Here is a 55,910-nt window from a genome sequence, read left to right as displayed (position 1 = left end):
TGTCCCAGTTCGGATCATCCATTTCCGCCACACACTCCATAAATGTTTCCAGTGACGGGCAATGGCCAAGGTCTCGGATCGGATCCATGGCCCGTTCTCTCCGGGCGGCCTCTTGTTCGGCCTTCCAAAAAATCCCCTTAAGGAAGGCCATCCGCTCTCGCAAGAGTTGCTCAAACAAATCGTCATCGATATTCCAGGAGGTCCAGCGAGGGTGCTTAGGGGGGAGCTTGGCCCAGACGCGGTCAGCACCAATCACTGGGTAAGCCCACTCGGCCAGGGCTTGAAGGGCTGACCTTGGAACGGTGACAAAATCACTATTGTTAGTGGGAGCGGTAGGAACTTTTGATTCGGGACTCCGGGCCATGTTGGCTCCATGAGAGTGCAGGGCACGGCCCTGCGGGTTGAGTTATCCGACCTCAGCACGGATCGGGATGACGTTTTCAGATTGCGGCTCGCTTGGCTTGGCACAGTAGGCTGCCCACGAATTCATGAGCAACTTCCGCTTCGCCAGCTGTGTGCCACGCGAGTACGCGGCCTCGGCTTTGTCCTTCAACTGGTGGGCAAGGGCATTTTCGATGACCTCCCTTGGGAAGTTGGAGCACTCGCCAGCCCAATCACGGAAAGTTGACCTGAACCCATGGGGCACAGCCTTCTGTCCCTTTGAGTCCTGCCAGGCATCTTTCCCTTCGGCGGCCCTCTTCTGATTCATGCGCCAGATGACTCGCAGCATCACCGCGTCCGAGAGCGCCTCACCATCAGAATTGCAGAAGATTCGGTTGTGCCTTTCGCTGATAAGGCCCCTCACGATCTCCACCGCCCGGGGGCAGAGGGGAACCGTGTGCTCCTTCTCCGCCTTCATGCGCTCCGCCGGGATTGTCCAGATAGCGCGGTCGAGGTTGAACTCCTTCGGATCGGCTCCAAGGGTTTCGTTGGTCCTTGAGGCCGTAAGGATGAGGAACTCCAAAGCCTTAGCGCCCGCCCCGTGCTGAGTCCTCAATTCAGCCGTGAATGCGCCAATCTGCTGGTAGGGAAGCGCAGGATGATTCTTCTTCTTCTTCACCTTTGAAGTTGGGGGAAGGATCTGATCCAGATTGTTCTTCCACTGGGCCGGGTTGGGGCCTTTCCGGCGGCCATGAACGGTGGCCCAGGCCAACACGGCCTCGATTCGCTGGCGGACTCTAGACGCGGTTTCCGGCTTTGTGGTCCAGATCGGATCCAGCACCTTCTTCACCAGCGCGAGGTCGATGATGGCCACGTCCAGCGGTCCGATGACGGGGCTCGCATAGGTCTCAAGGGTGTTCTCCCACTGGGCTAGGTGTTTCTCGTTCTTCCATCCACCCTTCCGGTCCTGGATACACCCCTTTGTCGCCTGGTCGAATGTCATGACCTTCGCGGCCTCGGCCTTCAGCCCCGCCCGCTTTTTCTCGATCTCCGTCTTTGGATCAATACCCTCGGCGAGCATTCCACGCAGCTCGGCGGCCTTCACCCTGGCCCTAGCCATGGGCACATCAGCAAGGGGCCCTAGACCAAGCTCAACGGGCTTTTTTGTGACTCGGCTCCGATACCGGAAGCACCAACTCTTAGAGACCTGATTGGCGGGTGTTCTCGCCTTCTTGTCTGCGCTCCCCTGAGCCCTGCGAGTGATCATCAGGTACAGACCGCCGCCATCAACCAGATACCGCCTCTTCTGCGAAGGCTTCAGCTTTGAATTGGCCACCTCGACGGCACTGAGGAGATCTCTTCCACGCCCCATGTCGGCTCTCCAAATCAGGGTGCATACCCATGCCTATACCCATACAATAGGTCCGGCTGGGACGGAACGCAATGGGACTTTGTAGAATTATTTTTGATGAAACTACATTTTTTGCTTCAATTGCCTAATCCTAGGTTGAACCCAGTGGAATCCCGTGGAGTATTGGTTCGGCGGACTCTCTCTCCGCCGCCTGATCGTGCTCCGCCGAACGGCGAGATGAATCAAGCTCCGGGATTCCCTCCGGGGCCACGGCTGCGCCGTGTCCCCTCCGGCCGCACGAATCGCTGGCACGCCGCTTTACGGCCTCGACAGCCCCCCGGGCTGTCGAGGCCTACGGCTACCTGCCAGCGATTCAGTGACTTCGAATCGCTCTCTCCCCGCCACGGAGAAGCCGCCTTTCGGCGGCTTCAGTGGCGGAGAGAGAGGGATTCGAACCCGCAGAACCGCTGCCGAAGCTCCTCTGATCTCAGAACGCGCCGCTAGCCTTCAGTTCCAGGTAGCGGTTGACGAGGGCGGTGGGGAGCTTGGCGGGGGTTACGTCCAGGACGCGGGTGCCGCCGTGGAGGACGTGCTGGAAGAGCGTTCCGCGCCGGGCCATGTAGTCGTGGGCCACCGCATGGTCGAGGGCGGCCTCGAAGCCGGTCACGGGCTGGGAGAGGAACTCGTCGACCACGCCTTCCCGGAGGTTCGCGAGCAGCACCAGGTGGCGGCTGCGGAGGAGGTCCAGGGCGGGCAGCAGGGTGGCGTCCTCCTCGTCCCGGAGGTTGGTCAGCAGGATGACGAGGCTCCGCTTCCGGAACTGGCGCAGGAAGGTCTCGGCCGCCGCGAGGTAGTCCGGGGCATGGGTGGTGGGCTGCACATCGAAGAGTTCCTGGAAGAGCCGCTCGAGGGTGGCGAGGCTCTTGTGGGGCGCCACGGTGCGCGGACGGTCCTCCGCGAAGGTGGCCACGCCCACCGCGTCCCCCTGCTTGAGGGCCACGTAGCCCAGCAGGAACAGTGCGTTGAGGGCCTGGTCGAAGTGCCCCAGCTCCCGGCCATCCAGGCGGTCCAGCGGGCTCATGCGGCGCCCGCAGTCCAGCAGGAAGACCACCTGCTGGTCCCGCTCGTCCTGGTACTCGCGGCAGATGAGCTTCCGGCTGCGGGCGCTGGCCTTCCAGTCCACCTGCCGGATGGTGTCGCCCTGGCGGTACTCCCGCAGCTGGTGGAAATCCAGCCCTTCGCCGCGCCGGGGGCGCTTCAGGATGCCGAGCATGGACAGCCGCTGGTCCGTGGCCAGGAGCGCGTATCGGGCCACGGCGGCAAAGTTCGGGAACACCTTCACGGGGAAGGCGGCCGGCAGCTTCAGCGTCCGCGCCCAGAGGCCCAGGCCGGTGGTGACGCGCACCTGGATGGGACCGAAATTCCGGCGGCCGCGGGCGGCGGGACGGACCTGGTAGGCCTGGTCGAGGAACCCGCGCGCCGGAAGCGCATGGTGCGAGGGCAATCCCCGGCTTTCGAAATCTGACGGGTGATGATCGAACCATTCGACCTGGAGCCTGAAGGGAGAAGGATTCCGCAGCCGCAGCCGCACCTCCCGCCACTCGCCCAGGGCGAGGCTCCCGGGCACCTCCCGCTCGCCGGTCAGTCCCTTGGGCCAGAGGGAGAGGATGAGGTCGATGGACAGGGCGGCGAGCAGGATCCAGCCGGCGGCCCGCCACGCGGGCATCACCCGCGCCCACACCGAGGCGGCCAGCCCCAGCAGGGTCCAGGCGCCCAGCAGGCGCAGCAGGCGGAGGGTGGGGATCATGCGCGGGGGGCCGGGACCTTGGCCAGGAGGGCCAGGAGGAGATCGTCGGAGCCGAGCCCCTCGATCTCCGTCTCGGGGCTGCGCTGGATGCGGTGGCGGAGCGCCGGGAGCGCCATGGCCTTCACGTCGTCCGGCGTGGCGAAGTCGCGGCCTTCGAGCAGGGCCTGGGCGCGGGCCGTGCGCACCAGGGCGATGGCGCCGCGGGGACCGGCGCCGAGGGCGATGCCCGGCCATTGCCGGGTGGCCCTGACGATGCGGACCGCGTAGTCCAGGACCGCGTCATCCACGCGGACCGTGGCCGCCAGGCGCTGCAGCTCCAGCACCTCGGCCGCCGCCATGAGCGGGCGCACGCCATCCACGCGGAGGGCGTCGCCGACCGCACCGGTGGTGACCTGGCGGACCAGGGCGACCTCTTCCCCGGCTTCCGGATAGTCCATCCTGACCTTGAGCAGGAAGCGGTCCAGCTGGGCCTCGGGCAGCGGGTAGGTCCCCTCCTGCTCGATGGGATTCTGTGTCGCCAGCACCATGAAGGGGGCCTCCACGGGCAGGGTGCGGCCCTCCAGGCTCACTTGCTGCTCCTGCATGACCTCCAGCAGGGCTGCCTGGGTCTTGGCCGGGGCGCGGTTCACCTCGTCCGCCAGGAGGAGGTTCGTGAAGACTGGTCCCCGCCGCAGGTGGAACTGCTCGCTCTTCATGTCCCACATGGCGTGGCCGGTCACATCGCTCGGCATGAGGTCCGGCGTGAACTGGATGCGCGCGAAGGCTCCCTGGAAGGTCGTGGCCAGGGCTCTCACCAGGAGCGTCTTGCCCAGGCCGGGAACACCTTCCAACAGGACGTGCCCGCCGGCGAGGAAGGCAGCCAGCACCTGATCCACCACGGGTCCCTGGCCGACCAGGGCACGGTGGATCTCGGTCCGGAGGGCTTCGGTCTGTTCGGCGGCCCAGGAAATGCGGGCGGGATCGGGGGAGGCGGAGGGCGTCGTCATGGGGAATCCTGGGATGGAAGGGGAAGGCGGTTCAGAGGCGCTGGCGGAGCCGTTCGAGCGTGACCAGATCCTGGGCGAGCTGATGGGTGGAGGCGCCGGGCCGGTCATCGAGGGCGGCGCCGATGGCGTCGGGATTGGCGCCCGTGGCCTGGGCCAGCCACTCGGCCTTCGCCCCGAGGTCCAGGGAGCCGAAGGCGGGATTCCGCCGCTGCGCCTGCTTCACGAGGGCCTCCCGGGTCCGGGCCACCAGGACCTCACCCGCCCCGCCCCGCCACACCAGCCGCGCGCTGGCGGCCAGATGCTCCAGCAGAGAGCGGCGCCGGGGCAGGGGCTCCGGCAGCAGCGGCCCGAAGCGCGGCCAGCCCCGCCAGGCCCAGGCTGCGACCAGGAGGAGCAGGGCCAGCATGGGCTCCTTGGCGTGGGACCACAGCCAGGTAAAGAGGGAGAGCTCGACGGGACGGGACCAGACCACCACCGTCCCCTGGCCCGGCTGGAGCGCGAGGAGCCGCTCCAGGTAGGCGGCGTGGTCGAGGTCTGCCAGAGAGCGCCGGTAGACGAAGTTCAGGTCCGGGGTGAGGGAGAGGCGTCCCTGGCCCTCCTCCCGCGTGAGCAGCACGTACTGGCCCTCATGGCCCAGGGTGTAGTCCCAGGCCTCCGGGTGATCAGGCACCAGGCGCCAGCGGGCGGTCCGCCGCAGCCGGTAGGGCACTTCGCCCTTGTGGAACGTGTCGGTGCCGATCTGCTGGCCCGGCGCCAGGATATCGAGGCCGTCGGGGCTCGCGTCCCGGAGGGTGACCCCGATGGCCTTGTGGAAGGCCGCCAGGCCGCGGGCGTCGTTGAAGGGCCCGGCCGTGCCATCGGTCAGCAGGTGCCCGCCGCGCTGGACCCAGGCCAGCACGGCCTCGATTTCCGCGGGGGTCATGGGCTGGCTGAGCTGCAGGAGGATGAGCACGCCACGTTCCGGCAGCTCGGACGCCAGGAGCTCCCCGCCCTTGCGGACCACCGGCCTGCCCCCGGCCTCCAGCCACGTCTGGAGCAGCAGGGTGGGATTCTCCAGGGCCTCTCCACGGAGCCCCACCTCGATCTCCTTCGGGACGCGCCGGAAGGAATGGCGGCTCATCCAGGCGATGACGAGCCCGCCGGCCACCAGGAGCGCGAGGAGCCCGAGCAGGACGCGGCCGGCCGCCTTCATGGCCTTCCCCCGAAGGCCGCGGGCCAGCCATCGCAGAGGGCCTCGAACGCATCGCGGGTCGGGGCTTCGTTCTTGTAGGCCAGCCGCTGCCAGGTGGCGGTCAGCAGGTGGAACGCGCTTGCCGGGCCCTCCTCGAGGTGGCCCTCGGCCGCCCTCAGGCAGTCCCCTTCCGTGGCGCTGGCGGGGATCTCCATGGCCCGGCGATGCACGAGCTCGGCCAGGGCGCCCCGGTAGAGAAGGGCCAGGGCCGCCCGGGCTTCACCCCGGAGAAACAGGTTTCGGGCCGCTTCGGGCACATCGGGCGGAAGGCTCTCGGGGCGGATGTCCAGGCCGGCGACGGCCTCGGGCGCCTCCCAGGCCTTCGCCTCGACGAGGGGCAGGCCCAGCCTGTGGCGAAACCGGTACACCAGCCAGAGGACGAAGGCGAGCAGGCCCCCCACCAGCACCACCTTGCCCGCGAGCGCCAGCAGGTCCCACATGCGCTTCAGGAAATCGAGGTTCTGGGGCTTCGCGGGCTGGGCCGGCTCTTCTTTCACGAAGAAGTAGTCGAGGAGGCTCCGGAGCCACCGGGGTTCGCGGCCGGTGGGCTCGTAGCTCAGGGTGCGGACCTCCTTCGTGTGCTTGAAGGCGGGATCCTGCTCGAGGATCCGCTGGGCCCGCCGGTGCGCCTCATCGTCGGGTCGGAGCGGGCCTTCGGCCGGCCGGGGCGCTGGTTGCGGCCCGGATGGCGGGTCGGATTGCGGAGTGGCCTGCGGCGCGGCTTCGGACGCCTCGGGAGCCGGCGCCTGGGCGACCGGTTCCGGGATGGGCGCCTGGGCAGCCAGGGGCAAGGCCCAGGCCAGAAGCAGCGCCAGGGCCAGGGGAGTGGCCAGGCGGGCGGCCAGACGCCGGAAGGCCAGCTCCAGGTCCCATCCCTCCAGGTGGGTCCGGCGGTTGAGGTAGAGGCCGAAGCCCCCCGCCACGAAGAGGGGCTCCGTCAGGGTGAGCGCCAGCAGTCCGACGCCCAGCAGGAACCACTGGAAGCCCAGCCCCGGGTTGTTGAACCCATCCCACACCTGCACCCGGCTTCCCGCGGGCATCATGGCCTGGAGCAGGGCGATGAACCCCACCGCGGTGAGGAGGGTGAAGGCCCAGCCCGAGCAGGTGAGGAGGAAGCCCGTGCCGCCGCCCTTCCGGGTGAGCACCCGGGCCCGGTGGCGGTACCCGGCGCCCCGGAGCCCCTCCAGCTGGGAGACGGGCAGGACGTAGCTGCGCATGGGCGAGAGGCGCCGCCAGAGCAGGCCCGCCACCAGCCCCCGCCGGTGGACGCTCCGCCACTCCCCCAGGAAGTCCCACACGGAGGCGGGCTGGCCGAACACCGCCCGGCTGAGGACGAACAGGACGCCCCGGTCCAGCCAGGGTTTCAGCCACCAGAGCACCACGAAGATCCAGAGGGGCGTCTGGTACAGGAAGGGCAGGAGCAGCGCCAGGAGGAAGCCCAGCTGCAGTCCCCACACCCTCGCCACTGGCCGCCAGTGGGCCTGGAGGAGGCTCAGGCCGAGATCCGCCGCCTCCATGGCGGCGCGTGTTCGGGGAATGAAGCCCATGGCGCCCGGCTTCATTCGTGCCTCCGCCCGGCCAGCACGAACCACGAGGCGAGGAGGATCCAGAACAGGATCCCCACGCCCACCTTGACCTTCCAGGGCACGAGGGTGTTCGCGGACCAGAACCCCTCGAAGCAGGCGGCCAGGAAGGTGAGCGCGATGGCGCCGAAGAGGAGGCGGGAGCCCTGCCGGGCGCCCTCCCGCAAGGCCGCGAGGCGGGACCGCCGCCCCGGATGCATCAGGGCGAAGCCCATCCGCAGGCCCCCCGCCCCGCTGAGCACGGCCCCCATCAGCTCGAAGGAGCTGTGGCCGCTGATGAAGCCGTAGAAGGTGGCGGTCAGGCCCTGGTTGGTGAGGTGGGCCATCACCGTGCCCCCGTGGAGGCCGTTGAAGGGCAGGAAGAAGAGGGGGCCGATTCCGGCCAGCAGCCCCGAGGCGAAGGTCTGGAAGTCGATGCCGATGTTGTTGAGGATGTAGAAGCCGAACATCATGACGTCGCGGGTGGCGCCCATGGCGCCGGCGACGGGGGTTTTCGGATCGTACATCTGCACGTACTTGGCCGCCTCACCGGGGCTCAGCATCAGGTGCACGAGGTTGGGCTGGGCCCGCACGACCAGGAAGGCCGCGATCCAGGGGCCGAAGAACAGCAGGCTCGACACGGCCACCAGCCGCCACTCCGCCCGCACCTGCCGGGGCAGTTCGCCCCAGAGGAAGCGGAGCGCCGCCGGAACCCCCTCGCCGCGCTCGCCGTAGATCCGCTGGTGGAGGCGGAGGGCGAGCTGCTGCAGCCGCTCGACGAGGGCCGGGCTGTACTGGCGCTCCCGCGCCACGGACAGGTGGTGGCAGAGCCGGCGATAGGCCGAGGGAACCTCCTCCGCGCCCAGGGTGGCCCGCTCGTCGAGCCAGCCTCGCAGATCCTCCCAGAGAGGCCGGTTCTCCTGCTCGAAGCGCTGCTGCCTCATCGGCCGCCCCACAGGTAGCGGGCCATGCCGAGCACGGCCCTGACGCCACCCGCCCCCCGGCTGCCCGTGAGGGGGCCCAGCACGTCCGCGAGCTCCTCGCTCCGGGACGCCGTCAGGCCCGCGCTCCGCTCGGCGAACGCGAGGATCGCCGACTGCTCCTCGAGGGTGAGCGCCAGGGCGGGCGCCAGGGGCTCGGCCGCCGGAAGGACCGGGGCCTGGGCGCCGGCCTCCTCGTGCACCACGAGGGTGCCGGCCACGATGTCGCCGATGCGCTGGAAGTCCCGTGTGAGGAGGATGCTCACCAGGCCGACCGTGTAGGCCCCAGGCAGGCCGTCCACGACCCGCAGCAGGTTCCGGATGAGGCTGGGCCCCCAGCCGATGGGACGCCCATCCGTCCGCAGGACCCGCAGGTTCAGCCAGCGCTTGCCGAGGGTGCGGCCGCCCCCCAGGACCTCGAAGAAGACCGGGTAGAGCCACTGGGCCAGGAAGACCAGGATGAACCAGAGCCCCAGCCCCAGCGGCCCCAGGAAGGCGAGGGCGATCCCGGCGAACATCAGGCCCATCCACACCACGGCCTGGTCCACGAAAAAGGCCCAGAAGCGGGCCACAGGGCCCGCCGGACGGAGGTGCAGCTCGATGCCCTCGGGTGTCTCGATGGTCCGGACGGTGTCGACGGGCGGCAAGGCTAGTCGGCCACCTTGACCACGATCGTGTCGGCGATGAGGTCGTGGATGCAGCGCCGGTCATCCCGGAAGATGAAGCAGGCGTTGACCAGCGAGAACAAGGGTCCCAGCAAGGGAATCGACTCGAGCACCCACATGAGGATGATCCGCAGCCCCAGCAGCCGTCCCATGCCCACAGGCTCGCCATCGCTCCGGACGATCCGGATGCGGAGGATGCGCTTGGCGATGGTCTGCCCGTAGCGGCTGAGCCAGATGAGGTTCCAGATCATCAGGGCCAGGAGCAGGCCTCCCCCCAGCACGGCGAACACGATGAAGAACGCGGTGGGGGGCGCACCGCCGGTTCGCCGGGACAGGAAGGCGGGAATGAAGATGGCGGCCAGGATCCCGATGACGGCGAATCCGCCGCCCATGATGAGGCCGTCCAGGAGCTTGGCGCCGAGACGCGTGCCGCGGTCGGCGAGCTCCTGGGTTTCCGGATCGACAAGATCCGCGACGACCGCGGACGGAGCCTCGTACGGATTGAATTCGGTCATGGCGCGCTCGCTTGGAGGGATTCCTTAGGCTATCCAATATCCCCGGCAAACGCCTGCCAAAACAGCCTGTGTTGCGCGGAATCCGGCCTGGCCTTTCCGATCCGGAGCCGGCCCAGGGAGGCGCCCGTGAAGTGACCGCCGTCACGGGGGACCGGTGGAGGCCACCTGTACTCTGGGTGGGCACCCCTTGGAGGCTCTGTGGACGCGTTGCTCGAATCCCTCGAACCGAAGACGATCTGGTCCTACTTCCTGGGGCTGTCGGAGATCCCCCGCGGATCCAAGAACGAAGCCGCGGCCGCGGCCTGGGTGGCCGACCAGGCCAAGGCCCTGGGCTGCGAGGTGGAGCGCGACGAGGTCGGCAACGTCATCATCCGCAAGAAGGCCACCCCCGGGAAGGAAGGCCGGCCCGCCACCTGCCTCCAGGCCCATGTGGACATGGTCTGCGAGCAGAACGAGGGCACGGGCCACGACTTCCTCAAGGATCCCATCAAGGTCCGCCGTGACGGCGACCTCCTCCGCGCCACCGGCACCACCCTCGGCGCCGACAACGGCATCGGCGTGAGCGCCGCCCTGGCCGTCCTCGCCAGCAAGGACATCGCCCACGGCCCCCTGGAAGTCCTCATCACCATCGACGAAGAGACGGGCCTGACCGGCGCCAACGGCCTCCAGCCCGGCCGTCTCAAGGCCAAGTACCTCCTCAACCTCGACAGCGAGGAGGAGGGCTACCTCACCATCGGCTGCGCCGGCGGCGAGGACACCATCGCCACCCGCAAGCTCACCCGCACGGCGCCGCCCGCGGGCGCCCGCGCCTACCGCCTGAAGGTCTTCGGCCTCAAGGGCGGCCACTCGGGCATCGACATCCACGCCGGGCGCGGCAATGCCATCCGCATCCTCGCCCAGATCCTGGGCGCCCTGAAGGCGGACTTCAGCTTCGCCCTGGCCGGCATCAAGGGCGGCAACAAGCGCAACGCCATTCCCCGCGAAGCCTCGGCCCAGATCTTCCTGGATCCTGCCCAGGAGCAGGCCTTCAGGACCGCTCTGGCGGCCCACGAGGCCCACTGGCGGGCGGCTCTCGGCGCCTTCGACCCGGGCCTGCACCTGGCCCTCGAAGCCGGGGAAGGCACCCAGGCCATGTCCAGCGCCGACACCGAGGCCCTGATCCGCCTACTGCTGGCCCTGCCCCACGGCGTCGAGGCCATGAGCCCGGACATCCCCGGCCTCGTCCAGACCTCCACCAACATGGGCGTGATCGAGACCCGCGAGAACGAGGTGGAAGTGAACCTCCTCACCCGCAGCTCCATCAACGCGTCGAAAACCGCCCTCTCCGAGCGCATCGCGGCCACCTGCGCCCTGGGCGGCTTCGAGTCCCACGTCACCGGCGGCTACCCGGGCTGGAAGCCCGAACCCAAGGCCTCGCTGGTGAAGATCGTCAACGAGACCAACCAGAAGGTCTTCGGCAAGCCCCTGGAGATCATGGCCATCCACGCCGGCCTGGAGTGCGGCCTCATCGGCGAGAAGTACACCGAGATGGAGATGGTGTCCTTCGGCCCCAGCATGTGGGACGTCCATACCCCCGACGAGCACGTGAGCGTGCCTTCCGTGGGCAACTTCTGGAAGCTGCTCGTCGCCGTCCTCGAGACCGTGTAACCCGGCCATTCATGGCCCTTGGCTCAAGCCGGGGGCCATGATAACCTTGCTGCTTCCGCCCATCAGCGGAGCCACGGGAGAGTTGTCCGAGTGGCTGAAGGAGCACGATTGGAAATCGTGTAACGGTCAAAAGCCGTTCGGGGGTTCGAATCCCCCACTCTCCGCCAGAAGCGCCCCGCGAAGCGGGGCGCACGTTTTTTGGCGGAGAGTGGGGGATTCGAAGTCACAGAATCGCTGGCAGGTAGGCCCCGCCGGAGGCTGTCCAGTGGACAGCCGGAGGCGATCAGGGCCGTGCCAGCGATTCGTGCGGCCGGAGGGGACGCCGCACAGCGGTGGCCCCGGAGGGAATCCCCCAGGATCGTCCCACCTCGCCCTACGGCGGGGCGCACGTTTTTTGGCGGAGCGTGGGGGATTCGAAGTCACAGAATCGCTGGCAGGTAGGCCCCGCCGGAGGCTGTCCAGTGGACAGCCGGAGGCGGTCAGGGCCGTGCCAGCGATTCGTGCGGCCGGAGGGGACGCCGCACAGTGGTGGCCCCGGAGCGGATCCCCCAGAATCGTTCCGCCTCCACCTCCGGTGGGGCGCGCATATGCGGCGGAGCGTGGGGGATCCGAATTCACAGAATCCCCCACCTCGAACGCGCCATCATGGAACCGGAGGGCCTCGCCATGAAGGTCATGGGCATCGTCGGCTGGAGCGGCAGCGGGAAGACCAGCCTGGTGGTCGAGGTGCTGCCGCTTCTCAGGAAGTCCGGGCTGAAGGTCTCGACCATGAAGCACGCGCACCACCGCTTCGACGTGGACAAGCCGGGAAAGGACTCGTTCCGGCACCGGGAGGCCGGCGCCTCGGAGGTGCTGGTGGTGACCTCCTCGCGCTGGGTGCTGATGCACGAATCCAGGGACGAGCCCGAGCCCAGCATCGAGTCCCTGATCGAGCGCATGACGCCCGTGGACCTGCTCCTCATCGAGGGCTTCAAGACCCACTTGCACCCCAAGCTGGAGATCCACCGGGAGTCCGAAGGCAAGCCCCTGCTCTGCCCCGAGGATCCAGGAATCGTGGCCGTGGCCAGCGACCGCCCGTTGCCCGGGCTGAGGATCCCGGTGCTGGACCTGAACGATCCGTCCGCGGTCGCCGAGTTCATCCTCGCCCACACGGGCCTGCGGACGCCTCCTCAGGCCATGTAGTGCTTGTAGAAGTACCAGGCCGAGAGGATGAAGCCGATGGACACGACGCCGACGCGCACGGTCTTTCGGCCGACACGATGGGCCATGTGGGAGCCGAAGAGACCACCCAGGCCCGCGGCGACGGCCATGATGCCGACCAGGGTCCACTGGACGTTGCCCGGGTGCCGCAGGAACTCCATCGCCAGGAAGGCGAAGATGGCGATGCCGTTGATGCACAGGGCCAGCAGGTTCTTCAGCCCGTTCATCTGGTGGATGTCCGTGAGGCCCAGGAGGCTCAGCGCCGCCAGCATGAGGATGCCGATACCCGCGCCGAAGTAGCCGCCGTAGATGCCCACGATGAACTGGAAGATCATGGCGAACACCCACCAGCCTGGCGTGCGGTCGTGGCTTCCCATCTTCTTCAGGAGCTTGTTGACGGGATCATTGGCCGCCAGCAGGATCGTGGCCACCAGGATCAGCCAGGGCACGAGGTTGTCGAAGACCTTCTGGGGCGTGACCAGCATGAGCCAGGCGCCCAGCGCGCCGCCCAGCAGGGAGGGCGGCATCAGCCGGAGGGTGAATTCCCGGATGCCGACCAGATCCTCGCGGTGGCCCCAGAACCCGCCGATGGATCCCGGCCAGAGGGCCAGCGTGCTCGTCACATTGGCCTGCTGGCCCGTGAGTCCGATGCCCAGCAGCGAGGGGAAGGACACCAGCGTCCCGCCTCCCGCGATGGAATTGATGGCGCCGGCGGCGAAGGCGGCGGCCATGACGGTGAGCGCGTGTCCGATGTGCATACATCCCAAGATGACAGGCGCCACAGGGCCTGTCACACACTCCCTGGGACCGGTGGAAAGAGGTGTGCGACAGGCTCTGGGGACGCCTCAAGCGGCGGTCACTTCCACTTGAATGGATAGATTGGTTTCTTCGTGGCGTACTGGGGGGGCCACACCGTTTCGTGCTTGCCGTTCTGGATCTGCTCCACCAGCATCTGGTGCTTGTTCTGGTTCGTGTAGCCGCTGTAGTCGATGAACCGGACGTCGCCCATGATGCCGTCCCAGTGGCCGCCGCGCAGCTCGGCGCGCAGCTTCTCGCGGTCGCCGCCCACCTTGGCGGCGGTCTCCGCCATGACCATCATCGAGGCATAGGCATTGGCGGCATGGTAGGGCACCTCGGCCTTGCCGAACTTGGCCTTGTACCGCGCCCCGAAGTCCTTGGCGCCAGGCCAGTTCACGTCGGTCGTCCACTGGGTGCTGGAGAACACCCCGTGGGAGATGGCCTGCTCCCGCGCGAACTCGGAGGACGCGAAGCCCGCGCCCGCGCCCAGGAAGGCCTGGGGCTGGAGGCCCACCTCGCGCGCCTGGCGCATGAGCAGGATGCCGTCGGCCACGTAGGACACCATGAAGACGAGATCGGGCTTGGCCGCCTTGACCTTGGCGAGGGTGGAGCGGTAGTCGGGGGAGCCTGCGGCATAGGCCTCCTCCATCACCACCTGGATGCCCACCTGGGCGGCGTAGGCCTTGGCGGACTTCGCGCCGGAGGTGCCGAAGTCGGTGTTCTCGTTCAGGATGGCCATGGTCTTGGGCTTGCCCAGTTTCTGGGCCATGGAGATGAGGATGGAGGCGTAGTCCTCGGTGGTGGCGCTGAGGCGGAAGACATACTTCTGGTTCTGCCGGGTGATGTCTTCTTTCGATGCCACGGGCACCAGGAGGGGCACCCTGTACTTCTCGGCCAGCTTGGACACGGCGTTGGCGCAGGCGGAGCTGTAGGGTCCCACCACGGCGGCCACGCGGTCGCGGGTCACCAGCTTTTCCATGGCCGACATGGAGACCTGGGGCTTGCCGGTGTCGTCCTCGGTGACCAGCTCGACCTTGATGCCCTTCTTCTGGAGATCCTCCATGGCCAGCTTGTAGCCGTTGCTCATGTATTCGCCGATGGGCGCCTGGGTGCCCGTGGCGCAGTTGATGACGCCGATCTTCACGGGCGTCTGCGCCTGCAGGGCGAGTCCGAACGCCATCAGCGAGGACAAGATCCTCTTGGTCATGGGCACCTCCGACAGAATGGGTTGGTTTGGTGGGTGCCACCCTACCACGGACGCGGCAGTCAGATGAGGTTGAGGTCGATCCGAATGACGGAGGCCCCGCCCAGGCCCGGGGCCAGGGGCAAGGCCTCTGATTCCCCCTCCAGGCGGAGCAGGTGCCTTCGGCCCAGGTGCAGCCCCAGTGCGGGCACCGCCACCGTGCCCCGGGCGACGAGCAGCAGCGTCGTCCCTCCGCCGGGAACCACCACCTGGGAGGTCTCCAGGCGAAGGGTGTCCGTCACCACCCGGTACATCGCCGGGTCCACCATCAGGTTGAGATCCACCGACGGCCCATCGAGCAGGGTGGCGTCCGCAGACCACTCCCCCAGGAAGCGCAGCGGGACCAGGGGAGCGTGGAGGTCCGCCCGCCCCCGGGCGCCGAAGTCGATGTCGAAGCCGGGACCGTCCAGCAGCCACAGCCACCGCTCGAGGCCAGGGAACGCGGAGAAGGGTCCGGAAGAGGCCACCTCCGCGGAGCTGAGGCGCCAGCGGAAACCCGTGGCCAGCGAGCCATCCGGTGGCTCCACCGCCAGTTCCAGCGTGGTTCCCCCGCCGTTCTTCCAGGGCACGAGGCGCCCTTCCGAGGGGCGAGTCCGCCGCCAGGCCATCACGGCCCGCCCAGGCGGCGGGCCTCGTCCCGGCTCAGGGTCTTCCAGGGCCGGGGCACGAGCCCGGGCACCCGCGACAGGTAGTCCCGGTAGGCGGGCCCGAACCGCGCAAGGAGCTTCCGCTCCTCCAGCCGGGCGCCGAGAACGATGTAGGCGGTGATCCACAGGGCCGAGACCAGGAGCGACAGGCTCATGTCCCGCGTCCACAGGATCACCAGCGACAGGCTATACCAGGGGTGACGCACGAAGCGATGGAGGGTGGAGATGCGAAAAGGCTCCGCGTCCTCGCCTGCCGTTCGCCCCTCCTGCAGCTGGCGGAGGCCGAGGAATTCCGCCAGATCGTAGCCGGAACCGGACAGCAGCAGCCCCGCGGCCAGGAGGGCCGCGCCGTTCATGACCCAGGCCAGGGGTCCGTGCCAGCGCCAGACCCAAGGCCCAGGATGGCGCGCCAGGACCCACAGGATCGGGAGGAGGGCCAGGGCGGCGACCAGGTTGTAGGCCAATCGGTAGCCGGGCATCCCACGCGGGAATCGCGCCGCCACGACCCGCTTGAAGCCCGTGGACGCCAGCAGGGAGTGGAGGGCGCCATAGGCCGCCCACAGCAGGGACAGCGCGATCGGCATGGCGGCCTCGGAACCCATGGAACGATTGTGGGACACCGCCCCTCCAGGACCAAGGGATGCCGGGGTATCCTTGGGGCATGCACCTCTCATGGCCCCCACCGGCGCGCCTGGCGCTTGTCCTCGTCCTGGTCTGGGCGGTCTACGTACTCGTCTGGACGCCGGGGCCCTTGTCCCTGCGGATCCTGGGCCTCTATCCCAAGAAGCTGGGATCGAAGGTCGTCGGCTGGGCGGCCACGCGCACCCTGCCGGCCTCCTGGCGCGAGCCCCTGCTGGGGCGTTTCGCGGGCCACTATGGCATCGACCTGGCGGAGGCCGAGCGGCCCCTGGCGGGCTATCCCAGCCTCCAGGCCCTGTTCACGCGGCGCCTGAAGCCGGGCCTCCGGCCCCAGGATGCGGCCGTTCCCGGATTCCTGAACAGCCCCGTGGACGCCCGCATCATCGCCGGCGGCCCCATCGCCTCCGGCACGGCCATCCAGGCCAAGGGCCTCACCTACCGCGTGGCGGAGCTCCTGAAGCACGAGCGCGGCGCGGAGCGCTTCGAGGGCGGCCACTACCTCACGCTCTACCTTTCGCCCAGGGACTACCATCGCATCCACGTGCCGCTGGAGGGCCGGGTCACGGCCGTCAGCCGCGTGGAAGGCGAGCTCTGGCCCGTGAACGACGCCAGCACGGCCAGCGTGCCGCGACTCTACGAACGCAACCGCCGGGCCGTGTGGACGGCCCTGGGCGCCGGGACCTGCGAGGGGCTGGAGGTGGCCGCGGTGCTGGTGGGCGCCACCCACGTGGGCGGCGTGGTCATCGACGACCGCTGGCTCGGGGGCCGGACCCTGCCGAGGGATGGCGGATTCCCCGTGAACCTGCTGCCCTGCGCGCCGGGCGAGGACCTTGGCACCTTCGAGTTCGGTTCCACCGTGGTGCTGCTCGTGGGCGGTCCCAAAGCCAAGGATTGGGCACCTCTCCGCACGGACGGGGCCGTGAAGGTGGGACAGCGATTGGGAGCCTATCGGTGAGCGAATCCGACCTCTTCCATCAGGACCCCCTCTGGGAGGAGGGCGGCGATCTGCCGGGCGCCCTGGAGGCCCTGTTCACCGCCGCGGGAGAAGTGCTCGACTTGGCGCGGCTGCGCGAGCTGACGGGCCTGGGCGACGGCGCCCTCCAGCAGGGCATCGAGAAGCTGCAGGAACGGCTATGCGGCTCCAGCGGCCTGCGCCTCCTGGAGGTCGGCGGCGGCTGGCGCATGGCCACCAGCCCGCTCTACAAGGAGATGGTCGCCCGGCTGGTGACGACCACCCGCAGCGGCAAGCTCACGCCGGCGCAGATCGAGGCCCTGGCCATCATCGCCTACCGCCAGCCTGTCACCATCACCGAGCTGAACGCCATCCGCGGCGTCACCAGCAGCGCCAACCAGGTGAAGAGCCTCATGGAGCGCCAGCTCATCACGCCCGCGGGTCGCAAGCCCGTGGTGGGCCGGCCCATGATGTACGCCACCACCCAGGCCTTTCTGCTGCACTTCGGCCTGAAGAGCCTGCACGACCTGCCGCAGCTGGAGGACTTCGGGGAGGCCCGCCTGGAGGCCCAGGCCCTGGCCTCGCTGGAGCCCCCGCTCCCCGAGGACGGCCTCTTCGGCGAAGGGGCCATGGAGATGATCGAGGAATTGCCGGACGAAGGGGCCGAATCATGAGCCAGCCCACCACCCTCAGCCTCCAGGAGCATCCGGAGAGCCCGAAGAAGGTCGAAAGCCCCACGGGCTTCGTGCTCCAGTCCTGGCAGAAGGGCTGCCTGCTGATCGTGCTGCTCGGCGTCCTCTACCTGCGCATCTGGCGCCGCAAGCGGGCCCAGACCCTCGTGTGCAGCCACTGCGGGAAGAAGAACCCGCCGCACCAGAGTAACTGCCAGAAGTGCGCAGCCCCCCTGATGCGGATTCATGGATAGCTGTCAGCCATCGGCCATCAGCTGTCAGTAACTGAGAGCTGACAGCTAGAACTCGATGTCGATGGACTCTTCGGCGAGGTCGTTCTCTTCGCCCAGCACTTCGCAGGCCGCGCCGTACATCTGAAGCACGGCGGTCTTGCGGTTGCTCAGGCTGGTGAGCAGATCTTTCACGCGCTGCACTTCGGAGGCGATGGTGTTGTTGATCTGGGACACCTCGGAGCGGCAGCGCTCGCGGGTGGTCTCGTAAAAGGCCTTCTGATCCTGGCTCAGATCCATGGGTACTCCCGGGGGCTTCAAGGCTGTTCGGAAAAGCTGATCTTATCCAGGTCCAGGGTCTGGGGCCACCGGCTCAGGACCGGCGGCTCAGGACCAGCGGGCGATGGCCAGCAGGATCACCAGGATCACTGCGAGCCCCAGGATCACCGGCAGCATCCAGCGGGGCCGGGAGGGCATCTCTTCGATGGGTTCGAGGGCCTCAAGGGGCTCCAGGACAGGTTCGAACGACTCGCCGGCCCCAGGGGCCGGGGCCATCCGGACGGCGGTCTCCGTCTTGAGGCCCAGGACCTGCTGAATGCCGCTCGTGGCGCCGGCGGGGCGCGGGAAACGCGTCGCCAGGAGGCTTTCCAGGCGCTCGAGGGGACCGTTGAGCAGGACCTGCATGTACTCCGCGACATCGTGCTCGGTGATGGGCGGCCCCTGCTGCTGGAGGTAGTCGCGCAGATCGCGCTCCATGAAGCGGGCCGAAGGATAGCGGTGATCGACGCTCTTCTGGAGCGCCCGGTTCACGATGGCCACCATCTCCTTCGACACGTTCGGATTCAGCGTGTGCAGGTCGGACACCCGGCCGAGCCGCACCTTCTCGAGGACGCCCAGCTCCGAATCCGCCTGGAAGCAGCGCTCGCCCGTGAGCAGTTCGAAGAGCACCAGCCCGAGGGAATAGAGGTCCGAGCGGTTGTCGAGAACCTGGCCCGTGGCCTGCTCCGGGCTCATGTAGAGCAGCTTGCCCTTGAGCGCCCCGGCCACGGTGTGGCTGGCCTTGCTGGCCGCCTTGGCGATGCCGAAATCCACCAGCTTCACCGCGCCGTCGGTGGAGAGGATCACGTTCTGCGGGCTGATGTCACGGTGGACCAGCTTCAGCTCCCGGTCGTCGAATCCCCGCTTCCGGTGGGCGTAGTCCAGGGCCGCAGCCACCTTCATCACCACGAAGGCCGCCACCTGTTCGGGGAAGGGGTGGCCGCATTCCCGCACCTTCCGGAGCAGCGTCCGGAGGTCTCGGCCGTTCACGTACTCCATGGCGATGTAGTAGGAGTTCCCGGCCTTCCCCAGGTCGAAGATCTGCGCGATGTTCGGATGGGTCAGCTGGGCCGCCAGCTTGGCCTCGTCGATGAACATCGTCACGAAGTCCTCGTTGTCGCTGAAGTGCGGCAGGATGCGCTTGATGGCCACGATCTTCTGGAAGCCCTGCACGCCCCGCTGCTGGGCTTTGAACAGTTCCGCCATGCCGCCGATGGCGATCTTCTCCAGCAGGAAGTAGTTCCCGTACTCCTCCAGGACCTCGGGCGTTCCCGTGACCGCCGGTGTGGCTTCCTGCGTCGGAGGAGCCTCAAGGGCGCCCGCCGGACCGCCGGACCAGGCGAAGGGATCATGGACGCCAGAGATGCCGCTCAGCGTGAACTCCGACGGCCCCAGCGGGCCGTCGGCTGGAACCGCGGGCCGGGAAGCGCCTGCCGCCGAGGCCATGGCCGGGACCACCCGCACCAGGTTCCTCCCCTGGACCGGTTCCGGCGGGGCCTCCACCTCTTCGATGACGCGGCCGAAGATCTCCGCGGCGCTGAGAGGGGGGTGGGCCGTCTGGGCCTTCGCTTCCGCAATCGGGGAAGCCGGTCCCGGCCCCACCTCCAGGTCGGCCAGCAGGTCACCGAAGATGTCGCTCGTCGTGAGCTTGGCGACCTCCGGGCGGTAGCGGCGGAGGATGGCGGCGATCTCGCCGTCGGGCCGGGTCCGTTCCAGGTATTCCTGCACCCCGGCCTCGGCCTTGTCGCCGCTTCCAGAGCCTTCAGTCAGCACCAGCACCGGCAGCCGTGGATTCCTGGTGCGCAGATGCTGGACCAGGTCGCCATCCGTTCCCCCGGGGGCCGCCGAGTCCAGCAGCAGAAGGTCCGGGTCCTGGCCGCCCTCGAGGAAGGCCGCAGTCCCGTCGTGGCGGATCCATCGGACTTCCCAGCCGTCGCCCTCCATCGCGGAGACCAGGCCGGGAGTCCGCAGGGACTCGCCGTCCACGATGAGCAGAAGGGGGCGCGGCATGGGGTTCCGTGAAGAAGCAGTGAGGATCCAGGGTAGCGGGAGGGATTCCTCCTCGCCATAAGCCCTTTGGTGTAGTAGACTTTTCGTTCGGTCCGTCCCTGCCTGGCAGATGGCGGCCAAATCCACGGGAAAGGAGGTGCATCCACATGCCTTTGGTCAAGGTCAAAGAAGACGAAACCTTCGAGTTCGCCCTTCGCCGCTTCAAGCGGAAGTGCGAGAAGTCCGGCATCCTCAGCGAGCTGAAGAAGCGCCAGCACTACGAGAAGCCCAGCACCAAGCGCAAGCGCAAGATGCTCGCCGCCCGCAAGAAGACCCTGAAGCGCCTCGCGCAGGAGCGCCGGATGATCGGTTGATCACACGGCGCAGCGCAGTCGCGCTGCGATAACAAAAGGCCCGCGGACGCGGGCCTTTTGTTTTACTGAAGACTGAAACCTGAGGATTGAAGACTGCGCCCCATGAACCCTGAACTCCACGCCCTCGAATTCCCCGATGCCGTGCGCCTGATCCAGACCGGCGCCCGCACGGCGCCGGGCCGGACGGCACTGGGCGCCATGCAGCCCTGGGACGGGCTGGCGGGTCTGCGGCGGCTCCACCAGATGGAGCTTCAGGAGCTCTGGATGCAGTCGCCGGACCTGCTCCCCGTGTTCCCCATGGACGAGGCCCTGGACGAGCTGCTCAACCCGGCGGGCTGGCTGCAGCCGGAGCACTGGCGGCAGCTGCGGGAGGGCCTCCGGGCCATGGCCCGCCTGCTGCAGAGCCTCGCCGCCCTGCCCTGGCCCGAGTCCCGTCCCGCACCCGCGGGCACCCACCTGGGCATCGACCGCCTTCAGGTGACGGCGGCCCTGCTGCCCGATCCCGGCCCCATTGCCGAGCGCCTGGCGAAGAGCTTCGACGCCGACGGTCGCCTGGACCCTCTGCGCATCCCCGCCCTGGCCAGCCTCCACCGCGGGCGCCAGGACGCGTTCCAGGCCGTGCAGGCCAAGCTCCAGAAGCTGCTGCGGGCCACGCCGGACGCCTTCAACGAGGCCACCATCGTGGAGCGCAACGGGCGCTTCTGCCTGCCCGTGCGCCAGGAGCGGCGCGGCCTCGTGCCCGGCCTGGTGCTGGACCGCAGCGGCAGCGGCGCCACGGTCTTCATCGAGCCCATGGAGGCCGTGCCCCTCAACAACGCCTTCGTGGAGGCCGACCGCGACTACGCCCAGGCCGTGCAGGCCTTCCTGCGCGACCTGCTGGCGGAGCTGCGGGGCCGGCGGGAGGACTTCGCCCGCTGGCGCGACCTCCAGGCCCAGGCGGACCAGGGGCTCGCCCTGCTGCGCTGGGCCGCTCTCTGCGACGGCCGCCTGCCGGACGTGGAGACCGACCCCAAGCAAGGCCGCCTCTGCCTGCTGGAGGCCCGCCATCCCATGCTGCTGCCCGCCGTGCGCGAGGCCATGGGCCTGGAGTCGCTGCCCCACGCGGTGGTGCCCCTGAACCTGGTGCTGGAGGCAGAGAAGCCCGGCCTCGTCATCTCGGGCTCCAACACCGGCGGCAAGACAGTCGTCCTGAAGACCGTGGGCCTGCTCTCGGTGCTGGCCGCCTGCGGCTGCGCCGTGCCGGCGAAGGAAGGCTCCAGCTTCCCCGCCCTGCCCAGCCTCCACGCGGACATCGGCGACCACCAGACCATCACGGGAAGCCTCTCGACCTTCAGCAGCCATGTCTTGCATCTGAAAAAGATCCTGGAAAACGTTCATGACGGCGGCCTGGTGCTGCTGGACGAGCTGGGCACGGGCACGGATCCCAAGGAGGGCGCCGCCCTGGGCATCGCCATGCTCCAGACGCTGTCGCGCCGCCGCTGCTGGATCCTCTGCTCGACCCATCTCGGCGAGATCAGCCAGTGGGCCCTGCGCCACACCCGCTTCCAGAACGCCTCTGTGCAGTTCGACGAGGACCGACTGGCCCCCACCTACCGCCTGCTGGTGGGCCAGCCGGGCCAGAGCCGCGCCCTCACCATCGCCGCCAAGCTGGGCCTGCCCAGGACCGTGCTGGACCACGCCGACAAGGTGCTGGGAAAGCGGGAGCAGGACTGGCGGGATTTCCTGCGGGAGCTGGAGGCCGAGCGCACGCGCCTGCTGGAGGAGGCCGAGACCCTGCGCCAGCAGGTGGCCGCGGCCGAGAAGGACCGGGAGATCCTCCGCCAGCGGGAGGAGAGGCTGCGCGTCGAGCGCGAGACCTTCCAGAAGGAATCGAAGGAGAAGGTGGACCGGGTGCTGGACTTCCTCGACCACGAGGGCAAGCGGCTCGTGAAGGAGCTGAAGGATCGCCAGAAGACGGCCCAGGTGAACGCGGACCGCCTGGGCACCGAGGCCCACGAGCGGGTGAAGCAGCTCACGCGCCTGGCGGAAGCCGAGCTGACGCCCCGCGGCGTGAAGGCCAAGCCTGCGACACCCCTGGAGGTCCGGGAAGGCGGCTATGCCCGCCACCGGGGGCTGGGCGTCGAAGGCAAGGTCATCTCCATCAAGGGGGATCGGGCCACGCTGGAGACGCCCCAGGGCCGCCGCCTGGAGTGCCGCCTGGGCGAGCTGGAGCCCATCGGCGCCCGGGAGGCCGCGCCGAAGCCCGCGGGCAAGGTGCGGGTGCGGACCGAGGTCCAGGACATCGAATCCGAGATCAACCTCATCGGCCGGGCCAGCGACGACGTGGACAGCGAGGTCTACCGCTTCGTGGAGGAGGCCCTGGCCGCCGGCCGACGCTTCGTGCGCATCGTCCACGGCCACGGCACCGGCAGGCTGAAGGCGGCGGTCCGCGAGGCCCTGCGCGGCCATCCGGGCATCGCGCGCGTGGAAGACGCCCCCCAGAACCAGGGCGGCGCCGGCGCCACGGTCATCACCCTGAAATGAGGATCCTGCGTCACAAAGAAGGCCCCGCGGGTGCGGGGCCTCCTTCGTGACGCAACCGGATCAAAGCGATCGGATCAGAACTTGGCCCGGACGCCGAGCTGGACCTCGCGGGTGCTGCGATCGGGCAGGTTGATGTAGCCGAAATCACTCACGGGGACGAAGCCGACGGTGCTGTTGCCCTGGGTCCCTGTGGTCAGCGTGGTGCGCTGGTTGGCCCAGTTCGGGAGGTTGAAGATGTCGATGAAGGTCTGCACCTCGAAACGCCGGGCGATTTTGAAGTCCCGGCTCAGGCGCAGGTCCAGGCTGCGGGCCGAGGGCTGGCGGAACTGGTTGCGCTCGGTGCTGGGGCTGTAGTCGTTCGTCGCGCCGTCGCCGTTCAAGTCGCCGGAGTAGGAGACGCCCGCGATGGTGCGCCCGGTGTTGAAGGAGCTGTGAGGTCGCCCGGAGGTGTAGCTGTAGTTCACGGCGCCCTGGATGCCCCAGTAGACGGGGAAATAGCCGGCGAAGACCACGCGCCAGCGACGGTCGTTGTCGCTGTAGGCGTAGGTGGCCAGGGGATCCGCCGGGTTGTTGACGTTGGAATCCGAGCTGGCGCTGGCGGTGGTGCGCTCGTTGGAGTTGTTGTCCCGGGCCTTGGACCAGGTCACGTTGGAGGTGAAGCCCCACCCGGATTCGGCCCGCTTGGACAGGGTGAGGATCAGGGCCTGGTACTTGCCTTCCCCATCATTCCGGCTGAGGAACACGTCCCCGAAGCCGGTGAAATCCAGGACCCGGCCCGCCACCACGGCCCTGCCGGGGCGGGTGCCGCCGAACTGGTTGGTGGTGAGGGCGTAGCCATCGTTGTAGTACGAGCCGGCGGGCGCCCCGGTCTGGTTCAGGTTGATGTTGACGAAGTACTGGAGGTTCTCGAACTTCGCATAGACGCCCTGGATGCCCACGGTGTAGCCGCTGTCGTAGGCATGCTCCACGCCCAGGGCGGCGCGCTTGGCCACCGCCAGGTCGTTCCGGGGATCCCAGACCTGACCCTGCTTCGAGTTGGTGTTGCCCACCGTGGAGAGCAGCGTGGGGTCGAGCCGGGTGAGGGTGGTTCCGGACACGCGGTTGGCGTAGGAGAGGGGCCCGGAGTTGAACAGGGCATTGGTGGACGTGCCGTTGGAGATCCGATAGGTGGAGGTGGTGTTCCCATTGCTGTTCATCGTGTTGGACACGGTGAGGCTGGCGTTCGGGCTCGAGAACCAGCCGTAGCCGCCGCGGATGAGGGTCTTGCCGTCGCCCTTCACGTCGTAGGTGAAGCCGAACCGGGGATCGTACGAGGTGGTGTCGTTGGCCTGGTCCAACCCGGCGAACTGCGGGTTCGGGCGCGGGTTGTCCGGCTGGTCCTCGCGGGTGGCGCGGAGGCCGAGGCTGAGGAGCAGGCGACGGTCCAGGAGGCCCTGATACTGGCCCTGGACATACCCGGCGAAGAGCTTGGACTTGTAGGAGATGGCCCCGCCGTAGTTGCTGTAGGCGCCCTGGTAGACCAGCGTGTCGCCGGTGCCCACGGTGCCCGCGGCCCAGCGGCTGGCCGTGGCGTAGTTCCCGAACTGGAAGGAGCCGTTCTGGTAGCGGAAGAAGGTGTTCTTGAAGTCGAAGAACTGGAGGTCCACGCCGCCCTTCACCGTCCAGTCGCCCTGGCTCCAGGTGAGGTTGTCGATGACCTGCCAGCTGTACTCGTCCAGTCCGTTGGGAAGGAAGTTGTTCTGGCCCGCCGTGAAGCCGCTGTTCACCTGGAACTCGGGGGCGGCCGTGGTGTTGGCGTAGCGGGGGCGGCGCTCGATGGCGCGCTGGATGCGGGCCTCGTTCACCAGGTTCGAACCGAAGATGCTGTTCAGCTCGGCCACCCAGGAAAGGCCGCTGTTCTTCTCCAGGCCCTGCTGCGTCTGACCCGTGGTGGGGGCGAAGGTGCTGGTGAAGGAGGTCGTGCCGTTCTCGGACTTCCAGTCCTGGGCGTTCACGCGCAGGGTGGCCCGGTGGTTCTCGTTGATGGTCCAGTCCAGGCGCCCGAAGTAGACGGTGTTGGTGCGGTCGTTCGTGTAGCTGCGGCCGCCCTCCTGGGCCAGGGTCCGTCCGTCATTCCCCATCACCAGGCTGCCGAAGGTGCCGATGAAGGTGTTGAAGGCCGCGAGGTTCGTGGAGGTGGAGGTGCCGATGGCGAAGTCCGGCGTCATGTCCTCTTTGTACTTGTAGGTCTCGACGCCCACGAAGAAGAACAGCTTGTCCTTGATGATGGGACCGCCCACGTTCACGTTGAACTGAGTCTGGGTGAAGTTCTTCGTCAGGGCCTTGTCCGTGTTGGTGGTCCCGCGCGGATCGTAGGGCACGGGCCGGATCTTCGCGACCAGGGACTTGGGGCGGACCTGGTAGAGGGCAGACCCGCTGATCTCGTTGGTGCCGGTCTTGGAGACGGCGTTGATCACCGCGCCCGCCGCGTTGCCGTACTGGGCGTCGAAGGCGTTGGTGATGATCTGGAGTTCCTTGATGGTGTCGGCGCCGAAGGCGAAGGGGATGCGGGTGGAGCCGCGCTGCTCGCCGAAGAAGTTCGACTGGTATGAGGCGCCGTCGATGGTGAGGTTGTTCTGGATGCCGCGGGCGCCCTCCATGGACACGCGGTTGTTGTCGGGGTCGTAGACGGAGCCGGGCGTGAGCTGCACCAGGGCCGTGAAGTCGCGGCCGCCCGCCAGGGGAAGCGATTCCACCAGCTTGCTGTCCACGGCGGTGACGCTGTTCACCTGAGTGGTGTCCAGGGTCTGGGAGGAGGCCACGATCTCCACCATGGCGGAGGCCTCGGCCAGATCCAGGTTGAAGTTGGCGACGGTGTTCTGGCCCAGGGACACCTGGACCCGAGTGTCCTTCAAGGTCCGCATGCCGGCGGCGACCACCGTGAGTTCGTAGTTGCCCACCGGCAGCAGCCCGATCTGGTACTCGCCCTGGGCAGAGGTCGTGGCCGTGCGGACCAGGCCCGTCTCCAGGTTCCGCAGGGAAAGGCTCGCACCAGGAACCACCTGACCCGCCTTGTTCCGGACCACGCCGCGCACCGCGCCGGCCGTGGAGGAGGTCTGGGCCGAGGCGACCGTGGCGCAGGCCAGGGCCGTCAGCGTGAAGGTTGCCCAACGTCGGTTCATGATCGCTCCTGGGGCCAGGGGAATTGGCCGTCAAATAGAAATACGGGTCCCGGTTTATTCCGGTCGTCCGCAAAAGGGGAAGACCAAGGATCTCCGATTCTGTTCGAGCGACTCAAGTGCCTTTTTTACCCGAAAAGTTTCCGGCAATTCCCAACGACCTTCACCGGGCCGTCATGCCGAACCGCTCAGGCCAGATTCCGCGATTTCAGGAAAGTCACGAACCCGAAATCCCCGTCACTGATGTGGTGCTTCAGCCAGCCCTCCATGAAGGTCGGCACCATCAGGGCCAGGGCGTGTGGGCTCTCCTGGAACTTGCTGAGCAGCTCGTGGAGGCTCGTGAGCATGGATGCATGCTCGGCCACGTGCTGGGTCAGGTCCGGGTAGGCATACCGCGCCATGAAGGATTCCTCCGTGGCGAAGTGGCGCTCGGAGTGGCTGACCAGCGTGGCCAGGAGCGACTCCACCTCCGTCCGGTCAGCCCCGGACTGGACGGAACTTCTGAGTCGATCCACGGTGGAGAAGAGTTCCTGGTGCTGCTCGTCGATGATCTGGATGCCCGTGTTGTAGCGGGTGTTCCAAACAACATCCATGGGCCAGATCCTTTTCGCAGCGACAGATTGGGGATCCGAACAGAGGCCGACGCGAGCGGGCATGCACCACACGGATCTTTCCACAGAGGACTTCCAGGTGAATGTAGTCTTCAACGACATCCAGATCAAGAAGATTGTGATTTCCCACCTATTCCCTGCCAGCAATTGGGAAAGGGCCCCGCCGGGGCCCTCGGATGGTACCGGTGGTCGGACTCCGGTTCCCGCCGCGCGGCTGGCTGGCCACGGCGCTCCCGGCGGCGCCACCATTCGCCAAAGGCGAATAGGACCGCATCGGCGAAGCCGCTGGCGGCACGAAGTGCGAGGGGCGTCGGCCCCGAGTCAGCCTGGCCGCCATCCGCGATTTCGAGCCCGACCACCGGATACGAGAAGGGCCCCGTCGGGGCCCTCGGATGGTACCGGTGGTCGGACTCGAACCGACACTCCTTTAGGGGGAAACGGATTTTGAGTCCGTCGCGTCTGCCATTTCGCCACACCGGCACGAAGGGCCAGGATAGCGCGGCGACGCGGCTTCTCACAATGCTGTGAGGGGAATCCTCCGGCCCGCTCCAAAGGCCTTGGGGCTCACCTTGAACGCGAAGGGGAGCTGGCGCCGCTTGAATTCCATCCGGCGCAGGAGCCCCAGGATGCGGGGCAGAGAGGCTCTGGCCTGGGCCAGGGCGGAGCCTTCCAGCAGCAGGGCCAGGTCATCGGAGAGGCCCTCCTCGGGTCGCTGGGCCTCCAACGCCGCGCCCAGGATGGCATCCAACTGGGCGTAGGGCAGCAGGCTGGCCTCGTCCGTCTGGTCCGGACGCAATTCTGCCGTGGGGGGGCGCTCCACCACGCCGCGGGGCACGGCCTCGCCGAGTTCCCGCGCCACTGCGTACACCCGGGCCTTGAGGCAGTCGCCCAGCGGCGCGAAGGCCCCGATGCCGTCGCCGTAGAGGGTGAAGTATCCGGTGGCCGCTTCGCTCTTGTTGCCCGTGTTCAGCACGGCCACCCGGCCGGTGCCGAGGCGGCGGTGGACCTCGGGCTCCGACGTCAGCGCCATGAGCAGGCTGCCGCGGCACCGGCTCTGCAGGTTCTCGTCCGTGAGGCTGAAGGCGCGGCCCGGGAGCGCCTGCTCCAGCGCGGCGGTGAACCCCGCGAACGGCGCGTCCACGTTGATGTGCAGGAAGCCCAGGCCGAGCTGCCGGGCCTGCTGCTCCGCCAGGGCTGAGCTCTCCCCGCTGCTGAAGCGCGTGGGCAGGGCCACGCCCAGCACGCGGCCCGGACCCAGGGCCTCCACCGCAAGCGCCGCGGCCACGGCGCTGTCGATGCCGCCGGACATCCCCATCACCACCGCCTCGAGCCCCTGCTTGGCCAAGTTCTCGCGGATGCCCAGCACCAGGGCTGTCCGCAGCCACGCTCCCTCCTCGACGGGCCGCCAGGCCGCGCCGGACCACCCCGTGTCCACCATGAAGAGGCCCTGGTGGAACGGCTCGCAGCCCTGCCAGCGCCCATCGGGAAGGGCGAGACCCGATCCGCCATCGAAGAGCAGCCAGCTCTCGGCGCCCACCCGGCTGGCGTAGGCGATGGGAACCGTGTGCTTCCTGGCGAGCCCCGGCAGCAGGCGCTGGCGCTGGGCGTCCTTCGAAGGGATGGCCCAGGGGACCGTCCGCCCCGGCGGCAGCCAGCTCCCGAGGGCGCTGGGGCTCGCGCTGGCGTTGAGGATCAGCGTGGCGCCCGCGGCGACCAGGTCCGCGATGGGATCGAGGCCGTAGTCCACCGGCGCATTGCCCAGCTGCGGATCCGCCCAGAGGTCCTCGCAGATGGACAGGCCGATGCGGTGGCCGCCGAAGGCCACCAGCGGCTGGGGCGAGAGGTCCGGCTCGAAGTAGCGATGCTCGTCGAAGATGTCGTAGCTGGGCAGCACGCGCTTGTGCGCGCAGTGGCGCAGGGTGCCGCCCTCGCACCACCAGAGCTCGTTCCAGAGGCGGCCCGAGGGCGCGGGCCGCGCCGTGCCGAAGAGCAGCGGCACGGCGCCGGAGAGGGCGGCCAGCCGATGGGACTCCCGCTCAATCCGGTGGCGCAGCCCCTGCTCCCAGAGGCGGTCTTCGGCCAGGTATCCGGGGATGGCGAGCTCCGGCGCCAGGACCAGCTCCGCCCCCGCGGCCACGGCCTCCGCGTAGGCGGCCTCCAGGACCCGGCCGTTGCCTTCGGGATCTCCCAGGCGGGCGTTGAGCTGGAGCAGGGCGATGCGCATGGCTAACAAGTTACCAGCGGATCTCCGCGCAGGTGCCGCCGCCCTCGCGCCGCGCCAGACGCAGGTCCGCCCCCTGGGCGTTCAGCCACTTCAGCGCCAGGGGGAGCCCCAGCCCCGTCCCGTCCGGCCGGCCGCTCTCGAAGGGCCGGAGCATGCGGATGGCCGTGTCCTCGGACAGCCCGGGACCGTCGTCCAGGATGTCGATCCGCCCCTGGGCCACCCTCACCAGGATCCGCCCGCCCAGGGGCGTGGCCTGACAGGCGTTCTCCAGCAGGTTCACCAGGGCCTGATGGAGCAGCAGCGGGTCGCCCGTGGCCTCCCCTTCCCCCTCCACCGCCAGGACGCGGCCCTGGCTCACCGGTCGGCGCTTCAATTCCACCACCGCCTGGGCGGCCGTTTCCTCGAGGCGAAGCGGTTCCGCGGCCGGATCCAGCGGCTTCGCCCACTGGAGGAACCGCTGGACGAGCCGCTCCAGATCCTCGGTCTCCTCCAGCAGGGCCTCCGCGGCCTCGCCGTGGCCGCTCCGCTTCAGCATCTGGCCCCGACCCTTGAGGACCGCCAGCCCGTTCTTCAGCTGATGGGCCACGCCCGCGGTCATCTCGCCCAGGTCCGCGAACCGTTCCCGCAGCTGGCGGCGATGCGCCTCCGCCTCGGCCTCGGTGACATCCTCGAACTGCACGAGCGCGCCGATGCGATCCGGAGCCTCGATGCGCTGGAGCCGCCAGCGGCACCCGCCGGCGGCGCACCGCCAGGGGGGGCCGGGATCCCGCCCCAGGGCTTCCCGAAGCCAGGGGAAGGGCTCCAGCACGAACGCCGCCTCCAGGCCCACCACGCCGGGCCTCACCCCCAGAAGGTCGCAGCCCCTCTGGTTCAGCGCCGCCAGCCGCTGGCGCTGATCCACCCAGAGCACGCCCATGGGGAGCGCGTCCAGCAGCCGCTCGTGGACGGTCCGGAGTTCCCCGAGGGAGTTCGCCAGCTCGCCTCGCTCCCGCAGGCTGCCGGACACCGCCGAGAGCAGGAGGGCTTCGGGATCCGCCTTCGCCCGGCGGTGCAGCCGCGCCAGGCGCACGAGGACGAGGGCCAGGCCGCCGAGGGCCACTCCCGCTGGGAGGGCGAGCGCCAGCCACACGATGGTACGGGACAGCGGTTCCATCGCCCCAGGGTATGCTCATTCCCATGGACAGGCAGCCCATCTACGTGGTGTCCGGAGGTTCCGGCGAGACCGCCATGCGGATGGTGCAGGCGGCGCTGACCCAATTCGCCAAGGGGGAGGGCTCTGCGCTGGTCCGGAGATTCCAGAACGTGCGATCCAAGGAGGACATGGACCGGGTGCTCCAGCTGGCCGCGGACAAGCGGGCGGTGATCATCCACACCACGGTGTCTCGGGAGATGAGGTTCTACCTCGCGGACCGCTGTGCGGAGCTGCGGCTCACCCAGGTGGACCTCTTCGGCAACCTGCTGGACACCCTGGCCCTCTACCTCCGGGAGCGCCCGGAGGAGCGCCCGGGCAGCTTCCACGCGGTGGGCGACAAGTATTTCCGCCGCATCGAGGCCATCGAGTTCGCGCTGAAGTTCGACGACGGCATCGACATGGCCGGCCTGCCGGACGCCGACATCGTGCTGGTGGGCATCAGCCGCACCAGCAAGACGCCGCTCTCCATGTACCTCGCCATGGAAGGCTACAAAGTGCTCAACGTGCCGCTGGTGCCCGGCGTGCCGCCGCCCCCCGAGCTCGATTCCATCCCCCAAGGCCGCATCGTGGGGCTCACCATCCAGCCGGACCGCCTCCAGGAGATCCGCGCCTACCGCCTCAAGCGCCTGGGCGCCACCGGCACCGCGGACACCTACAGCGACCTGGGCCGCATCCTGGAGGAGCTGGTCTACGCCGACGAGGTCTTCAAGCAGCACCGCCGCTGGCCCGTCCTCGACGTCACCGGCCGCAGCATCGAGGAGACCGCCGGCCTGGTGCTGGACCGGGTGTTCGGCAAGGAGCGGGCGGTTTAGGGTTCTCAGCTCTCAGCTATCAGTCAAGGCGGCTGTCAGGTTCTTTGACTGACAGCTGACAGCCCCCTAAAGCTCATCCTCCAGCCGCTTCACGATGGTCCGGAGGATCTTGATCCGGCCGTAGTACTTGTCCTCGCTCTCCACCAGGGTCCAGGGGGCGATCTCGGTGCTGGTGCGGTCGAGCATGTCGCAGATGGCCGTTTCGTAGGCCGGCCACTTCTCGCGGTTGCGCCAATCCTCATCCGTGATCTTGAAGCGCTTGAAGGGGGTCGTCTCGCGCTCCTGGAAGCGGCGGAGCTGCTCCTCCTGGCTGATGGAGAGCCAGAACTTGAGGAGGATGCTCCGGCTGCGGACGATCTGGTCCTCGAACTCGTTGATCTCGCTGTAGGCCCGCTGCCAGTCCGTCTCGGAGCAGAACCCCTCCACCCGCTCCACCAGCACCCGGCCGTACCAGCTGCGGTCGAAGATGGCCACCCGGCCGCGGCGCGGCAGGTGGCGCCAGAACCGCCAGAGGTAGGGCTGGGCCCGCTCCTCCTCCGTGGGTGCCGCGATGGGGTGGATCTGGTACAGCCGGGCGTCCAGGGCCTGGGTGACGCGGCGGATGCCGCCCCCCTTCCCCGCCGCGTCCACGCCCTCGAAGGCCAGCACCACGGCGTGTTTCCGGAAGTTCCGATGGCGGGTGAGGAGGTTCAGCTTCCCCTGCAACGTGAGGAGCTCGTCCTCGTAGTCCTTCTTGTCCATCCGCCGGGTCAGGTCCAGGGCCCGAAGGATGTTGACGTCATCGATGGGCTTGCGGGCCGGGTGGCTCGGCAGGACCGGGATGACGGGCGCCGGCTGGTCGAGTCGGGCCCGCAGCCGCTCCAGCAGGATCTTCCCCACCGTGAGCCGCTGGTAGCGGGGATCGGTGGCCTCCACCACGATCCAGGGGGCATCCCCCGTGCTGGTGGACCGCAGCGCCCGTTCGGACACCTCCCGGAAGGTGTCGTACATCTCGAAGCGCTTCCAGTCCCCTGGCGTGACCCGCCAGCGGGTCTTGGGATCCTTCTCCAGCCCTTTCAGGCGCTTCTTCTGCACGTCCTTCCCCAGGTGCATCCAGAACTTCAGCACCAGCGCGCCTTCGTGGATGAGCATCTGCTCGAAGCGCGCCACCCGGGTCATGTCCTGGTCCAGGTCCGAGGTCTTGATCCGCCCGTAGGCCCGCTCCAGGATGGGCCAGGTGTACCAGGAGCCGTCGAAGATGCCGATCTTGCCCTTGGGCGGAAGCAGGCGCCAGTAGCGGTACATGTGGGGCCGCTCGCGTTCCTCGTCCGAGGGCTCCGCGAGGCCGTGGGTCTGGATGTGCCGCGGGTCCATCCACTCGTTGAGGGTGTTCACGGTCTCGCTCTTGCCGGCCCCGTCCACGCCCGCCACGAGGATGATGACGGGGAACTTCGCCGAGGACAGATCGTACTGGGCGTCCAGCAGCGCCTCCCGCAGGAGGGGAACCTCGCGCTCCCACACCTCCTTCTCGATTCTGTGGCCGAGCTCCGCGGATTCGAACATGGTTCCTCCGGGGCGGATGGTCCGCGCGTCGGGCCGACGCCGCGATGGGTGATTCTAGGCCGCTTCCTGGGATCATGGGGATCTGGAGCCCCCATGATCCGATCCGCCGCTCTCCTGCTTCCCGCGTGCCTCCTGGCCGCGCCGGCCCCGGTCGCCCCCAAGGGCCCGGTGCGGGCGGTCCGGCTGTCGCTCCAGGGCATGGCCCCGGGCCTGGATCTGCCGAAGCTGGAGGCGGACCTCGCGGCCCGCCTGAAGGAGGGCGGCCTTGGCGTCCTCACCCCCTCGGAGGCCGCCGGTCAGGGCGCCTACAAGCTCGACCTCGCGATGGAGGTCACGCCCCTGCCCGAAGGGGCGCACCTCCTCGCCATCAGCGGCGCCCTGGAGCGGCTCACGGACCTGGAGGGAATGCCCCGGGACGAGGAGTACCGCTGGACGGGTGCCAGCCTCTCCGCCCACGCTGCCGGCCAGGAGCTCCCGGCGGAGGCCTCGCGGATCGCCTCCCTGATCGCCCTGTCGCTCCTCGGCAAGGCCCAGGCGGCCCGGACCCTCATCGGCACGCCCTCGCCCCTGGCCATCCCGATTCCGCCCTCGCCCCTGCCGAAGCCCGTGGAGGTGGCCTTCAGCAAGGACCAGATCCGACACCAGCCCCTCGCCCCGACCTATCCGCCCCTGGCCAAGGCCAAGGGCCTCCAGGGCACCGTCCTGGTGATCGTCACCGTGGACCCCGAGGGGCGCCCGGTACGGGCCGTCGTCGAAAACGGGCCCCAGGAACTGCGCGCCACGGCCTTGCAGTACGCGCTCCAGTGGCGGTTCGCTCCGGTGGTCCAGGACGGCGCGGCCCGGTGGGCCTGGTTCAGGCTGCCCATCCCTTTCAGGCTCCAGGAGCCCGCCGTCGATCCCGCACAGACGAAGCGCCCCTAGGGCCTGTTTTCAAAGTGGGGCGTGGCCGCGCAAGGGGCGCCGCCCAAGCGAGGCAAGGAAAGCGACGAAGGCGATGGTGGACCCATCGTCGAGGAGCTTGACGCAGCATCGCGCCGGGCGCCGCCCCTTGCCCTCCGGGACGCTGCCCAGCCGCACCCCTGGCTGCGTTGCCGGCCTCGAACGATGTCCCGCATCGCCCTTCGGCCGCCGCCTTGCCATGAGCGCGGCTGGGCAGCGTCGCGGCGGCGTCCCACTTTGAAAACAGGCCCTAGTACTCGTTCGCCAGATCCCCGGCCCGAACCTGCTTCTCGAAGGGCTGGAACACGGGAGCGCCCGCGGACTGGGCGATCCACTCGGCGACGCGGATGCCGTCCACGGCGGCGGAGGTGATGCCTCCGGCGAAGCCGGCGCCCTCGCCGCAGGGATAGAGGCCCGGGTGGGAGGCGGACTGGCCATCCTCTCCCCGCAGGAGCTGGATGGGGCTGCTGGTCCGGCTCTCAATGGCCAGCAGGATGGCCTGGCTGCTGGCGAAGCCGTGGATCTTCCTGTCGAAGGTGGGCAGGGCGCCCGCCAGCTGGTCCCGCACGAAGTCCGGTAGGCAGGTGCGCAGATCGGCGGCCACCGCGAAGGGCTTGAAGCTGGTGCGGGGCAGGCGGCCCGTGGCGCGGCCCTTGAGGAAATCCTGCACCGACATGGCCGGAGCGCCGTAGGTCTCGCCCGCGGCGCGGAACGCGGCCTGTTCCCATTTCCGCTGGAAGTACATGCCGCCGAGGAGATGGTCGCTGCCGAAATCCGCCGTGTTCACCTTGGCCACCAGCCCCGAGTTGGCGAACCCCGAGTCGCGCTTCTCGTTGCTCATGCCGTTCACCACGACCCCGCCTGCCTCGCTCGAGCACTGGATGACCTCGCCGCCGGGGCACATGCAGAAGCTGTAGGCGGCGCGGTTCAGGCCGAAGTTGCAGACCAGCTTGTAGTCCGCGGCGGGCAGCGAGGGATGCCCGGCGCTGGGGCCGTACTGGGAGCGGTCGATGAGGTCCTGGGGATGCTCCACCCGCACGCCCATGGCGAAGGGCTTCTGGCGCATGGCCACGCCGTGGCCGTGCAGCATCTCGAAGGTGTCACGGGCGCTGTGGCCCGGCGCCAGCACCAGGGCTTCGCAGGGGATCTCCTCGCCGTCAGCCAGCACCGCGGCGCAGACCCGGCCCTCCCCGTCGAAGCGAATGTCCGCCAGGCGGGCTCTGAAGCGGTACCGCGCCCCGCGGGCCTCGGCCTCCTTCCGGATGAGCACCGTGCATCGGCGGATGACGTCCGTGCCCACGTGGGGCTTGGCCAGGTAGAGGATCCGGGGGTTCGCCCCGAAGCGCACGAAGGCCTCCAGCACATAGCGGGTGGCCGGGTGGCCGATGCGCGTGGTGAGCTTGCCGTCGCTGAAGGTGCCCGCCCCGCCTTCGCCGAACTGCGCATTGGCCTCGGGGTCCAGCACCGCATCCTTCCACAGGCCCGCGATGGCCTGCACCCGCTCGCCCATGGCGGGGCCGCGCTCGAGCACGACGGGCTCGATGCCGTAGTCCAGCAGGCGCAGGGCGCAGAAGGTACCGGCAGGACCGCTGCCCACCACCACGACCCGGGGCCGGCGCGGCGGCGGGGCCACCGCGTAGGGCGTGGCAGGCGGCGCCGCCTCCAGCTTCAAGCCGCCGGGCATGGGGCCCAGGTCCAGCTTCCGGTCCGTTTCGAAGCTGAGGGTCGTCAGGAAGCGGATGGCGCCCTTGTGACGGGCGTCAAGACTGCGGCGCTCGAGGGCGACGGCCTGGTACTCCTCCGGCTTCCCCCCCAGGGCATGGGCCAGGGGAACGGCCAAGTCGAGCGCCTCTTCTCCCAGGTTGAGCGGCAGGTTGGAAAAAAGGTAGCGCATGAGACCTCGGCAGGGGGGCCACCGAGGCCCAAAGCCAGGTACCAGCGTAGCGGTCAGCCCTGCGAATCGAGACAGAATCTCTTGGATACAAACCCGTGACACTCGATGCAGAATGGGGACATCCCCTTACGCCGCGCACTGCGGCCCACCCCCCAGGAGATTCCATGCGCCGTTCCATCCTCCTTCTCGCCGCTGCCGCCTTCCTGTGCACCGTGCCCGCCATGGCCAAGCCCACCACCGTGAAGGGCGCCAAGTGCACCACCTGCCACGAGGGCACCCCCAAGGACAAGAAGTTCAATGCCGCCGCCGCCAAGATGGTCGCGAAATACAAGGAAGCCCAGTGCAAGGATTGCCACGGCTGGGCGGACGGCAAGTTCACCACCACCAAGAAGTAGTCTTCCCCGATCTCTGAAAGCGGCGCGGAAATCATCCGCGCCGCTTTTTTATGAATCGGCTGGGGTGTACCGCTCATCCGATGGCCTTTCCATGGACAATCGAGTCGGTGTTTCCCCGGGAGGCGCTGTGGAACCGAAGGTCCTGAATCGGGTGGTGGTCGCCGGCGGGACAGGGTTGGTGGGCCGGCCACTCGTCCGCGACCTTCTGGACCTGGGGACCCAGGTGCATGTGCTGACCCGTCGCGCGGCCGCAGGTCTGCCCGCTGGCGCCCATGCCCACGGATGGGAGGACCTTCCGGCCCTGCTGGACGGCGCGGACGCCGTGATCAACCTGGCGGGCGAAGGCATCGCCGACCAGCGCTGGACGGTGGCCCGCAAGGCCGCCATCCGGCAGAGCCGGACCCAGACGACCCGTCGCCTCGTGGAAGCCATGCGGGACTGCCAGAAACCACCCAGGGCCCTGGTGAACGCCTCGGCCATCGGCTACTACGGGGCCCGTGACAGGACTCCCGTGGACGAGGGCGCCGCGCCGGGGGCCGGATTCCTCGCCGAGACCTGCCGGGATTGGGAAGCGGAGGCCATGGCCGCCTCAGCGATCGGGGTGCGCGTGGTTCGCATCCGCACCGGGGTCGTGCTGGCCCGTGAGGGCGGCGCCCTTCCGAAGATGGCGCTGCCGGTTCGGTACTACCTCGGCTGTGCGCTCGGGTCGGGGAAGCAGGGCCTCAGCTGGATCCACCGGGATGACCTCGTGGCCATGTTCCTGGAGGCGGCGCGGAACGACGCCTGGGAAGGTCCCTTCAACGGCACGGCGCCGGGGTTCCTGGACAACGAGGCCTTCACGGATCTCCTGGCGCGGCAGCTGCACCGCCCCCTCCTTCCGGTCCCCGGACGCCTCACCGCCGCCGCCATGAAAGTGGTGCTGGGCGACATGGCCGACGCTCTGCTGCTCCAGGGCGCCTTCGTGGTTCCGGCCCGGGCCAGGGCCCTGGGCTTCGAGTTCCTGTTCACTGAAGCGGCCGGCGCGCTGGCGGATCTGCTGTGATCCTGCTCAGGCTCTCACCAATCCCCCGAAGCGGGCCATGATGCGCTTGTCCCCGCCCTGGTCGAACCTCACGGTGTAGGTGAGTCCTTCGCCACGGCCGGTGGCCGCCAGCACGGTGCCCTCGCCGAAGCGCGGACTCCGCACCCGGGTGCCCGCCTCGAACGCATTCGGATCTTTTGCTTCTGCAGGTTCAGGGAAGCTGCCGCCATCCGGCTCCGATGGCGGGACCTCCTTGACGCGGTCGAAGAAGCTGCGGATGCGCTGGAGTTCCGTCGCCACGGAGGATCCGCCAGCGCCCCGGCTGAAGGAACTGCCGGGCCGCACACCCTCGCCGGACTGGTAGAGCTCGGTGCCCCAGCGGATGGGCGTCGCCAGCGTCTCCGCGGGAATCTCCCTCAGGAAGCGGCTGGGCATGGAGAGCATCTCGGTGCCCATGACCCGCCGCCGCCGGGCGGCGCTCAGTGTCAAGCGCCGCTGGGCCCGCGTGATGGCCACGTAGAAGAGCCGGCGCTCCTCCTCGAGTCCCTCCGGCGTTTCCCGGGCATTGCGGTTGGGGAAGACGTCCTCCTCCATGCCGATGACGAAGACGTACGGGAACTCCAGGCCCTTGGCGCAGTGGATGGTCATGAGGCTGAGGTGGGCGGATTCCTCCACCTGGTCGGCGTCCGCGGCCAGGGTGATGCGGTCCAGGAACTCGGACAGGCGCAGGCCCAGCGATTCGGATTCGGCGGCGGCGCTGAGGAATTCCTCCAGGTTGCGGATGCGGCCCTCGGCCTCCAGGGTGGCCTCGTCCTCCAGGCTCTGGAGGTAGCCGCTCTCCTGGAGCACCCACTTCACCAGGCCGGAGAGGCCCTGGGCCTCCCGCTCGGCCCCGGCCCTACGGAACAGGTCCAGGAACTTGCCCATCTCCCGCTGGGCGCGGCCTTTCAGCTCCCCCGACCGCAGCAGCATGGCCAGCCCCTCCAGGGGTGTGCCGCCCTCGGGGATGGCGCCCTCGATCTTCCCCAGCGTGGTGGGGCCCACGCCCCGCGTCGGCGCGTTCACGCAGCGCCGAAAGCTCACCAGGTCGAAGGGGTTCGAGACGAGGCGAAGATACGAGATGAGATCCTTCACTTCCTGGCGCTCGTAGAACTTCACGCCGCCCACCAGCCGGTAGGCCAGGTTCTGGGCGCGCAGCGCCTCTTCCATCTGCCGGGATTGCCAGTTGGCGCGGTAGAGCACGGCCACCTTGGCCTCGGGATCGCGGAAGCGCAGCTCCTGGATGCGCTGCACGACCCACTCCGCCTCCTGGCGCCCCTCGTCCGCCAGCTTGAAGGTGATGGTCTCGCCCTCCCCCAGGTCGGTCTTCAGGGCGCCCTTGCCCTCCACGCGCTGGGAGTTGTTGGAGATCACTTCCGAGGCGGCGTCCAGGATCTTCTTCGTCGAGCGGTAGTTCTGCAGCAGCTCGATGCGCACGGCCTCGGGGAAGTCCTGCTGGAAGTCGAGGATGTTGCGGATGTCCGCGCCTCTCCACCCATAGATCGACTGGTCTTCATCGCCCACCACGCACAGGTTGTGGTGCCGCTTGGCCAGGTGCTGCACCAGCAGGTACTGGGCGCGGTTGGTGTCCTGGTACTCGTCCACGAGGATGAACTTGAACCGCTCACCGTAGGCCGCCTGCATGACGGGATCGCGGAAGAGCCGCTCGGTGTAGAGCAGCAGGTCGTCGAAGTCGCAGGCCCGGTGGTTCCGCAGGCCCTTCTGGTAGAGGTCGTAGGCGTCGAGCACCCGGCGGGTCCAGGGATCCAGGGCCTCCTCCCGGGCCTCCTCGGGCAGCAGGCAGCGGTTCTTGAAGTCGGAGATCAGCTCCAGCACCCGCTTGGGGTGGTACTGCTTCTCGGGCAGCTTGAGTTCCGCCAGCACCTGCTTCATGAGGCTCTTCTGGTCGGCCGGATCGAAGATCACGAAGTCGCGGCCCACCGGCGTGCGCTCGCCCTCGCGGCGGAGGATGCGGGTGCAGAAGCTGTGGAAGGTGCTCACCCACATCTGCGCGGCGGGCAAGGAGACCAGCCGCTGCACGCGCTCCCGCATCTCCTCGGCCGCCTTGTTGGTGAAGGTCATGGCTAGGATGGAGCCCGGGTGGACGCCCTCCTCCTCGATGAGCCAGGCGATGCGGCGCGTAATCACCGTGGTCTTGCCCGACCCGGCGCCGGCCAGGAGGAGCAGGGGCCCGTGGGCATGGCAGACCGCCTCCCGCTGGGGCGCGTTCAGGTTGCGGAGCAGGGGGTGGTCGGACGGGTGGCGGGACGCATCGGGCATCCCTTCATCCTATCGGCCCGTCCCTGCCTTCGGCGCGATGGCTTTGCCCTTCTCGGCCTTCCTGAGGACCTCCTTCACCAGGAGGGCCGCGTCGTCTTCCGTCAGCTTGGCCTTGAAGGAAGGCATGACAAGGCCGAAGAAGATGCCTTTGCGGATGGTCTTGATCATGTCCGCGTCCGTTTCCTTCGCGGCCTTTTTCGCATCCGTGAAATCGAAACCACCCAGCTTCTTCCCCTCGGCGCTGTGGGCGGAACCATCGGGTCCGTGGCACTTGACGCAGTTCTCGGCGAAGAAGGCCCGCAGCTCGTCCACGGATTTCATGGGCGCCTGGGCCGCGAGACCGATCGGAATCAGAAGGGCGAGGATCATCACACCGACCCGCATGGCCACCTCGATGAATGTTGAAACACGTGCCTAGCATGGGCCTGAAGTGGGCCTCCGCAAGGGCCCCTCAGGGTTTTTTGTGCGCGGCCAGGGGGCGCAGCACGTCGGACACCAGGCGCCGGGCATCCCCCTCCGAGAGCTGGCGGCCGAATCCCGGCATCGCGCCCCGGCCCTTGAGAATGGAAGCCGCCAGCGCGGCGACCTCCTGGCGGGCGAACCAGCGGCCATCCGCGAGGTTCCGGCCTCCCAGCCGGACCCCGTTGGGGCCGCGTCCCGTGCCATCCGCCCCGTGACAGACCAGACACCGCTCCCGGTAGAACTCGCGGAGATCCCTCGCCTGGGCGGCCGAGGGGGCAGACAGGGCCACCAGGAGCGGCAGCGCAATGGAACGGATCCCCATGGCTCGACGCTACCACGGGCCCGCGGGCCCCGTTAGGCTGGAACCCTGCGCCCGTGGCGGAATGGCAGACGCCGCGGACTTAAAATCCGCTTCCGGCAACGGAGTACCAGTTCGAGTCTGGTCGGGCGCACCAAGACTGGATGCTCACCCCGGCTCGGCCATCAGCTTCAGCAGGGGGATGAGGATCCCGTTGAACCGCTTCCAGCCGGAGAGGTCGCCGCGGACCAGCCGGTGGACCTTCACCCAGTCGCCCTCCGCCGCGGCCTTGGGGACCTCCTTGAGCATGAAGTCGTAGGCCAGGATCCGGGCCGCCAGGGCCGGATCCAGCGCCCGTTCAGGGTCTTCCACCAGGTCGACGCCCACCAGTTTCCCGAACCTGGCGTACTCGGCCCGGCCCAGCACGGGGATGAAGCCGCGGCCGCAGAACCTGGCGCCGTCGCCGGGCTCCGTGTTGCCCAGGGCGCGCTTGAACTCGTACATGCGGCGGAAATAGGCCTCGTTGCCCTGTTCACGCTCCGGGGCGAACAGGTAGCTTTCCGCCCCGATGGTGGCGATGGCGGCCACCTCCGTGGCGGCATCCTGGATCTTGAGGGCGGCCAGGGCCTCCACCACCAGGGGCCAGTTCTTCTCCACGTTGGCCAGGGGCGCGTGGAGGGTCGTCGCGATGACGTCCGCCGTGAAAGGCATAGAGGGCTCCCGGAGGAAAGCGGCTAGGCGGGCAATCTACCACGACGGCGATAATCTCGTGCATGGACATCCACCGATTGCACACCGGCGAAGCCGAAGCCCTCATCGCCGCGACGGGCGCCGAGCTCCAGTCCCTGCGCCTGGGCGGGCACGACCTCCTCTGGGAGGCGGGCCCCCTCTGGCCGCGCCATGCCCCCCTGCTCTTCCCCATCGTGGGACGGGTCAAGGGCGACATCCTGCGGCACGGGGGGAAGGCGTTTCCCATTCCCCGCCACGGCTTCGCCCGGGACCGGGACTTCACCCTCATCGAAGGCACCACGACCACCTGTACCGCCGAACTGCGGGATGACGAAGCCACCCGCGCCGCCTATCCGTTCCCCTTCCTCCTGCGGGTGGCCTACACGCTGACCGCCACCTCGCTGCGCATGGACCTGGCCCTCCGCAATCCGGGCGAGGTGCCCCTGCCCGCCAGCCTGGGCCTCCACCCGGCCTTCCGCTGGCCCCTGGCGCCGGGCCCGGCGAAGGCCGCGCACCGGCTGGTTTTCGAGGCCGACGAGCCCGGCGCCCTGCACCGCCTGGACACCGACGGCCTGCTGGATCCCGCGCCGCGCCCCACCCCAATCCAGAATCGGCTGCTGCCGCTGGACGAGGGGCTGTTCCGGGAGGATGCGCTGATCTTCCTCGAACCCCGCAGCCGCAGGCTCCGCTTCGAAGCGGAGGGCGGCCCCGGCCTGGAGCTGCGCTGGGAGGGCTTCCCCCACCTCGGGATCTGGGCCAAGCCGGATCCCGGCCCCGCCTTCCTCTGCCTCGAGCCCTGGGAGGGCCACGCCGATCCCGCGGACTGGGACGGCGACTTCAACGCCAAGCCCGGTGCCTTCACCCTGCCCCCCGGCGCCACCCGTCGCTGGAACCTCACGATCACGCTGACAGCTGACAGCTGACAGCTGATATCCGACAGCTGGCAGTTTCTACACCAGCTCCGCGCCCAGGAAGTGCGGGCTGGCCAGGGTGATTCTCGCCTGCACCAGCTCGCCGAAGGGCAGCTCCCGGCCGGGTCCGGCGGCCAGGTGCACGGTCTTCCACTCGCCGCTGCGGGCCAGCCACCAGCCATGCTCGGTGGGGCCGTGGGTCTCGACACGCACGGGGATCTCGCGGCCCACGAAGCGCTGGTTGCTGGCCCGGGTCAGCTCGGTCTGGCGCTTCTGCAGGCGGGCCAGACGCTCGGACTTCACGGCCATGGGCAGGTCGTCCTTGAGGCGCAGGGAGGGCGTGCCGGGGCGGGGCGAGTAGATGAAGCTGAAGGAGGCGTCGAAGGCCACCTGGTCCAGCACCCGCATGGTGTCCTCGAAGTCCTCGTCCGTCTCCCCGGGGAAGCCCACGATGAAGTCCGTGCTGAGGCAGATGCGCGACCGGGCCTCGCCCAGGTAGCCCAGGCGCTCGAGGTACTCGGCCACGGTGTACTCGCGCAGCATGCGGCGCAGCACCCGGTCGCTCCCGCTCTGCAGAGGCAGGTGCAGGAAGGGGGCGACCTTCGGATTGGTGGCGAGCACCCGCGCCAGACCCTTGGTGAAGTTCATGGGGTGGCTGGTGGTGAAGCGGATCCACTCCAGGCCATCCACCTCCGAGACGCGCTCCAGCAACTCGGCGAAGGTGCAGCCGCCGGCGTAGCTGTTCACGTTCTGGCCCAGCAGCTCCACCTCGCGGTAGCCGCGCTCGACCAGACCCCGGACCTCGGCCACCACGTCCGCAAAGGGGCGGTGGCGCTCGGACCCGCGGGTGGTGGGCACGATGCAGTAGGTGCAGGCGTGGTTGCAGCCCTCGGTGATGGTCACCAGCGCCTTGGCCGTGTCGCGGCGCCGGGCCACCGAGGGCGGAAACAGGTGGTTGTCCGGGTACTCGCCCGTGTCCATGACGCGGGGCTTGCCGGCCCGGGCCTCGGCCACCAGGCGCGGCAGCTGCTTCAGCGCCATGGTGCCCAGCACGAAGTCGATGTGGGGGGCGCGCTTGAACAGTGCCGCCTGCTCCTGCTGGGCCAGGCAGCCGGTGACGCCCACCAGCAGGGGGCGCCGCTGCTTCTCCTCCCGCAGGCGGCCCAGCTCCGAGTAGACCTTGTGGACGGCCTTCTCGCGGATGGAGCAGGTGTTCAGCAGCACCAGCTCCGCGTCCTCCGCCGCGTCCACCGCCTCGAACCCCTCCGCCGACAGCAGCCCCGACAGCTTCTCGCCGTCGTGGTCGTTCATCTGGCAGCCCCAGGTTTCGATGTGGAACTTCATGAATGGCCTCGGTCCTGGCGCTGCTGGATGAAGGGGACCACCCCCCGAACGCATCGCGCACTGCGCGATGCTCCCGCTCCCCGGCTTCGCCGGATCGCGGAGGGGGCCCCGTTCTGGCAGCCCCAGGTTTCGATGTGGAACTTCATGCGCCCGTCCAAACCTTCGATTTTACGGGAAAAGATGCCCGGACAGGATTAACAGGATTCAAGCAACGGCTCCTGAATCTTGTCAATCCCGGCTAATCCTGTTCATCCTGTCCTCGTTATTCAGGGCCTCAGAACCGATACCGGGCGCTCAGGGCGAGCTGGCGGCCGGGGAGCAGATAGTACTGGCTATCGCCCAGCTCGCTCTCGGCCACAGGTTTGCGGCGGTCCGTGAGGTTGCGGCCGTCCAGGCGGAGCTCCCAGGCCTTTTCGCGCCAGCCGAGGCTGGCGCCGCAGGTGGCGTAGCCGCCGGTGGGCGCAGTGTTGCGCTGGTTGAGGAAGGCGGCACCGGTGTAGGCCATCTCCGCGGAAGCCGTGAAGCCATGGGCCGGGGCGTAGGAGATGCCCAGGCCGCCGAGGTGGTAGGGGGACATCTCCAGCCGCTTCCCCGCCAGCTGCGTGAGGGTGCCGTCGCCGAAATCCTTGGCGTAGTCCCGGAACCGGGCGTCGTGGTAGCTGTAGGCCAGGCGGGCCGCGAGGTCGCCGGCGAAGCGCCAGGAGGCTGACACCTCCACGCCCTGGAAGCGCTCGGTCCCGGCGTTGGCGAGCACCGGCGACGCCGTCCCGGTGGCCGGATCGATCACGCTCTGGGACACCACCAGGTTCTCGAAGTCCATGAGGAAGAAGCTGACTTCCAGGGCCAGGCGGCGTCCCAGGAGGTCGGCCTTGGCGCCCAGGTCGTAGCTGGTGGCGGTCTCGGGTTTGAGGATCTGCGCGGAGCTGTCCAGGCCGAAGTCGATGGCCGCGGGCTTGAAGGTGCTGCGCAGTCCCCCGAACAGGTTCACGCGATCCTCGCCGGCCTGCCAGGCGGTCCAGGTGGCCCCGGCGCTGCCGCCCAGCCGGGTGGTGGTGCGGGCGTCCACGCCGGTGTCGAGGGCCCCGCTGGCGAAGTCCAGCGTGGCGGCCCGGCGCGTCTCCTCGGCCCGGGTGAGGCGCAGGCCCGCCTCCAGCGTCAGGCGCGACGCGGCCTGCCACTGGGCGAAGGCGTAGAGGCCCGTGAAGTCCCGCCGGTCGTCGATGCGGATGTCCGCCTGGCTGGGCGTGGCGGAGGCATCCGGCGCGCCGGAGCCGTCGAGGTTCACCACGTAGTCGAAGTCCCCGCCGCGGCCGCGGCCCTGCCCATGCAGATGGTCCAGGCCCGCCACCATCTTGAGGCCGGCTCCGCCCGTCCACGCGAGGTGCGTGTCGAGATAGAGGTCCGTGAGGTCCATGCGCTCCCGGAAGCCATGCGCGTTGGGAGCGGTCGCGGCCACGTCCGTGAGGAAGCCACGGAAGGCATCCTGCCGCGCCCGGGAGGCCGAGAGCGTGGTGGACCAGAGCACGGCGGCATCCAGGGCCCGATCGTAGCCCAAGGTGAGGGTGACGCGCCGGTCGTTCAGGAAGGCCCCGCCGGGGTTGTGGTTGGCATCCAGCGGCACTTGATCCGTCAGCGCGCGACCCACCCGGGGGAAGGGGCTCGCGGGCTGCTGGTCCACGGCCGTGCCCTCCAGGTCGAACCGGACCACGCCATCCAGGGCCTGCACGCGGTTCCGCCACAGAAGGTGGTTGCGCTTGAAGCCGGTGCGCGGATCTTCGAAGCCCTGCGTATCGTGGTCCACCGTGAGGGTGCTGTCCGCCGCTGGGCCAACGGGAAGGCGCAGGTTGACGGCTCCCCCGAAGGTTCCATGGTTTCCCGCGGACAGCCGGGCGGAACCCTTCGTGTCCAGCGGCAGGCCGCGGATGACGTGGATGACGCCCACGAAGGAGGTGGCGCCGTACATCACCGGAGCGGCCCCGCGCTGGACTTCGATGCGCTCGACGCCCTCGAGGCTCAGGGTGGCGAGGGCCGGATTGAAGGCACCGCCCCAGGGCACGCCGTCCACCACGAGCAGGAAGGCGTCGAACTCCTTCAGTCCCCAGAATTCCGGCACGCTCCCGGCCGGGCCGCCGTCGCCGCCGGGGGCGATGAACACGCCCGCCAGCAGGGCCATGGCCCCGCGCAGATCCGTGGCGCCGCGATCGGCAAGCTCCTGGGCGGTGAGCACGGTGATGGAAGCCGGCACCTTGGCCGGATCCTCGGGAAAGCGCGTGGCGGTGACCTCCACCACGGCCGCGGGTGGAACGGGAGGCAGGGCTTGCAACATCAGGATTCCTTGTGTGCGGGATTCGAAGGATCGGGCTGCGGCATGCGGACTCGAAGGATTCCGTCCGCAGCCTCGACCGCCAGGTTCATGTGATCAGCCATGCCGCGCAGCCAGAGCCCGGCCAGACTGCGTGGCGCCTCTCGAGGCCACTCGGCCTCCAGGCACGGCGGGAGCGGGGAGTCCGTGAACCAGCGCAGGATCCAGGCCCCAGGCACTGCTTCCGCTTCCAGGCGCAAGGGCCCGGGCGCGGCCCAGGGGAGGATCTGCCTCGTGAACGCCACGACCCAATCCTGGAGCAGGGGAGCTGGCCAGGATGCCTGACCGGCCCCGGCGTCCACCAAACCGACCGGGCAGTGGAAAAGGGCGCCCGTGGCCTCGAGTCGCTTCCCCAGCCCCGCTTCCCAATCCCTCCAGGGGATGGGCTCCGTATAGGGAAGCCGCCCCAGGGCCACGGCCCGGGCCATGGCGATGAGGACCTTCCCATCCTCCAGGAGCGTCTCCAGCCGCGCGTGGTTCTGGGGATCGAAGGGGAGGGCCGGATCACCCAGATCCGCCACACTCTGGAGCCCCGTCAGCAGATTGTTGAAATCATGCAGGGTCGCCCGCCAGAGTTCTTCAGGATCCATGCCCCCTCCCGGCCACAAAAGCCTTGAATGACGTTACCTTGGGGGCCACCCTCTGTGCATCACCGGAAGACCGACGTCCCCAGGACTCCCTCATGCAGCAACCGATCAAGCGGCTTGGCGAACTGCTCGTGGAATCGGGCCTCATCACGCCGGCCCAGCTCCAGAGCGCCATCACCCACCAGAAGATCGCCCGGGGCCGCCTGGGCAGCAACCTCGTGGCCCTCGGCTACATCAGCGAGGAGGTCCTCATGGACTTCCTCAGCCAGCAGGCCGGAGTGCCCCAGATGGACGTGCGGAACCTCGCGGTGCCGCCCGAGGTGCTGAAGCTGGTCCCCCACCGGCTGGCGGACCAGTTCACCGTGCTTCCCGTGGCCACCCGGGAGCCGAAATCGCTCGTGCTGGCCATGTCCGACCCGTCGGACCTGAACGCCATGGACAGCGCCCGGTTCGCGTCCGGGCTGCACATCCAGCCCGTGGTGGCTTCGCACAGCGCGCTGCGAAAGGCCATCGGGGAGCTCTACCGGAACCTCGAGGCGACCGCTCCCGGGGCCCCGGTCACGGTGGACGTGGTCGGCTCCCACGACGAAGACGAGGCCCTCCCGGTCACCTTCAGCCTCAACCCGCTGCCCGTGCCCGCGCCCGGCCCCGCGGCAGAACACGCCTTCCCGCGGGACCCCTTCTTCGACGCCACCGGGGCGCCCTCCTACGACACCACGGATCTCGATCCGTTCCGGTTCTTCGAGAAGGCGGATCCTCCGCCTGAGGCTCCCCCCGACCTCATCCCCGGCCGCACGCTCCGCGAGTCGGTGCCCACCCTGGAATCCTACGGGACCCGCGCCATCGTCCTGGGCATGGTCCGCCTCTTCCAGCGGCGCGGCATCCTGGGCGAGGACGAGCTCCAGCGCCTGCTCGCCAACCTCGTGGAATCCGGAGAGATCAAGAACAGCAAGGCTGACTAGCCCTCGACCTTCAGGATCGCCAGGAAGGCTTCCTGGGGGATCTCTACGTTGCCGATGGCCTTCATCCGCTTCTTCCCTTCCTTCTGCTTGTTGAGGAGCTTCTTCTTGCGGCTGATGTCGCCGCCGTAGCACTTGGCGAGCACGTCCTTGCGGCGGGCCTTCACGTTGGTCCGGGCGATGATCTTGCTGCCGATGGCGGCCTGCACGGCCACATCGAAGAGCTGCTGGGGGATCACTTCCTTCATGCGCTGGCAGAGCGCCAGGCCAAGGGTCTGGCTCTTGCTGCGGTGGACGAGGATGGACAGCGCGTCCACGGCCTCGCCGTTCACCAGAATGTCCATCTTCACCAGGTCGGATTCCGTGTAGTGCTTCATGTGGTAGTCGAAGCTGGCGTAGCCCTTGGAGATGGACTTGAGCTTGTCGTAGAAGTCCAGAACCACCTCGTTCAGGGGCAGCTCGTAGACGAGCATCACACGGTCCTGGCTCACGTATTCCAGCTTCTGCTGGATGCCGCGGCGCTCCTCGCAGAGCTTCAGCAGGCCGCCGACGAAGTCGGTGCGGGTGAGGATCGTGGCCTCGATGATCGGCTCCTCGATCTTCGCGATCTTCTGCAGCGGCGGCAGCTTCGAAGGGTTGTCCACGGCGGTCTCGCTGCCGTCCGTCAGGTGCACGTGGTAGCGCACGCTGGGGGCCGTGGTGATGAGGTCCAGGTCGAACTCGCGCTCCAGGCGCTCCTGGACGATCTCCATGTGGAGCAGGCCCAGGAAGCCGCAGCGGAAGCCGAAGCCCAGGGCGGTGGAGGTCTCGGGCTCGTAGGTGAAGCTGCTGTCGTTGAGGCGCAGCTTGTCCATGGCGTTGCGGAGGTCCTCGAAGTCGTCGCTGGAGGTGGGGAAGATCCCCGCGAAGACCACGGGCTGGATCTCCTTGAAGCCCTTCAGCATCTCCTTGGCCGGCTTGGTGGTGTTGGTCACGGCGTGGGTGATGGTGTCGCCCACCTTGACGTCCACCAGCGACTTGATGCTGGCCACCAGGTAGCCCACCTCGCCCACGGACAGGGTCTCCTGCTTGTCCATCTTGGGATCGAAGATGCCGATCTCGTCCACCCGGTGCTCGCTGCCCGTGGACATGAAGCGGATCTGGTCGCCGGCCTTCAGGGTGCCGTTCACCACGCGGATGAGGTTCACGATGCCCCGGTAGGCATCGTAGTAGCAGTCGAAGACGAGGGCCTGCAACGGCGCGTCCGGATCGCCCTGGGGGGCGGGGATGCACTTCACGATCTGCTCGAGCACCTGGTCGCAGTTCTCGCCGGTCTTGGCGCTCACGTTCACCGCGTGGGCCGTGTCCACCAGGCCGATGACCGTGTCGATCTGCTCCAGCACCCGCTCGGGGTCCGCACTGGGCAGGTCGGTCTTGTTCAGCACCGGGAACACCTCCAGCCCGTTCTCCAGGGCCAGGTAGGTGTTGGCCAGGGTCTGGGCCTCCACGCCCTGGGTGGCGTCCACCACCAGGATGGCGCCCTCGCAGGCGGCGAGGCTGCGGCTCACCTCGTAGGTGAAGTCCACGTGGCCAGGCGTGTCGATGAGGTTCAGCGTGTAGGTCTGACCGTCCAGCGCCAGGTATTTCAGCGTCACCGCGTGGGCCTTGATGGTGATGCCCCGCTCCCGCTCCAGATCCATGTCGTCGAGAATCTGGGCCTGCATGTCGCGCTGCGCCACCGTCTTGGTGAGTTCGAGGAGACGGTCCGCCAGCGTCGACTTGCCGTGGTCGATGTGTGCGACGATGGAGAAATTGCGGATGAGACTGGGATGAGCCACTGAGGAACCTCGAACTGGTCATTGTACTGTTGGAAACCCCCACTGTCTGCGGGGTTTTACCTACTGGGGCCTCAAGCCGTGGTTGATCCGAGCCGATGGGACCTTTAACCTCAAGGCCGAGAGCCAAGGAGTCCGCTTGTCCCACTTCGCGTCTCCCATGACCATCCTGATGGTAGAAGACAATGCCCTGCAGCGGCGGCTGCTGGAGGCGCAGATCCAGCCGCTGGGGCACCGCCTGATCGTGGCGGCGAACGGCGAGGAGGCGCTGGCGCGCCTCCAGACGGACCGGCCCGAGCCCGACATGGTGATCATGGATGTGGTGATGCCGTCCATGGACGGCTTCAAGGCCTGCGAGGCCATCAAGACGGATCCCGCCACGGCGGACATCCCCGTGCTGGTGCTGACGGCCCTGAGCCGGGACGCCAAGGACCGCAGCTACACCGCCGGGGCGGATGACTTCATCCGCAAGCCCGCGAGCAACCTGCTCCTCCAGGTGCGCATCCAGACCCACCTTCGCGTGCGGGCCCTGTCGCTCCGCACCGGTCCGCTACCGCCCGCCCGCCCCAAGGTGCTGGTGGCGTCTGCCAGTTCCATGGTGCTCACCCAGGTCCAGAACCACTTCGGCAAGGACCAGGCGATCTTCCTGGAGGCCCAGGACGAAGCCCAGGCCCGGGCCCAGATCCTCGCCGAATCCCCCGATGTGCTGGTGCTGGACACGGATCTGGCCAATGGCAGCGCCATGGATCTGGCGACGACCCTGGGCCGATCGCAGGATCTGAGGGACCTGCCCATCCTCCTCCTGCACGATCCCGGCGAGCTCGAGGCCTGGTCCCGCCTCCGCGAGCCCGTGTGCGACGCCCTGGAAAAGCCGCTGGTGGCCACTGAAACCCGCCGCCGGGTGGCCCTCCTGGCCCGGCTGGCCCAGCTCCAGAAACGGGTCGGCCAGGCATGAAGGCACGCCATCGCCGAACAAGAGGAGCCGCCTTCGGGCTCCTTGTGGCCCTCGCCGCCTCTGCCCCTGCCGCCTCCGTGGAAGGCCGAGTCACGGATGGCCACCGGGGCCTCGCCGGCGTCCGCGTCTACCCGGACCGGCAGCCGAGGGTGTCTCCCGCCGGAGATCCGCCCCTGGCGCTGACGGACGCGGAAGGCCGCTTCCACCTGGACCTGGAACCCGAGGATGCGATCCTTGCGGTGGAGAAGGATGGCTGGCGCCGCGACCTGGTGCCGGCCGCCGAGTGGCGCGGCGACATCGCCCTCAGCCCGGAGCCCAGGTTCCGCAAGGAGGCCATCTTCATCGTCCGCCTCGACTTCACGGATGAGGGCTCCAAGCTGCCGGATGGTGCCCTGCGGGAGCTGATCTTCTCGCGCCGCCCTGGCGTGGCCAGCGCGGCCAACTACCTGTACGAGGTGAGCAAGGGGGCCGTGTCCCTCGTCGAGGGCCGCTTCCTCAAGCTCCGGAGCGCCGATTTCCCCGCCCCGAGGACCGACGACCGCAAGATGGCCATGGCCGGCTGGGTTCTGGAACGACTGCAGGGCGAGGATCTCGGCGACTGCGACCGCCTCGACAACCGCACCGGTGCGGTCCGTCCGGACGGCAAGCCCGACCACCTCTGGATCATCACGCCCGGCAAGCCACAGTCGCTGACCGCCGACGAGGCCGACCTCAAGGCCGTGAGCCTCCTCCTGCCCCTGCCCTGGGACAAGACCCGGCGCTGGCCCCTGATCTTCATGACCGAGGAAGTCCCGCTGGGGAACATCGTCCACGAGGCCTTCCACGCCATGGGCGAGCACCGCGTGGACGACCTCTACCTGGATTGCGGCGACCCCCTCACGGCCGGCATCTGGGATCTCATGGACGCGGGCCAGTATCGCGGCTGGGACCGCTCCCACCCTGAAGAGGGCCCCTGGGTGGAGGACACCGGCTACAGCCCCTCCCATCCCACCGCCTGGGTGCGATCGGAGCTCTGGTACCGCGGCTGGTTCCGGGGCCTGGTCCATCGCCTCGCCGTGAAGGGCCCGTCGTGGGAGGGCTGGATCGCCCCCGTATCCCGCGCCCCTGGCGCCGATCCCCAGTGGGTGACCCTGCCCGATCCCCGGAAGAAGGGCCGCTTCTTCAGCCTGGAGGTCCGCCGACCCTGGGGCTTCGAGCGGGGCCGCGTGGGCGGGCGCTTCGGGCCAGGCCACGAAGGCCTGGTGGTGGCCACCGTCGATCCCTCCCTGCTCAGTCCCGACGAGCCCCAGGGCCCTGTGCGCGTGGTGGACGCCCACCCTGGCAGCCCCGAACCGCCCAAGCCCCGCTTCCCCTGCGGCCGCTGGGAGCTGGATGACGCGGCCTTCAACCTGGGCCCCGGCGAGAATCCCAGGGGCCGCAGCGGACCCCTGTCCTGGGAGGTCCTGGAGACTGACGCCAGCGGCCGCATGCGAGTCCGGGTGAGCTTGGTGCGGCCCTTGGCAAAAAAATCCCGCGCCCGGACATCTGCCAAGTAAGATGAGGCATGAAATCAACCTTCTGCCTCCTCTTCCTAGCCGCTGCCTGCCTGGGCGCAGAGACACCGCTCCCGACGCCCTCCCAGGCGGCCCATGTCACGGCCGAGCGGCTGCGCGCCGAGGCCTTCCGCACCCACGGCGCCTATGCGGACCTCGCCTGGCTCTGTGACCGGATCGGGAACCGGCTGAGCGGCTCGCCCCAGCTGGACCAGGCCATCGACTGGGCCCAGGGGCGGCTGAAGGCGGCAGGCCTCGTCAATGTCCATGCAGAAAAGGTCATGGTGCCCCACTGGGTGCGCGGGAAGGAGTCTGCCGAGCTGCTGCTGCCGACCCCCCAGCGGGTGAACCTGCTGGGCCTCGGCGGCAGTGTGGGCACCCCCGAAGGCGGCCTCACGGCGGATGTCGTCGTGGTGGGCTCCTTCGACGAGCTCGACAAGCTCGGCGACGTCGTGAAGGGGAAGATCGTCCTCTACGACGTGCCCTTCCAGGGGTATGGCCGCACGGTGGCCTACCGCCACGACGGCGCCTCCCGGGCCGCCAAGTACGGTGCGGTCGCCGCCCTGGTGCGGTCCGTGGGCCCCGTGAGCCTGGACACCCCGCACACCGGCGTCATGGACTACGACCCGGCCTTCCCGAAGATTCCCACCGCCGCCGTCACCATCGAGACGTCCACGCAGATGCGGCGCATGCAGGACCGGGGCGAACGCATCCGCCTGAGGCTTGAGATGGGCGCGAAGACACTCCCGGACGCCCCCTCCGCCAACGTAGTGGCCGAGATCCGCGGCAGCGAGAAGCCCGATGAGGTGGTGATCCTCAGTGGCCACCTGGACAGCTGGGACGTGGGCCAGGGTGCCCAGGACGACGGCGCGGGCACCGTCACCGCCATGGAAGCCGTGCGGCTCATCCAGTCCCTGGGCCTGAAGCCCCGCCGCACCCTCCGCGTGGTGCTCTGGACCAACGAGGAGAACGGCCTGCGCGGCGGCCTGGGCTACCGCGACGCCCACCGCCCCGAGCTGCAGAACATCGTGGCCGCCTTCGAGACCGACTCCGGCAGCGAGCGCATCAAGGGCTTCAGCCTGGACCTCCGCAAGGCCTCGCCGGAGGCCAAAGCGGGCGCCCTGGCCTCGCTGAAAAAGGTCGGGAAGGACGCGCTGGAGCCCTTCGGGACCATCGACCTGCGCCTGGGCGGCTCCGGCGCGGACGTGGGCCCCATGGTCGCCGAAGGCGTCCCCGGCCTCGGCGTCGGCCACGCCGCCACCCACTACTTCGACATCCACCACACCCAGGCCGACACCGTGGACAAGGTGAACCCCGACGACCTCGCCTGGAACGCCGCCGCCCTCGCCAGCTTCGCCTACGCCCTGGCGCAGTCGGAGGTGCGGTTCAACTAGGCCAGCCGGCGAAGCCGGCCAGGGTCACCTGCCGATCACTGGCTGATCCGCACCAGCTCCACGTCGAAGACCAGCATGCCCCTAGGCATGTCGCGTGCGCCCTGGTAGGCGAGCTTCTCGGGAATCCAGAATCGCCTGCGCTCGCCTTCCACCATGAGCTGGAGCCCCTCGACCCAGCCCGGGATGGTGCCCTTCAGCTGTAGCGGCACCGAAACCCCTTTTGTCAGCGAGCTGTCGAACACTTTCCCATCCGTGGTCCAACCCGTGTAGTGGACCGAGACCCAGCTGGCCGGGACGGGGTGCGCCTTTCCCGTTCCGGGCCTGAGGACCTTGAAGGCCAGACCGGAGCGCAGCACCGTCGCATCCGCCGGGGGGGCCGCCACATCCACAGGGGCCTGCGCGGGGGGCGGCACGGCATCCAGGAGCTCCAGGTCCATCACCACCGTCCCGGCCGGCCGGCCCTTGGCGCCCCCGAAGGCCTGGGCCTCCGGAAGCCACACCCGCCGCTGCTCGCCCACGGCCATGGCCAGCAGCATCTCCCGCATGCCCGGCATCAGCCGGTCCAGGCCCAGGTACGGCGCCTCATCCAGCGCCCGGGTGTTGGCGAAGACCGCTCCATCCGCACCCCACCCTGTGAAATGCGCGCGGACGAATCCGCCGGGCACGGGGCGGGCGTCCCCCTTCCCGGCCTGGATCACCCGGTAGGCCACGCCGCTGGGCGTGCGGAGGGCATCCGCCGGCGGGACCGCCAGGTCCGGCGGCGCGGCGTGGAGGAAGAGCGCAGGAAGCAGGACAGGAATGGCGCGCAGGCTCATGGTGGCGTTCCAAGGGGGACCCGGGTGGGCCTGATCCAGGATACGGGGGCGGGCCGCGTCACACGCCCGGCGGGAACCCCACGGCGAGCCTCACGCCGGCGATGGCGGGGTCCACGCTGCCGTCGGCGCGGCGGATGAGGATGGGGGGCTCGACCTCGGGGCACTGGGCGCGGGCTTCGAAATCCTCGGGGTAGTCCTGGCGGCGGCCGGCGGCGAAGACGTCCAGGCCGTAGGGTTCGCCTTCCTTGAAGACGATCTCCCGGCGGTGGAGGCACAGCAGGCCGGCCTCGCGCAGGGCCACCAGGGCGCGCGCCCGCTGGTCGTTGGGGAAGACGCAGGCGAAGATCCCGCCCGGGGCCAGGATCCGGGCCGCGGTCCTGGCATAGTCCGCGATGCTGCCGCGCACCTCCAGGCGGGCGGGCACGGACTGGGGATGGGCCGCAGGCAGGCGGTGGCCTTCGGGCCAGTAGGGCGGCGTGCCCGTCACCAGATCGAAGGGGGCTTCGCCTTCGAACAGGGCAGGATCGCGGAGGTCGCCCAGGCGCGGGAAGATGCGGGCTTCCTGGCCGTTGTAGCGGATGCTCTTCCGGGCCAGGCGCAGGCTCGCCTCCTGGGCCTCGACCGTGTGCACCACGGCGCCGGGGCAGCGCCAGGCGGCCATGAGGGCCACGCTTCCGATGCCCGAGCCCAGGTCCGCGATGCGGCCCGCCCGGGGGCACCAGGCGGTGCCGTACCAGGCGGTCACCAGGTCGTCGGTGCTGAAGCGGTTGCCCTTCTCCAGCTGGAAGATCCGCCAGCGCCCGCAGAGGCCGTCCAGGGTCTCGCCAGGCTCCGCGTCCACTCCGCCCGGAGGCACGGGCCCGGGCCGGGTCCAGCCCTTGTAGGCGGAGGCATCGTCAGGGGGGGAGCGGCGCGGCATCCCACGAGTGTCCGATAAACCGCCTGGATTCAGAAGCGCCCCTGCGCGACACTCAACCATGGCCGTGCCTGGGAAAACCCTGGAGCCCGTCCTCCGCGAGGGGGAAGGCTCGGCCTGCGAAGGGGACAGTTGCCTCACCCTCGATGGGGCCTTCGACCGGGTGAAGGCGGCCTTCCTCAAGCACCACCCCAACGGAGACGTGGCCCTGCTCCGCCGCGCCTACACCGTGGGCCGGGACATGCACGCCACCCAGCTCCGCAAGAGCGGCGAGCCCTATTTCTTCCACCCCCTGGCCGTGGCCCAGAGCCTGGCGGACTGGCGGCTGGACGCCGTGAGCGTGGCCTGCGGCCTCCTCCATGACGTGGTGGAAGACACCCTCATGACCCTGCCCCAGGTGAAGGCGCAGTTCGGGGACGAGATCGGCGAGATCGTCGACGGCCTCACCAAGATGAGCAAGCTGGCCTTCACGGACAAGCACCTGCTCAACGCCGAGAACGTCCGCAAGCTGCTGGTGGCCATGGGCAAGGATGTCCGCGTCCTCCTCGTGAAGCTGGCGGACCGGCTGCACAACATGAAGACCCTGGGCGTCATGGAGGAGGAGAAGCGCCGCCGGATTTCCAGGGAGACGCTGGAGCTCTACGCGCCCCTGGCCAACCGCCTGGGCATGGGCGTGGTGCGCCTGGAGCTGGAAGACCTGGCCTTCCGCCAGCTGGAGCCCGAGCAGTACGAGTATCTCAAGAACGCGGTGGAGACCAAGCGCGCCAAGCTCTCCGGCACCATCCAGGAGATCCACGGCTCGCTCCAGGCCATCCTCCGCCAGCAGGGCATCAACGCCCACGTCACCGGACGGGTCAAGCACCTCTATGGCATCTGGAAGAAGATGGGCGCCCAGGCCAAGGGCTTCGAGGACATCCACGACTGGCTGGCCTACCGCATCATCTGCCCGGACCGCGCCAGCTGCTACACGGCCCTGGGCCTCGTCCACGGCCTCTACCGGCCCGTGCCTGGCAAGTTCAAGGACTACATCAGCCTGCCCAAGGAGAACGGGTACCAGAGCATCCACACCACGGTGCTGATGAGCTCCGGCGACATCTTCGAGGTGCAGATCCGCACGGAGGAGATGCACCTCCACGCCGAGGCCGGCATCGCCAGCCACTGGACCTACAAGGACGGCCGCATCGCCAACCGCCTGGAGATCAACCAGGTGGCCTTCCTCCGCCGCATGGTGGAGCTGCACCAGGATGCCCAGGACAGCCGCGACCTGGTGGCCAACCTGCGCGGCGAGCTGACCTTCAACCGCATCCAGGTCTTCACGCCCAAGGGTGACCTCCGCAGCCTGGTGGAGGGCAGCACGCCCGTGGACTTCGCCTACGCCATCCACACCCAGGTGGGCCACCGCTGCGTGGGCGCCAAGGTGAACGGGCGCATGGTGCCCCTGAAGCACACCCTCCAGAACGGCGACCGCGTGGAGATCCTCACCCGGCCCGACCACAAGCCCAGCCGCGACTGGCTGGGCTTCGTCAAGTCCGCGGGCGCCAAGAGCCGCATCCAGGCCTTCATCCGCGAGGAGGAGCGCGCCCACGCCGTCACCCTCGGCCGGGAACGGCTCGAGCGGGAAGCCCGGGTCCTGGGCGTGCGCCTGGACGACCCCGAGGCCCAGGCCAAGCTCGAGGTGCGGCTGGTGGAGCTGAAGCTGGCGAACTGGGACGCGGCCCATGCCGCCCTGGGCTTCGGCCGCATCACGGTCCACAAGCTCCTCGAGCCCCTGGTCCCCGAACCCGAGCGCGCCAAGCCCAAGGAGAACGTCTCCAACCTCATGGATTCGGTGGTGGTGGGCGACACCGCCGGCATCCTCTACGCCCTGGCCGCCTGCTGCAAGCCCATCTGGGGCGACGAGGTGGTGGGCTACATCACCCGCACCCGCGGCACCGCCATTCACCGGGCCGACTGCCCCCAGCTCACGAAGGGGACCATGCACCCCGAGCGCCGCGTGAACGTGGCCTGGGGCAAGCA

Annotated in this window: 48 protein-coding genes and 3 tRNA genes (2 of these 51 only partly in view); 19 read left to right on the top strand and 32 right to left on the bottom strand. The window is 68.8% G+C overall.

What is annotated here, in order from left to right; translation table 11 throughout:
- From ML539_RS02745 to ML539_RS02705, 9 genes are all read right to left on the bottom strand, one after another.
- Window positions 1-364, bottom strand: partial view of a hypothetical protein gene (locus ML539_RS02745; protein WP_243320410.1) — the 5' portion only. The gene continues 257 nt to the left of window position 1, outside the view; only the first 364 of its 621 coding nucleotides appear in the window; its start codon is at window positions 362-364; the stop codon falls past the left edge of the window.
- 42 nt (window positions 365-406) lie between these two features.
- Window positions 407-1,753: a site-specific integrase gene (locus ML539_RS02740; protein ID WP_243320408.1), complete on the bottom strand. Its 1,347-nt coding sequence runs from the start codon at window positions 1,751-1,753 to the stop codon at window positions 407-409.
- A gap of 466 nt (window positions 1,754-2,219) precedes the next feature.
- Window positions 2,220-3,539 carry a DUF58 domain-containing protein gene (locus tag ML539_RS02735; RefSeq protein WP_243320406.1) on the bottom strand — a complete coding sequence of 440 codons (1,320 nt, stop codon included), beginning with the start codon at window positions 3,537-3,539 and terminating at the stop codon, window positions 2,220-2,222.
- Window positions 3,536-4,525, bottom strand: a complete 990-nt coding sequence (locus ML539_RS02730) for a MoxR family ATPase (RefSeq protein ID WP_243320404.1) — start codon at window positions 4,523-4,525, stop codon at window positions 3,536-3,538. Before ML539_RS02730 ends, ML539_RS02735 begins: the two co-directional genes overlap by 4 nt.
- A 31-nt stretch (window positions 4,526-4,556) precedes the next feature.
- Window positions 4,557-5,717 carry a DUF4350 domain-containing protein gene (locus ML539_RS02725; RefSeq protein ID WP_243320403.1) on the bottom strand — a complete coding sequence of 387 codons (1,161 nt, stop codon included), beginning with the start codon at window positions 5,715-5,717 and terminating at the stop codon, window positions 4,557-4,559.
- Window positions 5,714-7,318, bottom strand: a complete 1,605-nt coding sequence (locus tag ML539_RS02720; protein ID WP_243320401.1) for a DUF4129 domain-containing protein — start codon at window positions 7,316-7,318, stop codon at window positions 5,714-5,716. Before ML539_RS02720 ends, ML539_RS02725 begins: the two co-directional genes overlap by 4 nt.
- Entirely contained in the window at window positions 7,315-8,262 is a 948-nt protein-coding gene (locus tag ML539_RS02715; protein ID WP_243320400.1) for a stage II sporulation protein M, read from the bottom strand. The genes ML539_RS02720 and ML539_RS02715 overlap by 4 nt, the downstream gene beginning before the upstream one ends.
- Window positions 8,259-8,945 carry an RDD family protein gene (locus ML539_RS02710; RefSeq protein ID WP_243320398.1) on the bottom strand — a complete coding sequence of 229 codons (687 nt, stop codon included), beginning with the start codon at window positions 8,943-8,945 and terminating at the stop codon, window positions 8,259-8,261. Before ML539_RS02710 ends, ML539_RS02715 begins: the two co-directional genes overlap by 4 nt.
- Window positions 8,946-8,947: 2 nt before the next feature.
- Window positions 8,948-9,478: an RDD family protein gene (locus ML539_RS02705; protein WP_243320396.1), complete on the bottom strand. Its 531-nt coding sequence runs from the start codon at window positions 9,476-9,478 to the stop codon at window positions 8,948-8,950.
- A 198-nt stretch (window positions 9,479-9,676) separates the two neighbouring features.
- Here ML539_RS02705 and ML539_RS02700 point away from each other — a divergent pair, with 198 nt between their 5' ends.
- The 3 genes from ML539_RS02700 (at window position 9,677) to mobB (ending at window position 12,307) form a co-directional block, all read left to right on the top strand.
- Entirely contained in the window at window positions 9,677-11,125 is a 1,449-nt protein-coding gene (locus ML539_RS02700) for an aminoacyl-histidine dipeptidase (protein ID WP_243320394.1), read from the top strand.
- Window positions 11,126-11,201: 76 nt separating this feature from the next.
- Window positions 11,202-11,292: transfer RNA gene (locus tag ML539_RS02695), tRNA-Ser, on the top strand.
- Window positions 11,293-11,791: 499 nt separating this feature from the next.
- Entirely contained in the window at window positions 11,792-12,307 is a 516-nt protein-coding gene (mobB, locus tag ML539_RS02690) for a molybdopterin-guanine dinucleotide biosynthesis protein B (protein WP_347710737.1), read from the top strand.
- Here mobB and ML539_RS02685 read toward each other — a convergent pair.
- The 4 genes from ML539_RS02685 to ML539_RS02670 all read right to left on the bottom strand — a co-directional run bounded on the left by ML539_RS02685 (window position 12,295) and on the right by ML539_RS02670 (window position 15,633).
- Complete coding sequence (locus ML539_RS02685; RefSeq protein WP_243320390.1) at window positions 12,295-13,083, bottom strand: sulfite exporter TauE/SafE family protein; 789 nt, start codon at window positions 13,081-13,083, stop codon at window positions 12,295-12,297. The two genes, mobB and ML539_RS02685, sit on opposite strands and share 13 nt — an antisense overlap.
- A 98-nt stretch (window positions 13,084-13,181) precedes the next feature.
- Complete coding sequence (locus ML539_RS02680; protein ID WP_243320388.1) at window positions 13,182-14,330, bottom strand: ABC transporter substrate-binding protein; 1,149 nt, start codon at window positions 14,328-14,330, stop codon at window positions 13,182-13,184.
- A gap of 59 nt (window positions 14,331-14,389) precedes the next feature.
- The gene (locus ML539_RS02675; protein WP_243320386.1) at window positions 14,390-14,935 is read right to left on the bottom strand and encodes a HutD family protein; all 546 of its coding nucleotides are present in this window, start codon (window positions 14,933-14,935) and stop codon (window positions 14,390-14,392) included.
- A 38-nt stretch (window positions 14,936-14,973) separates the two neighbouring features.
- The gene (locus ML539_RS02670; RefSeq protein ID WP_243320385.1) at window positions 14,974-15,633 is read right to left on the bottom strand and encodes a hypothetical protein; all 660 of its coding nucleotides are present in this window, start codon (window positions 15,631-15,633) and stop codon (window positions 14,974-14,976) included.
- A gap of 41 nt (window positions 15,634-15,674) precedes the next feature.
- Between ML539_RS02670 and asd the strand changes: the two genes are divergently transcribed.
- Genes asd through ML539_RS02655 form a run of 3 tightly spaced genes read left to right on the top strand, consistent with a single transcriptional unit; the run spans window position 15,675 to window position 17,529 of the window.
- The gene (gene asd / locus ML539_RS02665) at window positions 15,675-16,607 is read left to right on the top strand and encodes an archaetidylserine decarboxylase (RefSeq protein WP_243320382.1); all 933 of its coding nucleotides are present in this window, start codon (window positions 15,675-15,677) and stop codon (window positions 16,605-16,607) included.
- The gene (scpB, locus tag ML539_RS02660; protein ID WP_243320380.1) at window positions 16,604-17,278 is read left to right on the top strand and encodes an SMC-Scp complex subunit ScpB; all 675 of its coding nucleotides are present in this window, start codon (window positions 16,604-16,606) and stop codon (window positions 17,276-17,278) included. The genes asd and scpB overlap by 4 nt, the downstream gene beginning before the upstream one ends.
- On the top strand, window positions 17,275-17,529 hold the full coding sequence (locus ML539_RS02655) for a hypothetical protein (RefSeq protein ID WP_243320378.1): 255 nt from the start codon (window positions 17,275-17,277) through the stop codon (window positions 17,527-17,529). The genes scpB and ML539_RS02655 overlap by 4 nt, the downstream gene beginning before the upstream one ends.
- A 45-nt stretch (window positions 17,530-17,574) precedes the next feature.
- Here the strand turns inward: ML539_RS02655 and ML539_RS02650 are convergent, their stop codons facing one another.
- Both ML539_RS02650 and ML539_RS02645 read right to left on the bottom strand, forming a co-directional pair.
- Window positions 17,575-17,805 (bottom strand): hypothetical protein, encoded by a 231-nt coding sequence (locus tag ML539_RS02650; protein WP_243288001.1) that lies wholly within the window; start codon window positions 17,803-17,805, stop codon window positions 17,575-17,577.
- Between the two features lie 87 nt (window positions 17,806-17,892).
- Window positions 17,893-19,833, bottom strand: coding sequence for a protein kinase (locus ML539_RS02645; RefSeq protein ID WP_243320376.1), 1,941 nt, complete (start codon window positions 19,831-19,833; stop codon window positions 17,893-17,895).
- 146 nt (window positions 19,834-19,979) lie between these two features.
- Here ML539_RS02645 and rpsU point away from each other — a divergent pair, with 146 nt between their 5' ends.
- Together rpsU and ML539_RS02635 are read left to right on the top strand one after the other, a co-directional pair.
- A complete protein-coding gene (gene rpsU / locus ML539_RS02640) occupies window positions 19,980-20,186 on the top strand; it encodes a 30S ribosomal protein S21 (protein ID WP_026852993.1) in 207 nt (68 codons plus the stop codon).
- Between the two features lie 102 nt (window positions 20,187-20,288).
- Window positions 20,289-22,709: a Smr/MutS family protein gene (locus ML539_RS02635; RefSeq protein WP_243320375.1), complete on the top strand. Its 2,421-nt coding sequence runs from the start codon at window positions 20,289-20,291 to the stop codon at window positions 22,707-22,709.
- 74 nt (window positions 22,710-22,783) lie between these two features.
- Here the strand turns inward: ML539_RS02635 and ML539_RS02630 are convergent, their stop codons facing one another.
- From ML539_RS02630 to ML539_RS02610, 5 genes are all read right to left on the bottom strand, one after another.
- Window positions 22,784-25,870, bottom strand: coding sequence for a TonB-dependent receptor (locus ML539_RS02630; protein WP_243320374.1), 3,087 nt, complete (start codon window positions 25,868-25,870; stop codon window positions 22,784-22,786).
- A 185-nt stretch (window positions 25,871-26,055) separates the two neighbouring features.
- Complete coding sequence (locus ML539_RS02625; RefSeq protein ID WP_243320373.1) at window positions 26,056-26,460, bottom strand: hemerythrin family protein; 405 nt, start codon at window positions 26,458-26,460, stop codon at window positions 26,056-26,058.
- Window positions 26,461-26,871: 411 nt separating this feature from the next.
- Window positions 26,872-26,958: transfer RNA gene (locus ML539_RS02620), tRNA-Leu, on the bottom strand.
- A 34-nt stretch (window positions 26,959-26,992) separates the two neighbouring features.
- Entirely contained in the window at window positions 26,993-28,702 is a 1,710-nt protein-coding gene (gene nadE / locus ML539_RS02615) for an NAD(+) synthase (RefSeq protein ID WP_243320372.1), read from the bottom strand.
- 10 nt (window positions 28,703-28,712) lie between these two features.
- On the bottom strand, window positions 28,713-29,855 hold the full coding sequence (locus ML539_RS02610) for an ATP-binding protein (RefSeq protein WP_243320371.1): 1,143 nt from the start codon (window positions 29,853-29,855) through the stop codon (window positions 28,713-28,715).
- A 23-nt stretch (window positions 29,856-29,878) separates the two neighbouring features.
- Between ML539_RS02610 and ML539_RS02605 the strand changes: the two genes are divergently transcribed.
- On the top strand, window positions 29,879-30,706 hold the full coding sequence (locus tag ML539_RS02605) for a pyruvate, water dikinase regulatory protein (protein WP_243320370.1): 828 nt from the start codon (window positions 29,879-29,881) through the stop codon (window positions 30,704-30,706).
- Between the two features lie 66 nt (window positions 30,707-30,772).
- On the opposite strand, the gene pap is transcribed toward ML539_RS02605, so the two are convergent.
- Window positions 30,773-32,248, bottom strand: coding sequence for a polyphosphate:AMP phosphotransferase (gene pap / locus ML539_RS02600; protein ID WP_243320369.1), 1,476 nt, complete (start codon window positions 32,246-32,248; stop codon window positions 30,773-30,775).
- Between the two features lie 93 nt (window positions 32,249-32,341).
- Between pap and ML539_RS02595 the strand changes: the two genes are divergently transcribed.
- On the top strand, window positions 32,342-33,169 hold the full coding sequence (locus tag ML539_RS02595; protein WP_243320368.1) for an energy transducer TonB: 828 nt from the start codon (window positions 32,342-32,344) through the stop codon (window positions 33,167-33,169).
- 268 nt (window positions 33,170-33,437) lie between these two features.
- Here the strand turns inward: ML539_RS02595 and ML539_RS02590 are convergent, their stop codons facing one another.
- Window positions 33,438-35,081 carry an FAD-dependent protein gene (locus tag ML539_RS02590; protein ID WP_243320367.1) on the bottom strand — a complete coding sequence of 548 codons (1,644 nt, stop codon included), beginning with the start codon at window positions 35,079-35,081 and terminating at the stop codon, window positions 33,438-33,440.
- 164 nt (window positions 35,082-35,245) lie between these two features.
- Between ML539_RS02590 and ML539_RS02585 the strand changes: the two genes are divergently transcribed.
- Window positions 35,246-35,476 (top strand): cytochrome c3 family protein, encoded by a 231-nt coding sequence (locus tag ML539_RS02585; protein ID WP_243320366.1) that lies wholly within the window; start codon window positions 35,246-35,248, stop codon window positions 35,474-35,476.
- 127 nt (window positions 35,477-35,603) lie between these two features.
- Entirely contained in the window at window positions 35,604-36,518 is a 915-nt protein-coding gene (locus ML539_RS02580; RefSeq protein WP_243320365.1) for a TIGR01777 family oxidoreductase, read from the top strand.
- 6 nt (window positions 36,519-36,524) lie between these two features.
- Here the strand turns inward: ML539_RS02580 and ML539_RS02575 are convergent, their stop codons facing one another.
- The 3 genes from ML539_RS02575 to ML539_RS02565 all read right to left on the bottom strand — a co-directional run bounded on the left by ML539_RS02575 (window position 36,525) and on the right by ML539_RS02565 (window position 39,600).
- Window positions 36,525-38,816 carry a UvrD-helicase domain-containing protein gene (locus ML539_RS02575; RefSeq protein ID WP_243320364.1) on the bottom strand — a complete coding sequence of 764 codons (2,292 nt, stop codon included), beginning with the start codon at window positions 38,814-38,816 and terminating at the stop codon, window positions 36,525-36,527.
- A 9-nt stretch (window positions 38,817-38,825) separates the two neighbouring features.
- Window positions 38,826-39,200 carry a c-type cytochrome gene (locus ML539_RS02570; protein ID WP_243320363.1) on the bottom strand — a complete coding sequence of 125 codons (375 nt, stop codon included), beginning with the start codon at window positions 39,198-39,200 and terminating at the stop codon, window positions 38,826-38,828.
- A gap of 67 nt (window positions 39,201-39,267) precedes the next feature.
- A complete protein-coding gene (locus tag ML539_RS02565) occupies window positions 39,268-39,600 on the bottom strand; it encodes a cytochrome c (RefSeq protein WP_243320362.1) in 333 nt (110 codons plus the stop codon).
- Between the two features lie 47 nt (window positions 39,601-39,647).
- On the opposite strand from ML539_RS02565, the gene ML539_RS02560 reads away from it, so the two are divergent.
- A tRNA-Leu gene (locus ML539_RS02560) sits at window positions 39,648-39,733 on the top strand.
- Between the two features lie 11 nt (window positions 39,734-39,744).
- Here ML539_RS02560 and ML539_RS02555 read toward each other — a convergent pair.
- Entirely contained in the window at window positions 39,745-40,287 is a 543-nt protein-coding gene (locus ML539_RS02555; protein ID WP_243320361.1) for a hypothetical protein, read from the bottom strand.
- 62 nt (window positions 40,288-40,349) lie between these two features.
- Here ML539_RS02555 and ML539_RS02550 point away from each other — a divergent pair, with 62 nt between their 5' ends.
- Window positions 40,350-41,228, top strand: coding sequence for an aldose 1-epimerase family protein (locus ML539_RS02550; protein WP_243320360.1), 879 nt, complete (start codon window positions 40,350-40,352; stop codon window positions 41,226-41,228).
- 27 nt (window positions 41,229-41,255) lie between these two features.
- Here ML539_RS02550 and miaB read toward each other — a convergent pair whose 3' ends face one another.
- The 3 genes from miaB to ML539_RS02535 form a co-directional block, all read right to left on the bottom strand.
- Window positions 41,256-42,560, bottom strand: a complete 1,305-nt coding sequence (miaB, locus tag ML539_RS02545) for a tRNA (N6-isopentenyl adenosine(37)-C2)-methylthiotransferase MiaB (RefSeq protein WP_243320359.1) — start codon at window positions 42,558-42,560, stop codon at window positions 41,256-41,258.
- Window positions 42,561-42,834: 274 nt separating this feature from the next.
- Window positions 42,835-44,886 carry a TonB-dependent receptor gene (locus ML539_RS02540; RefSeq protein ID WP_243320358.1) on the bottom strand — a complete coding sequence of 684 codons (2,052 nt, stop codon included), beginning with the start codon at window positions 44,884-44,886 and terminating at the stop codon, window positions 42,835-42,837.
- Window positions 44,886-45,512 (bottom strand): hypothetical protein, encoded by a 627-nt coding sequence (locus ML539_RS02535; protein ID WP_243320357.1) that lies wholly within the window; start codon window positions 45,510-45,512, stop codon window positions 44,886-44,888. Before ML539_RS02535 ends, ML539_RS02540 begins: the two co-directional genes overlap by 1 nt.
- Before the next feature lie 92 nt (window positions 45,513-45,604).
- Here ML539_RS02535 and ML539_RS02530 point away from each other — a divergent pair, with 92 nt between their 5' ends.
- Window positions 45,605-46,471 (top strand): hypothetical protein, encoded by an 867-nt coding sequence (locus ML539_RS02530; RefSeq protein WP_243320354.1) that lies wholly within the window; start codon window positions 45,605-45,607, stop codon window positions 46,469-46,471.
- Here the strand turns inward: ML539_RS02530 and lepA are convergent.
- A complete protein-coding gene (gene lepA, locus ML539_RS02525) occupies window positions 46,468-48,285 on the bottom strand; it encodes a translation elongation factor 4 (RefSeq protein ID WP_243320351.1) in 1,818 nt (605 codons plus the stop codon). The genes ML539_RS02530 and lepA overlap by 4 nt on opposite strands.
- A gap of 157 nt (window positions 48,286-48,442) precedes the next feature.
- Here lepA and ML539_RS02520 point away from each other — a divergent pair, with 157 nt between their 5' ends.
- The 3 genes from ML539_RS02520 to ML539_RS02510 are packed head-to-tail and all read left to right on the top strand — an operon-like array spanning window position 48,443 to window position 52,163.
- Window positions 48,443-49,237: a response regulator gene (locus ML539_RS02520; RefSeq protein WP_243320349.1), complete on the top strand. Its 795-nt coding sequence runs from the start codon at window positions 48,443-48,445 to the stop codon at window positions 49,235-49,237.
- A 44-nt stretch (window positions 49,238-49,281) separates the two neighbouring features.
- Window positions 49,282-50,772: a hypothetical protein gene (locus ML539_RS02515; RefSeq protein ID WP_243320348.1), complete on the top strand. Its 1,491-nt coding sequence runs from the start codon at window positions 49,282-49,284 to the stop codon at window positions 50,770-50,772.
- Between the two features lie 8 nt (window positions 50,773-50,780).
- Window positions 50,781-52,163, top strand: a complete 1,383-nt coding sequence (locus ML539_RS02510; protein ID WP_243320347.1) for a M20/M25/M40 family metallo-hydrolase — start codon at window positions 50,781-50,783, stop codon at window positions 52,161-52,163.
- A gap of 35 nt (window positions 52,164-52,198) precedes the next feature.
- On the opposite strand, the gene ML539_RS02505 is transcribed toward ML539_RS02510, so the two are convergent.
- The gene (locus tag ML539_RS02505; RefSeq protein WP_243320346.1) at window positions 52,199-52,978 is read right to left on the bottom strand and encodes an FKBP-type peptidyl-prolyl cis-trans isomerase; all 780 of its coding nucleotides are present in this window, start codon (window positions 52,976-52,978) and stop codon (window positions 52,199-52,201) included.
- 58 nt (window positions 52,979-53,036) lie between these two features.
- Window positions 53,037-53,897, bottom strand: a complete 861-nt coding sequence (locus tag ML539_RS02500; protein ID WP_243320345.1) for a methyltransferase — start codon at window positions 53,895-53,897, stop codon at window positions 53,037-53,039.
- Between the two features lie 64 nt (window positions 53,898-53,961).
- On the opposite strand from ML539_RS02500, the gene ML539_RS02495 reads away from it, so the two are divergent.
- A protein-coding gene (locus ML539_RS02495) for a bifunctional (p)ppGpp synthetase/guanosine-3',5'-bis(diphosphate) 3'-pyrophosphohydrolase (protein ID WP_243320344.1) crosses the window boundary here: on the top strand, window positions 53,962-55,910 show its 5' portion. 271 nt of this gene lie beyond the right edge of the window; the window shows 1,949 of its 2,220 coding nt (coding positions 1-1,949); its start codon is at window positions 53,962-53,964; its stop codon lies off the right edge, out of view.

This window comes from Geothrix sp. SG200 (assembly GCF_022808935.1).
GTDB classification, from domain to species: domain Bacteria; phylum Acidobacteriota; class Holophagae; order Holophagales; family Holophagaceae; genus Geothrix; species Geothrix alkalitolerans.
This window is presented reverse-complemented; position numbering and strand designations above follow the sequence as displayed.

Excerpts from the sequence above, each read along its gene's own strand:
- ML539_RS02730 (WP_243320404.1), bottom strand. The coding sequence starts at position 4,525 with ATGACGACGCCCTCCGCCTCCCCCGATCCCGCCCGCATTTCCTGGGCC.
- ML539_RS02590 (WP_243320367.1), bottom strand. The coding sequence starts at position 35,081 with ATGCGCTACCTTTTTTCCAACCTGCCGCTCAACCTGGGAGAAGAGGCG.
- ML539_RS02520 (WP_243320349.1), top strand. The coding sequence starts at position 48,443 with ATGACCATCCTGATGGTAGAAGACAATGCCCTGCAGCGGCGGCTGCTG.
- mobB (WP_347710737.1), top strand. The coding sequence starts at position 11,792 with ATGAAGGTCATGGGCATCGTCGGCTGGAGCGGCAGCGGGAAGACCAGC.
- ML539_RS02725 (WP_243320403.1), bottom strand. The coding sequence starts at position 5,717 with ATGAAGGCGGCCGGCCGCGTCCTGCTCGGGCTCCTCGCGCTCCTGGTG.
- miaB (WP_243320359.1), bottom strand. The coding sequence starts at position 42,560 with ATGAAGTTCCACATCGAAACCTGGGGCTGCCAGATGAACGACCACGAC.
- ML539_RS02655 (WP_243320378.1), top strand. The coding sequence starts at position 17,275 with ATGAGCCAGCCCACCACCCTCAGCCTCCAGGAGCATCCGGAGAGCCCG.
- ML539_RS02500 (WP_243320345.1), bottom strand. The coding sequence starts at position 53,897 with ATGCCGCGCCGCTCCCCCCCTGACGATGCCTCCGCCTACAAGGGCTGG.
- ML539_RS02610 (WP_243320371.1), bottom strand. The coding sequence starts at position 29,855 with ATGGAACCGCTGTCCCGTACCATCGTGTGGCTGGCGCTCGCCCTCCCA.
- rpsU (WP_026852993.1), top strand. The coding sequence starts at position 19,980 with ATGCCTTTGGTCAAGGTCAAAGAAGACGAAACCTTCGAGTTCGCCCTT.
- ML539_RS02535 (WP_243320357.1), bottom strand. The coding sequence starts at position 45,512 with ATGGATCCTGAAGAACTCTGGCGGGCGACCCTGCATGATTTCAACAAT.
- ML539_RS02645 (WP_243320376.1), bottom strand. The coding sequence starts at position 19,833 with ATGCCGCGCCCCCTTCTGCTCATCGTGGACGGCGAGTCCCTGCGGACT.
- ML539_RS02685 (WP_243320390.1), bottom strand. The coding sequence starts at position 13,083 with ATGCACATCGGACACGCGCTCACCGTCATGGCCGCCGCCTTCGCCGCC.
- ML539_RS02585 (WP_243320366.1), top strand. The coding sequence starts at position 35,246 with ATGCGCCGTTCCATCCTCCTTCTCGCCGCTGCCGCCTTCCTGTGCACC.
- ML539_RS02635 (WP_243320375.1), top strand. The coding sequence starts at position 20,289 with ATGAACCCTGAACTCCACGCCCTCGAATTCCCCGATGCCGTGCGCCTG.
- ML539_RS02680 (WP_243320388.1), bottom strand. The coding sequence starts at position 14,330 with ATGACCAAGAGGATCTTGTCCTCGCTGATGGCGTTCGGACTCGCCCTG.
- ML539_RS02605 (WP_243320370.1), top strand. The coding sequence starts at position 29,879 with ATGGACAGGCAGCCCATCTACGTGGTGTCCGGAGGTTCCGGCGAGACC.
- ML539_RS02505 (WP_243320346.1), bottom strand. The coding sequence starts at position 52,978 with ATGAGCCTGCGCGCCATTCCTGTCCTGCTTCCTGCGCTCTTCCTCCAC.
- ML539_RS02715 (WP_243320400.1), bottom strand. The coding sequence starts at position 8,262 with ATGAGGCAGCAGCGCTTCGAGCAGGAGAACCGGCCTCTCTGGGAGGAT.
- asd (WP_243320382.1), top strand. The coding sequence starts at position 15,675 with ATGCACCTCTCATGGCCCCCACCGGCGCGCCTGGCGCTTGTCCTCGTC.
- ML539_RS02625 (WP_243320373.1), bottom strand. The coding sequence starts at position 26,460 with ATGGATGTTGTTTGGAACACCCGCTACAACACGGGCATCCAGATCATC.
- ML539_RS02650 (WP_243288001.1), bottom strand. The coding sequence starts at position 17,805 with ATGGATCTGAGCCAGGATCAGAAGGCCTTTTACGAGACCACCCGCGAG.
- pap (WP_243320369.1), bottom strand. The coding sequence starts at position 32,248 with ATGTTCGAATCCGCGGAGCTCGGCCACAGAATCGAGAAGGAGGTGTGG.
- ML539_RS02720 (WP_243320401.1), bottom strand. The coding sequence starts at position 7,318 with ATGAAGCCGGGCGCCATGGGCTTCATTCCCCGAACACGCGCCGCCATG.
- nadE (WP_243320372.1), bottom strand. The coding sequence starts at position 28,702 with ATGCGCATCGCCCTGCTCCAGCTCAACGCCCGCCTGGGAGATCCCGAA.
- ML539_RS02740 (WP_243320408.1), bottom strand. The coding sequence starts at position 1,753 with ATGGGGCGTGGAAGAGATCTCCTCAGTGCCGTCGAGGTGGCCAATTCA.
- ML539_RS02540 (WP_243320358.1), bottom strand. The coding sequence starts at position 44,886 with ATGTTGCAAGCCCTGCCTCCCGTTCCACCCGCGGCCGTGGTGGAGGTC.
- ML539_RS02510 (WP_243320347.1), top strand. The coding sequence starts at position 50,781 with ATGAAATCAACCTTCTGCCTCCTCTTCCTAGCCGCTGCCTGCCTGGGC.
- ML539_RS02575 (WP_243320364.1), bottom strand. The coding sequence starts at position 38,816 with ATGCCCGATGCGTCCCGCCACCCGTCCGACCACCCCCTGCTCCGCAAC.
- ML539_RS02565 (WP_243320362.1), bottom strand. The coding sequence starts at position 39,600 with ATGGGGATCCGTTCCATTGCGCTGCCGCTCCTGGTGGCCCTGTCTGCC.
- ML539_RS02530 (WP_243320354.1), top strand. The coding sequence starts at position 45,605 with ATGCAGCAACCGATCAAGCGGCTTGGCGAACTGCTCGTGGAATCGGGC.
- ML539_RS02570 (WP_243320363.1), bottom strand. The coding sequence starts at position 39,200 with ATGCGGGTCGGTGTGATGATCCTCGCCCTTCTGATTCCGATCGGTCTC.
- ML539_RS02595 (WP_243320368.1), top strand. The coding sequence starts at position 32,342 with ATGATCCGATCCGCCGCTCTCCTGCTTCCCGCGTGCCTCCTGGCCGCG.
- ML539_RS02630 (WP_243320374.1), bottom strand. The coding sequence starts at position 25,870 with ATGAACCGACGTTGGGCAACCTTCACGCTGACGGCCCTGGCCTGCGCC.
- ML539_RS02705 (WP_243320396.1), bottom strand. The coding sequence starts at position 9,478 with ATGACCGAATTCAATCCGTACGAGGCTCCGTCCGCGGTCGTCGCGGAT.
- ML539_RS02555 (WP_243320361.1), bottom strand. The coding sequence starts at position 40,287 with ATGCCTTTCACGGCGGACGTCATCGCGACGACCCTCCACGCGCCCCTG.
- ML539_RS02735 (WP_243320406.1), bottom strand. The coding sequence starts at position 3,539 with ATGATCCCCACCCTCCGCCTGCTGCGCCTGCTGGGCGCCTGGACCCTG.
- ML539_RS02550 (WP_243320360.1), top strand. The coding sequence starts at position 40,350 with ATGGACATCCACCGATTGCACACCGGCGAAGCCGAAGCCCTCATCGCC.